The following is a 57671-nucleotide window of genomic DNA, read 5'->3' as shown; positions in this document are numbered from 1 at the left end:
CGATCTGCGGGGCCGCCCAAGCGTGGGTGAAGAGAGATGGGAAGCCAGAGATGTTTGACACCTATGAGGAGGCAGCATCCATGGCAGAATCCTATAATAGAGAGTGCTATTCCATGTATGTCCACTATTACCCAAAAGAGATGGACCTGACAAAAGAGATGGATATGCAGCTTGGATAGGAGGCAGTTATGAAATTTTCGTCGAATACAGAACTGGCCAGGCACCTGATACAGAAATTTATGTCGGATGGGGAGGTGCACAGTAAATCAGATATCATAGATTATGTCTTTTCGGAATCTAAGAAGTATGAACTTCGGGGAGATATGACACTATCCATTGTTTCCAATGCAATTCAAAAAATGCTTTATAACGATAAGACGCCTTATATCGCGGTGAGAAGGGGGGAATACAAGTTAAACAATTCCCTATTGAGAGAACCAACACCATACGAAAAAGCCTATAAAATCCTGGAAAATGCAAGAGAACGGTTAAGATCATGTTTTGTTATCACGCTTTCCGATAGTGGTCTGGATGTCGATGCATTGAAATCGGTAATTCAACGAGCCAATAAAATAGATAAACTTCTCGATGATGCTATACAGGAAGCAGAAAAAGGACAACAGGAGATGGGAGAGCAGGAGACGAAAGAGACGGAGCAACAGGAACTGGAAGGCGGTATGCAAATGAAGTTGTGAGAGGAGGTTTTGTCTTGTATTTGTATTTTCATACGAATACCGAGATGGCTCTGCACTACATTAAGGACTTATTGAGTGATGATGCAGAGCACCCGGTGTCAGAGATTTACGATTATGTGATGGAAAACTGCAAAGGCCAAGCCATTATGGGGCAGCCGATGACGGCAACCGTCATATCTTCGGCACTCTGGCGTCTGGCTCATACAGAGGGGAGCGGTTACTATCGGACACGCCGCGGGATCTACCAGAAAGGAGATCCGGAGAAGGAGATGAAGGTAAAACTTACCCCTTATGAAAGAGCGGTCCGTATCGTGACCCGCGCGGAACGGGAAGTTGCAGGAAGTTTCTACATGTACCTGGACGGGGATCTTGATACCGAATCGACCATCCGGATGCAGGAGGTTGGTCGAGGGGTGTTGGAAAAGCTGGCGCGGATTAAGGGGGAACTGTCTGTCTCACAACAGGAACTCATGAAAGAAAATCCCAAGGAATCGGTGGAAGAACCGGGGATGACCATGGGATATTAGGAGGTGTAACGTGTATATTTATCCGGAACATTTAAAGGCGAAGGCAACCATGTGGCTATGGCAGCTTCGGGACTTGACCATCATCGGTATCGGAGCTTTGTTTTCTGTTTTTGCGGCGGCCCAGACCGGGATTCTGATTCCGGCTTTGCTCACTGCGTCCTACGCCTTTTTGACCATCCATTTTGAGGATACCAGCATCCTGGATTTTATCAGCTATGCCTGTGCTTACTTTTTCAGACAGCAGCTTTTTATATGGAGGATCACGGAATGAGCAGAAAGGAAAGAAAAGAGGGAAGTGCCAAAGCAGCGAAGCGCGCGGCTTCCACACGACGGTTGATGAACACCCGGGAAATCACAGACTATAGCCTGGAGACGTATGACGGAGATGAGATGGTATATTTCATGATCCGGCCGACCAATCTGTCTGTGCTTTCGGATTCCAGCGTGGGAGCCAGGGTCTATTCCCTCATGAATGTTTTAAAGGGCGTGGCGGAAATTGAGATGCTCTGTTTAAACAGCAGGGAAAACTTTGAGGAGAATAAGAGCTTCCTCAGAAAGCGGATGGAGGAGGAACGGAATCCGGTTATCCGCAGGCTCTTAGAGAGGGATCAGAACTTCCTGGACCGGATTCAGATCCAGATGGCTACGGCCCGGGAATTTTTAATCCTGATCCGGCTGCGGAATGAGAAGGGGAAAGAGGTGTTCTCCTACTTAGACCGGATTGAAAAATCATTAAAAGAGCAGGGGTTCGAGGCAAAGCGGGCCGGTTCAGAAGACATCAAACGGATTTTAGCGGTGTACTATGAGCAGAATGTGACCAGTGAGAAGTTCGAGGATTTTGATGGACAACGGTGGATCATCCCTGACGATTAAACCGCGGAAACTTCTGTGCTGCCATTCGATAGAACCGTGGTATACTTTCAAGTAGATACGCAGAAGGGAGAAGGGAGCATGAACGATAAGCGGTTACTGAGGAAAAAGGAGAGATATCAGCAGGGGAAAGATAAGATTCCACAGCTTACATCGGCCAGCTATGAGCGGGCATTTGAGATAGAATACACCCATAACTCCACGGCAATCGAGGGAAATACGTTAACCCTGATAGAGACGAAATTGATTCTGGAGGATCAAATCTCTGTGGGCGGGAAAAACCTACGTGAGATTTATGAACAGGTGAACCATCAGAAGGCGTTCCGGTATGTGAAGGAATGTTCTGCCAATCATTTGATGCTGGATGAAAGGATTGTGAAAGAGATCCATGCCATGTTGATGCGGAATATTCTGGAAGGCGGTGTTTATCGGAATAGAGATATTTATTTATCCGGTGCACAGCATACGCCCCCATCCCCGAAAGAAATGTGCTGTCAGCTCAAGAATTTTTATGGAGATCTGTTGTGGAAAGGGGAGCAGTTAAACCCGATGGAGCTGGCGGCCTGGACTCACGCGGAGTTTGTGAGAATCCATCCGTACCCGGATGGGAATGGGAGGACATCAAGACTGCTCATGAACTACCAGCTGATGGCCCAGGGGTTCCCGCCGATTTCGATTGCAAAAGAAACCCGATTGAAGTATTTTGACACCCTGGAAGCCTATGCGCTGGAAGGAAATCTCGATCTCTTTGCAGAGATGATTGCTGTTTTGGAAGAACAGCAGCTGGATCGTTATATCGGAATGATAGAACAAGGAGAGGCCCTGGACCTGGGGCCGCAGCTCCTATAAACAGAAAAGAAATATGGCGTCAGATGAGACACACATCATCTGGCGTTTTTTAATGTCTGGAATACGATCATCCGGACAGGTAAGGAGGAAATTAGAAGTGAAAAAGCGAGAAAGGACCATGGACGAAGCTGCCAGTGATTCCCGGGTACAGGGCTTCCTGGATATGATTGCCCCATCGGTCATTCAGTTTAATACAGACCATTTCATCTGTGGAAATACCTACCGCTGTGTGTGGGCGCTCCGGGAATACCCCACCTCAACCGAGGAGCAGGCAATCTTAAAGCACCTGGGGGAAAAGGACGGCGTCACACTGCGGATCTATACCCGGCATGTCAGCGCGCTGGAGGAAAAAAAGATCATCAGCAATGCGGCCAGCAAGAACCGCATGAACCAGTCCAACACCAACGATTTACAGCAGACGGTCCTGGCGGAGAGCAATCTCCAGGATGTGGCAGCCATTGTGGCCCGCACCCATCGAAACCGGGAACCGTTACTGCATACGGCTGTTTATATTGAGCTGACAGCCAATGAGTATGACCGACTAAAACTGTTGCAGACGGAGGTCCTGACCGAACTGATCCGGTCCAAATTGAACGTGGACCGACTTCTGCTGCGGCAACAGCAGGGGTTTCAGTCGGTGATGCCGAGCGGCCGGAACGTATTTAAGGATCAGTTTGAGCGGGTATTGCCGGCCAGTAGTGTTGCCAACCTGTATCCCTTCAATTGTGCGACACGTTCCTAACTGAAAAGGTTAGGCACTAAACAAAGAACGTAAAAGTTCAGTTTAGGAGAACTGATAATTCGATAGGTGGAATGATGGGGTAACGCCCTGAAACGCCTCCCTGAGACCTGCGAGTGGCGTAGCTGCAATTAAGTGCAAAAATGTCATAGAGCTCGCTGAAGTCGGCTGAGAGTACACCCTAACAGACAATGCTGAGGAACAGTGAACCAGAGGTGGTCAAGTGTACGATAGGTCGGGGGTCTACAAAATATCTATGGTTAGAATGTCTGCTGATTACAGTCAGCAAATGACAAATCCTTGAATGTACGGGTCTAAAATGGGAATTAGTCGAAAGGCTATACTTGCCATTGTGCAAGGTTTGTGGGGATTAGTAAGATTGGTTGATATGAAACTCCCTATGTCGTTACAGGCGGCATAAAGTGGTAAAACACTCCAGCAAACAGGCTCATAGAGGAAACCTAAGGGTATATGTATAGATAGAATTATCGGAACGTGGTAAGTCAACAACGTGGAGAGCTTAATCTCAATGAAGCGTTAGCAAGAAAATCCGCAAGGTATAACTTGCTTTTATGTTGATGAAAGTGGTGGCATAGTACCAATGAAACCGTGATAACAAGCGGCGGAGGGATAGCCACCAGTCAATATTTACAGTAAATCATTAGTCTAAACAGTTAAACAGCATAAGGTTCTGATGTGTGACTAAAAGAGGCAATCTTCAAAATTGGAGGTAGCCGACTTATGGCAACTGGAAAACTCAAGAAAAAGCAAACAATCAGAAACAATGAATACTACGATACGCAGGCTGTTTTTGATGACCTTTACTCCAAAGCTAAGCAAAACCACAGTTTTACCAATCTACTGGAAATTATTGAAAGTGAACAGAATATTCTGCTCGCCTACCGAAATATCAAGAAAAATAAAGGTAGCAAAACAAGCGGAACGAACAAAAGCAACATTATCGATGTTGGAGAAAAAGAACCTTGGCGGCTTGTGTCCTATGTCAGAGCCAGACTAAATAACTTCACTCCTCATTCCGTTCGCAGGGTAGAAATCGAAAAATACAACGGCGCATTACGTCCACTCGGCATACCAACCATCGAGGACAGACTGATACAGCAATGTATCAAGCAAGTATTAGAGCCAATTTGTGAAGCACAATTCTATAAACACAGCTATGGATTCAGACCAAACCGCAGCACCCATCATGCGATAGCACGTACAATGTTTTTGACAAACCGGCACAACTTTCAGTATGTCGTTGACATTGATATCAAGGGATTCTTTGATAACGTGAATCATGCAAAATTACTAAAGCAGATGTGGGCGCTGGGCATTCGAGATAAAAACTTATTGTGTATCCTCTCGAAAATGCTAAAGGCTGAAATAAAAGGGATAGGAATACCAACAAAAGGTGTTCCGCAGGGCGGCATACTTAGCCCCCTGCTCTCAAATATTGTGCTGAATGAACTGGACTGGTGGATTGCTAACCAGTGGGATAACAAAAAGACGGTTAAGGATTACGCATATCAAAGTAACAAGCTGAAAGCCCTTAAAAGGTCAAAGCTGAAAGAAGTATATATCGTCCGATATGCCGATGATTTCAAACTGTTTTGTAAAAACCGTGATGCCGCCAACAAGCTGTTCACAGCCACCAAACAGTGGTTAAGCGAAAGATTGGGATTAGAAATAAGTCCTGAGAAGTCCAAAATAGTAAATCTCAAAAGACACTATTCGGAGTTTTTGGGCATAAGGCTAAAGCTTTGGAAAAGAGGAAATCAGTACGCCGTTAAATCGTATATGACTGAAAAATCGGTTAAAAAATGCAAAGAAAATCTTAAAGGCAAAGTCAAGAGTATGCAAAAAGAAACCACCATCGCCAGCGTAATGAATTTCAATGCGGCGGTCTTGGGTGTTCACAATTATTATAGCGTGGCAACCAACGTCAATCTTGATTTTTGCAAAATAGCCTATTCAGTCAACAAGAGCCTTAAATGCAGAACAAAAAGAATCAGCAGCAAAAAGGGTAAGAAAAGCAAGACATATCAAAAATACTATGGTGATTATGATAAGCCGCCTACATTTGTGCATGAAATCGCACTGTTTCCCATTGTCCATATTTCTAATAAAAAGGCAATGGGGATGAACCAAGATATTTGCAATTATACGCAGGCAGGACGAAAGCTGATACACGATAATCTTAGCAATATCAACTCTGAAATTGTGTATTACCTCATGAGAAATCCTGTTTTTGGGGAAAGTGCGGAATTTAACGACAACCGCATTTCACTTTATGTCGCACAGAATGGAAAGTGCTTTATCACAGGTGAAGCACTCGAAATATCCAACATGGAGGTTCATCATAAAACCCCGCAACAGCATAAAGGCAAAGATAGCTATAAAAATTTAGTCTTTGTGTCGGGGTACGCCCACAAGCTCATTCACGCAACGGAGCAAGCCACCATAGAAAAGTACATTCGAATTCTTACCAGACAAGCTATTGATTTTAAGCGACTAAATCAATTGAGAGTTTCAGTTGGTAATTTAGAAATCTAATGAAAATAGGTAAATATTGATGGGGCGCCGTGTGAGATGAAAATCTCATGCACGGTGCTAAGCGGGGGAAAAGTCGGAGATTATTTCAAAGACTTACCTATCGCAATATTCCGGGAAGACCGATGCCCATGGGTTTTATATAGGCCGTGATAAGTTCGGCAGCAACGTGTTGGTGGATTTCAACCAGAGAGCGGATGATAAGACCAACGGTTCCATCCTGATTTTAGGCAACAGCGGTCAGGGAAAATCCTACCTGCTGAAGCTGATCCTGTGTAATCTGAGGGAGTCCAGCATGAATGTCATCTGCCTGGACCCGGAAATGGAGTATCAGGATCTGACCAATAATCTGGGCGGGTGTTTTATTGACCTGATGGATGGCCGCTATATCATCAATATTTTAGAGCCGAAGGTATGGGATGAGGGGGAGGGACCGGAAGACCTGGACGCACCGGTCACTTTCCGGATCAGCAGCCGGTTAAGTCAGCATATCAGTTTTTTAAAGGACTTCTTTCGGACCTACAAGGACTTTACAGACCGGGAAATCGATGTGATTGAAATCATGCTTCAGCGAATGTATGCGTCCTTTCAGATCACCGACGCATCCGATTTCCAGGCACTCGGGCCGAAGGACTATCCGATTCTTTCCGAACTGTATGACTTCATTGAGGAGGAATACAAGACCTTTGATGAAAAGAAACGCAATCTCTATACCGCAGAGCAGTTGCAGAACATCCTTCTGGGGCTGCATTCCATCTGCAAAGGGGCGGATTCTAAATTTTTCAACGGCCATACCAACATTACAGACTCCAGCTTCATAACCTTTGGAGTCAAAGGGCTCCTGCAGGCCAGCCGGAACTTAAAGGACGCGCTGCTTTTTAATGTGCTTTCGTTCATGAGCAATGAGCTGCTGACGACGGGAAATACCGCGGCCAGCCTGGATGAATTCTATCTGTTCCTGTCCAATCTGACGGCTGTGGAATATGTCCGCAACTTCATGAAGCGTGTGCGAAAGAAGAATTCCTCGGTGATCCTGGCAAGCCAGAACCTGGAGGATTTTAATATTGAGGGAATACGGGAATACACCAAGCCGCTGTTTTCCATTCCCACCCACCAGTTCCTGTTCAATGCAGGAGCCGTAGATGAAAAGTTTTATACGGATACCCTGCAGCTGGAACAAAGTGAATTCCAGTTGATCCGGTATCCCCAGAGAGGCGTCTGTCTGTATAAGTGCGGAAATGAACGGTACAATCTGATGGTGACCGCCCCGGACTATAAAGCAAAACTGTTCGGAAAAGCAGGCGGACAGTAATGACAGGCAGTACCGCCGCGGAGGAAAGGAGGACTATGGAAGAGAAAGAATTAAGCGCTGCAGAAACATATAGCCAGATGTTTGATCCATATCTGGACAATCCGCCGTATGTGCCAGAGGACCATGCGGCGCTTTATTTTGCAAGGGTGAACGTTTTCGTAGATGGCAGCTGTGTCGGTTTCTCCCATCGTGCGCATCATGTACAGTTGGAAGAACTGAGGAATGACCGCTTTTTACTGGCAATCTGCCGTGATTATCCAGAGAGGAAACAGCTGGGGGTTGTTATAGAAAACTGCACGTATCCGGGAGAAAAGAGCGGGAGGAATGTGAAAAATGGAGAGTTTTCACTTGTGTGTATGGGAGCCTTGGGCCTCCCTGTTTCTGAAAAGCTGGAGACTGCCTTCCGCTATGAAGAGATCCTACAGATGGAACAGGAGACTGGCACAGCGTATGAAATCTCCATGTAAAGAGAGGCGGTGGATACATGGATCTGAAAGACCAGCGCTTTGGAATTGAGATTGAGCTGACAGGGGTGTCCCGAGAACAGGCTGCGAAGGTGGCGGCAGAATATTTCGGAACCAGAGCGATATATATAGGGACCTTTTATGATACCTATGCGGCAAAGGACCAGAAAAGACGCGAATGGAGATTCATGAGTGATGCGAGCATTGTGCCACAGAGAAAGGTTCAGGGCGAGATTGTAGAAGCCAGCCATTCCTATAAGACGGAGATGGTCAGTCCCATCTGCCGCTATGAGGATATTGAGGTGGTACAGGAACTTGTGCGGCGGCTGCGGGAGGCAGGAGCCATGGCAAATGAAAGCTGCGGAATTCATGTTCACATTAATGCCTCCCCGTTTGATGCCAGGACACTGCGCAATATCACAAACATTATGGCATCCAAGGAGGACTTAATCTACAAAGCCCTGCAGGTATCGGTCGAGCGAAAGCTCCGGTTCTGTAAACCGGTTGAGGAACGTTTCTTGAGGGAACTAAACAACAAGAAGCCAAAGTCACTGGAGGAAGTAAGCAGCATATGGTACAACGGGAAAAGCCGGAAAAACAAACATTATGATGATAGCCGGTATCATTGTCTGAATCTGCACAGTGTGTTTCAAAAAGGGACGGTAGAATTCCGGCTGTTTAACGGTACGACCCATGCCGGAAAGATTAAGGCTTATATTCAGTTATGTCTGGCGATTGGGGCGCAGGCATTGAATCAGAGCTGTGCCAGCCGGAGGAAAACTCAGACAACCAATGAGAAATACACCTTCCGGACATGGCTTTTGAGACTGGGTTTAATCGGAGATGAATTCAAAACAGCCCGCCTGCATCTCTTAGAAAATCTGGATGGCTGTATTGCGTGGAAAGATCCGGCGCAGGCGGAAGCGCAGAAGGAGCGGCTCCGCTTAAAACGTGAGAAGGAACTGTCAGGACGAGGAGAGGCTGAAATGCAGGCAGAGCATATGTCCCAGTCTGGACGGGAAGAAATCGTGGAATCAATGGAAGCCGAGGCAGAGTCCCCGGCTTTTACTATGACATCAGGCATGTAAAGGAGACAAGGATATGGCAAAGAAAGCAGAACAAAAAAAACTGTATATTGCGTATGGCAGCAATTTAAACCTGCCGCAGATGGCGGTGCGCTGTCCGACTGCGACCGTAAAAGGGCCGGGTGAGATTAAGGGTTACGAGCTTTTATTTCGTAGTGTGGCTACGGTAGAACCAAAAGAGGGAGGCAGCGTGCCTGTGCTGCTGTGGGATATCTCTCCCCGTGACGAGGCGGCACTGGACCGATATGAAGGCTGGCCGCACTTATACCGGAAGGAGATGATGGATGTGGAGATGGAGGGGAAGACTGTTTCCGCCATGGTCTATGTGATGAATGACGGCCGCTCCCTGTCCCTTCCTTCCGAGCGTTATTACGGTGTCATTGAAGAGGGATATAAAACAGCGGGATTTCCTACGGCTGTTTTAGAACAGGCGCTGGCCAGGACGTTGGAAAAAATGGACCAGGAGGAAGCCCAGTGGAGGCAGCTGAGCATGAAGGATGCCCCCAGTTTCCACCTGTAAAGACACAAAAGCTGTGTACATCCGCACAGCTTTCAGTCTTTTTCTGCAACCGTTATTGTTTTTAGATAAGCCCCTAGCAGCTCTTCCAGCTGTGGATAGTATTTCTTATCCAGACCGGAGAGCATGTTTGTAACAAAACTTAAATCACCAGCCTGCTCTTTTCCAAGCAGAATGTAGTCGGCGGACATACAAAGCACGTTTGATAATCTGACAAGATAGGCAACGGAAAAGCCTCTTTCCCCGCGTTCAATTTCTGCGAGAAAGGAATTGGAAATGTCAGCTAATTCCGCTAACTTTTCCCGGCTATAGCCCAATGCTTCCCGCTGTGTCCGGATGCGTGTGCCAATTTCGTTGGCATTGATTTCTGTCAATGTGTTCCCCCCATTCTGTGTACGATATCATCAGTTTAACCCAATTTATCCGACGCATACAGCGTGTTAATCGGTTGAATAATGACCGATATAGTGTATAATTAAAAACAGAGATTGCATATCCCTATGAAAAGAGCAGGCTGCATTTCCAATATCCAATTGAAAGAGAACTAGGCCATAAGGGTCTTGTGAAGAGAGGAGATGAGAGATGTGGCAGCCCCTGCAGTCATCCTTGCCGTAAAAGCAGCGGCACTTGCAGCAACCGATCACCGGGCCAGGACAGCCGTTGCCTCCGTGATTGCGGCAGTGCTATTGCCATTTATTTTAGTCATTGTGATGGTATTGAGTTTGCTGGATGGAACCAGCACCCACAACATATCTGCGATTGATTCCGCATTCCACGGAGGTGCAATATCCGCGCAGACACCGGATGAATACCGTGTCTATCTGGAGGAGATCCGCCAGAGTTTTTCGGCGTTGGAAAGCATTATGGGAGGAATCGACCATATCGAAGATGGGGAAATCGATGGAGAACGGATAAAATCCATTTTTTATTCCATGTTTTTTGGGGAGACACAACCTTCCAAACGAGCGCAGGAAGATTTTGTAGATTGTTTTGTGGAGTATGAGGAGCGAACGGACGGAGATGGAAATACCTATATGGCGGCCATTCCGATTACCGATATGGAGACCGTGTATGGAAAGATCCAGAGCCAGCTTGGCCAGACCATCAGCACGGAGCAACGGGCCAACGCCCAAAGAATCTATGGTGTTGCAGAGTATGGACTTGCCATGCCCGGTGGAATGACAGCCGGGGCCGCCATGGGAGACGGAAGCTATCAGGCGCTGCTTTCGGAGGCAACCAAGTACATTGGCTATCCGTACCGGTGGGGAGGCTCTTCGCCGGCAACCTCCTTTGACTGCAGCGGATACATCTGCTGGATTTTTACCCAGTCCGGTGTTTACCATATGCCAAGGGTATCCGCCCAGGGGATTTTTTCACAGTGTGCCGTAATCCCGAAGGATGAGGCAAAGCCAGGTGACCTGATTTTCTTTACGAAGACGTATGCGTCCTCTACGCCGGTGAGCCACGTGGGCCTGTATGTTGGCAACAACCAAATGTTGCATTGTGGAGATCCCATCGGCTATGCGAACATAGACTCGGCCTATTGGCGCAGTCATTTTTATTCGTTTGGAAGATTACCGCACTAGCCGTTTTTTGGTAGATTGTGGTATCGACTTGTACCAGACGGTGTAGTATGTTCTGTTGCAAAAGGAGGTGAAGTTCATGGATGAATTCACAGAACAGGCAAAGGAATTTTTAAACAAACGGGTGAAGCAGGTGCGCGACGAACATCAACTTCTGTCCAGAGCCGAGCAAAAAGAGCAGATGGAGACGCTGAATCGTATCATGTTTACCCTCGCGGAGGGAGATCGGGAATGGCTGGATGCACGGATGGCAGATGACCTGCTCCTGACGAATGATGTGTGTGAAGCCCTGTATCTGGCCGGTCTGAAAGACGGCCTGCGGCTGCTTAAGCTGCTCATAATTTAAAACAGAATTCGGAGGCAGTTCGCTGTGATAAGAGCAGCGGCTGTTTCTGTTCCCATAAAGTGAAGAAAGGAGTGGATGAAGATGCAGGCAATCTTTGAGCACAAACCGGACTTTCGGTTTCGGGATTTTGTGATAGAGAAAACAGTGGAGCTGCCAGAAGAAGAGTTCCGACAGATGCTCCACCATCCAATGGGCGAACAGGATTTCATTAAAAACAATAGAGAACTGATGAAGCAGGATGACAAGGGAATCTATCATTGTATGCTGGTCACCGGGGAAGGCAGACCGGACGGACTATTGGTGGAGAGCGAGGGCTATGGTTACGCAAGATATGCCTCTTATGTACCGGAAGCCACAGCTTTGCGCTATCCGTCGCTCGCAAAAATGAATCAGGAACTGGCTGCCGCCGTGGAATTTATTGTCAGAGATGGAATCAGTCAGACAAGGGAAGGAAACTGGAGTTTGAGTTTTATGGAGCTGGAGGAAAAGAACGGCCTGCATGTGAAAGACCGGCCATTCCTGCAGGAACTGCTGGATTGTATGCTCTCGGAACGTCCGGAGGTTGCGGAAGTTCAGATAGAGGATGACCGCTTTGATGTCTGCTATCATCTGGACTTTTGTGCGAACTGCCGGGAGGAGACGGAGGAAAATGAAGCGGAGGAAAAACGGCTGGCTAAGAATCATCAGACCCGCCTGTCGGATCTGCTTACAACTCATTGGGAAAATGTGCATCTGCTATATGAAGATATGGATGCGGTGCCTCATACGATTGCGGAGCTGGATTCCAACACCCTCACAGCGGAGGGAAAGGAAGCCTGGGCTGATGTATTGGGGGCGCAGGTGGTGCGCGTGTACGATGGATTTTATGGCCTGCAGGTGGAGCTGACCGGGGTGAGAGGCAGTAGAATCGAGGCATTCGCGGCAATGCTTGGCGGTTATTGCAGCGTGGATGAGTACGAGGCATGGGTCAATGAGGAAGACGACCAGAATGACCTTGCGATGACAGAGACATAAATGAAGGAGGGATTCCATGAGAGATACAACCTTAACAATGGTGTTTAATACGGAGCGTCTGGACGCACTGACCTATCACATGGGGAAGAAGGAAGCGGATCTGCAGGTGGAGATGAATGATTATCTCCAGAAGCTTTACGAGAAATATGTGCCGCAGAATACCCGTGAATACCTGGATGATAAGATTGCCAGGGAGGCGAGGGAGAAGGAAGCCCGTCCGAAGAGACCGAGGCCGGAAGCCAAAACGGTGAATCATTCGCTGGAGGTTTCCGGAGAGAATCGTTAGAGACTATAAGGGAGGAGACAGGAGAAATGAATTATTTGGAGATTACCGTATGGCTGGAGGAGCATCAATACCAGGCGTTGGCTGACCACCTGGTAGATGATTCTAACCTGGATAAGGTAGTGACAGAGATCCTGCAGAATCTGTATGAAAAATGTGTCCCGGCTGAGGAGAGGGAGCGTATCAAGGAAATCGTTGCCCAGGAAGAAGCCATGCGGAAGGCAGAAGAAGCCGCCAGCCGCCGCTTTGTTTTCATTGAGGCAAAGAAGAATGGGGTGACCAGCTGCAGGATTGGGGAAGGGTATGGGACTCCTCTTGAAGTAGCCCATGCCTGTGCGCTTCATTATTCGCAGGCGAAAAAAATGAGTGGCCAGGAATTTCTGGAAGCGGCATACAAAGAGACGGAGCCGATTACCAAAGAGGAATTTGAGGAGCGCTGCGCTGTCGATGGCGAACGGATCAAAGGCATTTATTCTCTGGATTTCGATCATAACACGATAACGGCAGAGTTTGACGGAAACACGTCCACCCTGCCGATGAATTGTATGGTGAAGGCAGCAAAAGCCGCTTATCGCCGGGTAAACCTTAAACTTGAGGAAAGGATGGAGTTTTTTGCAAAGAAATTGGAAGAACTGGTCCCTGCTCAGAATGAGGAATCCAGTGAAATAGACCCAGGGTATGATATGACCCAGGGGATGTAAAAAGAGAATCAGCCCGCGTGAAGCGTTCGTTGGCCCTTTGTGCCGCTTGAAGAAGAGAGGTGGCATCCATGTACCATAAACGGGCTTTCCGGCCTTGTCGGGCCTTTGTGAGCGAGGCTTAAAATAACGGGAAAACCATGGGAATTTGGAATGAAAGTTGGGCCGAAAGTTGGGTCGAAAGTGGTGCAGGTTAAAGGGGTTATGCTGCTTTCGCAGCACACCCCCGGAAAACACCGGCCGGCAAAGCCGTCCGGGGATTCTGGTTTGAATACTTTATTGGCAGCGAGAGAAGAAAGTGATGCTGGAAGAGCCAAACGATGCAGGGAAAACGCCGATTGCGGGCTTTTTTAATGAATACCGAAGGAGGGGAGGCGTTGGTGGGCAGGGAAAAGAAACAGCGGATAGGCGTTTATATGGAGAAAGAGCTGGTAGAGCGGGCAGATGAGATGGCGGGCTATGTAGGAGCTCGTTCCCGGAATGAGTTTGTGGCAGAAGCGGTTAAATTTTATATTGGATTTTTGAATTCCAGAAAGGCAGAAAACTATCTGCTCCAATCCTTATCCTCCGTGCTCACCAGTACCGTCCATGACAGTGAAAACCGTCTGGCCCGTATGGATTTTAAATTGGCAGTGGAGATTTCCAAACTGGCTCATGTGATTGCCTATTCCCATGAGGTAGATGAGGACGCCCTGAAAAAGCTGCATCTGAAATGCGTGGATGAGGTGAAGAGAATCAATGGGGCGGTTGAATTTGAAGACGCATACAAATATCAAAAACGTGAAGTATAGAATATAAAAATAGTCAAAACGATTTATGAATCTTGCGTATGGACAATCGCCCTTATTTTATTTATGGTGTGTCAAAAAAGGAGTATGACATGGGAAGAGAAGAAATCATGGAAGATGCCATTCGGGAGCTGACAGAACTGGCTCTGCAGGAGCGAAGAGAAACATCTGATGAGTCAGAACAGGAACTGTTCAATACGGTGGTCGAACTCAGCGCCAAAGTAAAACATGTGCTGGATCAGCTTCCGGAGGAGGAGCGAATTCTTCTGACGGATTATCTGGAGAAAAAAGAATTGATTGCGGATCATGACTGCCGCCATCTGTACATGCAGGGAGCCAAGGACTGCGTCAAGCTGCTGAAAACACTTGGGGTCATGTAAGAGAACGGAATGCCGAAAGTGAACTCATGCTTTCGGCATTCGAAATCATGGAGGGAGAGAGATGAAGAGCCGGAGAATCATGGAAGCTGTCGCAATCCTTGTCCTGCTCCTATGCGTGGCGGGCTGCGGGAAACAGGAAGAGCAGGAAACTATCAGAAAGAAAAAGAATGGGATAAATCCAGTTAAGATTGTGTATGTGTCTGATACACCGGAATCAGAGTGTCAGCTCTGTGGAGCTGGGAAGGGTACCCTGCTGCCTGCCTATTGGGGAGAAGACAATGTTGGGATTATTGACGTAAATACGTTTGAAGTGGCCCACCTCATGCTCAATGAATATGATGACTATGGTAATAGAATAAAACCGAGACGCGGTTCCAGTACCAGTTATTTGAGTACAGGTGAAGATGGAATGACTGTATGGGGAAGTGAGGACAGCAGTAGAGGATACTACTCCGGGGAAGCCCATATGAGAAATGAAAAGGGATTGGAACTGGAAAAAGTCTCGAAGTTTCTCTGCACAGAGTGTCTGAATGAAATGTTAAATCAGTGCTACGATGATAGGTACCTCCAGCTCGGAGTTGTGAACTTTAAAACCAGGAAGATCCGGCTGCTGGAAAAGAATGTGAAAGCATTTACCTTTGATGATTTTTATGTGGATAGTGATTATTATGAAAAAGAATATGAAACCAATACAGAGCGTGGATTTCAGTTATTGATTTTTTATTGTCCGCCCAGAGACGAAATATAATGGAGGAAAGGCTCCATGCCTAACATTATTTTTACCAGCCACTATCTGCGGGATGCCCCGCCGGAGCAGCTTGCAAACTATGTCAAGTACATTGGAACCAGAGAGGGTGTTGAAAAGATTGATGAGAGCAAGGGTCACCTGCCCGCAACTGCGGCGCAGAAGAAACTGATTGCACAGCTGCTTCGTGATCTGCCGAAGGCAAAGGAAATGCTGGAATATGAAGATTATCGGCTTCATCCGACCAGACGAAACGCCTCAGAATTGATTTCCACGGCCCTGGAATGGAATCTGGATCTGTTGTCGAAGCGGGAAAACTATGTGGACTATCTGGCCAACCGTCCCCATGTGGAGCGGATCGGGGAGCATGGACTGTTTACGGATGCAGGCAAGCCGGTGGTGATTGCCAGAGTGCAGGAGGAGGTGAAAGAACATAAGGGGCCGGTGTGGACGCATGTGGTCAGTTTAAAAAGAGAGGACGCGGCGCGGCTGGGTTATGATTCCGGAAAGCAATGGATGGAGCTGCTGCGGTCGAAGCGGGCGATGTTCTGTAAGCAGATGAAAATAGACAGCGAGAACCTGAGATGGTACGCCGCATTCCACAATGAGAGCTACCACCCGCACGTCCATGTGATGGTGTATTCCGCAAAAGACCATGACGGATTCCTGACCGAGCCTGCGATTGAAGCGATGCGCTCCGAGCTGGCTCACGATATATTCCGTCAGGACTTTGCCAATCTCTATGAAGAGCAGAATGCAGCCCGCGAAGGACTCAAGGCAGAAGCAGAACAGACCATGAAACGACTGATTCAGGAAATCCAGTCAGGAACCTGCCAGAATCAGAAAATAGAAAAACAGATACAGCTATTGGCCAAGCGGTTACAGAGAACAAATGGAAAAAAGGTGTACGGGTATCTGAAAGCAGACTTGAAACAGATGGTGGACCGAATCGTGGATGAGTTGGAACAGGAGCCACGTATCAAGGAACTGTATCAGTCATGGGGAACTGCCCGGGAGAAAATCTGGCAGACCTATTCCAATCAGCCAATCCCGCTGGCTCCACTCTCCCAGCAAAAAGAACTGAAACGGATTAAAAATATGGTGATTACCGAGGCAATGCAGATCGGGAGTCACCATTTTTTGTTGGAAGAATCATCCGAGGAAGACAGCAGTACATGGGTAAATCATATAGAGACAGAAGAATCAGAAAAAAGAGATTCGGCAGATGAACCGGAAGACAATGAACCTCCAGATGATGCCGCTTTCCATGCAGAGTGGAGTGATACCTATAAAGCAGCCCGTCAATGTCTCTATGGCAGCGATGAGAAGGAGCCGGATTTTGAGGAAGCCTTCCGTCTGTTTTCGGAGGAGGCAGAAGCAGGAAATGCACTTGCCATGTTTGATCTGGGACGCCTGTATGCAGACGGTCTGGGAAGGGAAGCAGATCCTGCGAAAGCACAGGAATGGTATAGGAAAGCGCTGACCGCATTTGTTGCGGCGGAGCAATGTGCCGAGGAAAGGCAGCGTCCCTATCTGCAGTACCGGATTGGAAAAATGTATGCGGCTGGATTGGGAAATGAGCTGCCTGTAGTGCCGGATGAAGAAGGTGGGGAAGGGAAAACAGGGAGAGATTATGAAAGTGCAGCAACGTGGTTTTCCCGTGCAGTGTCGTCCAATCACAAATACGCCCAGTATTCGCTTGGCGGTCTTTATTACCGAGGGCAGGGAGTTACACAGAACTACAGTCAGGCATTTAACTTGTACCAGAGGTCCGCAGAGCAGGGAAATCCCTATGCCAGTTATGAAATGGCAAAGATGTACCGGGACGGAATTGGAGTTACTGCCAACGCGGAACATTCGGAACGTTGCTTTGAACAGGCATTTTCCGGTTTCTGCAGACTGGAAGCGCAGAGCCATGATGACAAGCTGCAGTACCGCCTGGGGCAGATGCTGCATACAGGAACCGGTACGGGAAAGGATGACAGAGCAGCGGAAGCATACTGGGAACGGGCCGCGCAGCTCGGAAATGCGAATGCCCAGTATGCATTGGGAAAGCTCTGGCTGGAACATGGAACCGGAGATCAGAAACAGGCGGTTGCCTGGCTTGAGAAAGCGGCAGAAGCAGAACATGCGTCAGCCCAATATGCTCTCGCAACCATTTATCTGGCAGGCGAGGCCGTTGCCAAAGATGTTACCAAAGCTATGGAGCTGTTTACGAGAGCAGCTAAACAAGGCCATGACTATGCAGCTTACCAGTTGGGCAAACAGTTCCTTCAGGGAGAAGAGACAGAAAAAGATGTGGAAGCTGCAATAAGATGGCTGAAGCAATCCGCTGCTGCAAATAACCAGTACGCACAGTATTCTCTGGGGAAATTATATCTGGACGGAGAAGACGTGGAAAAGGATGTCAGGACAGCGATTACCTACCTGAACAAATCCGCGGCCCAGAACAATGCGTTTGCCGAATACCGTCTGGGACGGCTCTACCTGCTGGGAGAGGATGTGGAAGCGGATGTAAAAGAGGCCGTCCAGTGGCTGGAGCGGTCTGCCTCACAGGGAAATCCGTATGCCCAATATGCCCTTGGAAAGCTGTACCTGTGCGGACATGAAGTACCGCGGGATAAGGAGAAAGCCATCCCGTACTTAGAAGCATCAGCAGCCCAGGGAAATATCTATGCGCAGTTTCTGTTAGATCATTTGGACTCGTTCCATGAGCCGTCTGTTTTCCTTGCGGCAACGAGACTCATGCACCGACTGGCACAGATGTTTGAGGAAGAAAACCGGAAAGCAGGAGGCAGTTCCATGCAGGTGGAAGGAAAACTCCGCAGAAGAATCCGGGAGAAAAAAATGGCAATGGGGCATAAAGCGGATGATGAGACTCCACGTCAGAATCTATCATGAGGAGGGATCAGATATGCCATATGTTTATTTTACAGAAGAGCAAAAGGAGCGGGCGAATTCCATCGACCTGGTGGATTTTTTACAGCGCCAGGGAGAAAAAATGCTTCCATCCGGAAGAGACAAACGTTTAAGCAGCGACCACAGCATTACGGTCAGAGGGAACAGCTGGTATGACCATGCGATAGAAAAAGGAGGGCTGGCCATTGATTTTGTAAAATACTTTTATGGAAAAACGTATCCGGATGCAGTGTCGATGCTGCTTGACGGGGAACAGGGGATTCCATACAGCCAGAGTCAAAAACAGGAGAAAGAACCATCTGCACCATTTTCGCTTCCACCGAAGAACAGTGATATGCGCCGGACCTTTGCCTATCTGTTAAAGGTGCGGTATCTGGACCGGCAGATCGTAACCGATTTTGCAAAGGCAGAACTGCTGTATGAAAGCCTGGAGGATTCGCAGGACAAAACGCGGCAGTATCACAATGTTGTCTTTGTCGGGAGAGATAAGGAAGGGGTGGCCAGGCACGCGCACAAAAAAGGAATCTACACCTATGGTCCGAGCTTCCGGGGAAACTTGACAGGCAGCGATCCAAAGTATAGCTTCCACTGGGTGGGAACCAGCGACACGCTCTATGTGTTTGAAGCACCTATCGATTTACTTTCCTATGTTTCCCTGCACAAAGTAGACTGGAAGCAGCATAGCTATGTTGCGCTGTGCTGTGTCGGTTCCAAGCCGGTCTTTCAACTATTGCAGGATTTTCCGCACATGAAAAAGATACGGCTGTGTCTGGATCATGATATTCCCGGAATGAAAGCGGCAGAACGGATCAGGAAACAGCTTTTAGAAATGGGATATGAAGACGTGGAAACGGATCTGTCCCAGTATAAGGACTGGAATGAAGATTTAAAAGCCCTGCATGGGCAGCCTGCGATTCCGGCTGAAGAGCTTCCGGGGAATCAGCAGGAAACGAAACAGGAATTATTGAAAATGGAATGAGTCAGTTCCCGACTTTTATCTATCGTACCCGGTTCCAGAAAGGAGGTCACATGGAAACAAATCAGATGGTGCTGCTCATTTGTGCCGGCGCAGGGATGTTCATTCTGATGGGCGTGATCCCGCTGCTTGCAAACCACTATTCGCTCAATGGGATTAAGTCAAAGACGGTAGGGGATGGACAATATGGCACGGCCAGGTTTGCCAGCGAGGCAGAAATCAAACGGACCTTTGCGCAAGTTCCCTATGAGCCGGCACTGTGGCGGCAGGGAAAACATCTGCCCGAGGTGCAGGGGATCGTAGTTGGAGGACTGTTTTCCAGAACCGGAGTGACGGCACTGGTTGACTCCGGAGACATCCATCTCCTGATGATCGGCGCGGCCGGCGTCGGTAAGACTGCCAACTTTTTATATCCCTGCATTGAGTATGCCTGCGCCAGCGGGATGAGCTGGCTGTGTACGGATACCAAGGGAGATCTGTTCCGCAATTACGCAGGGATAGCCCAGAAGTATTATGGATATCAGACTTCCATCCTGGATCTGCGCAATCCGACCTGTTCCGATGGCGATAACATCCTCAGTATGGTGAATAAATACATGGATCTATACTTAGAGAATCCGGAGAATCTGGCTGTAAAAGCCAAGGCAGAGAAATATGCAAAGATCACAGCCAAGACCATCATCAGTTCCGGAGGCGGAGATGCCTCCAGTTATGGACAGAACGCATTTTTCTATGACGCAGCGGAAGGGCTTCTGACAAGTGTGATTTTACTGATCTCCGAATACTGTCCCAAAGAGCAGCGTCATATCGTGAGCGTGTTCAAGTTAATCCAGGATCTGCTGGCTCCGTCACCGGTAAAAGGGAAGAACCAGTTCCAGCTGCTTATGCAGAAGCTGCCGGCCGACCGCAAGGCAAAATGGTTTGCCGGCGCGGCGCTTAACACGGCGGAACAGGCCATGGCTTCGGTCCTCTCCACCGCTATGTCCAGGCTGAATGCATTTCTGGATTCCGAGATGGAGCAGATCCTGTGTTTCGACAGCACGATGGATACAGAGACGTTCTGCAATTCCAAGTCTGCTATTTTTATTGTGCTTCCAGAGGAGGACACCACAAAGTATTTCATGGTAAGCCTGTTTTTACAGCAGATCTATCGGGAAATGCTGTCCATTGCAGATGAGCATGGAGGGAAACTTCCGAACCGTGTGGTGATTTTTGGAGATGAGATCGGTACTATCCCTAAGATTGAGTCCCTGGAAATGCTTTTTTCAGCCGGACGCTCCAGGCGGATCAGTATGGTACCCATCATACAAAGCTTTGCCCAGCTGCAGAAAAACTATGGGAAAGAGGGCAGTGAAATCATCGTGGATAACTGTCAGGGCGTTTTATTTGGTGGGTTCGCACCCAACTCGGAAAGTGCGGAGATTCTGTCAAAGGCACTGGGAAACAAAACGGTGTTGTCCGGCTCCATCAGCCGGGGGAAAAATGATCCCAGCCAGAGCCTGCAGATGATTGGGCGTCCGCTCATGACTCCGGATGAACTGAAATCGCTGCCAAAGGGACACTTTATCCTGGCGAAGACCGGCTGTCATCCGATGCGGGTAGAACTGCGCTTATTTTTTAAATGGGGAATTGAATTTGAGGAAGAATATGAAGTGGAACAGCATGTGGCGCGGCCGGTGTCTTATGCGGACCGGCTGGAACTGGAGCAGGAGATCATCCGGAGACAATTTGATGAGGACGGGGAGGCAGACTTTGATGAACCGTCAGGAAGAGAGGGAACTTCAGGCGGAGGTCTGGCGCATGTACCGATGCCAAACCGGACGGTTGCCCCAGGAACCAGACAACCACTTCGGACGGACTAAGGGGGGAGGTATGTGGGGTATTATGATGCTGTTTACTCAGAGGAACTACCACACCGCGCGATTTCGTTGTATATGTATCTAAAAGAGCGGGCAGATAAAAAGGGCCAATGTTTTCCGGCCATGAGTACCATCGCGGAGGAGTTAAATCTTTCGCGGAGAACGATCCAGCGGGCGGTTGCAGATTTAGAAAAGGCCGGTTTTATTAAAACAGAACAGCGCTTTCGGAGAAAGGGAGGAAAGAGCAGCTTACTATACACCATTTTGAAGTGATGGATTTACGCCAAGGGGAAACTCTGCTTTCACGGTGTCCTATGGTATGCGTCACCATGGCGCATGAAGGGAACATCCCAATACGAGAGAAAGATTTAAGACAGAGAAAAAAATAAGGCCATCCAAAAGCAGATGGCCTGTAATCATAGTTCATCGAGCAGGGCTCCCACAGTCGCTGTCAGAACACGCAGCTGTTTTTCATTACACCGATAAATCGCATGAAGCAGGGGAGTGAGGAGGGCATCGTTCGTTTTCCTCTCCGGATAGAAAATACTGTCTGCCTGGATGTTAAGGGTACGAATGAGTTTGTACAGGACTTCAAAACTTGGCAATTTTCCTTCATTTTCAATTGCCATGATAAAACGCGGTGTAATATCCACTGCCCTTGCCAGTTCTTCCTGGGTGATATGCTGATCCAGGCGTGACTTTTTGATAATGCTTCCTAAAGAGTGTTGTATATTCTCCATTGGCAGTTCACCTCCAATGTCATTGTACAGTTCGTGTCGTAAAAACGGAACGTACTAATAATTCATGTTTTTCATGAATAATTAATAAGACCTGATTATTCGGTACTATATATCGAAAAAGGAGATAGAAAAGCTCTCTGCAGGTGTCAAAAAATGAATTGTACTCCCTTCAGAAAGATTAAGATTTGTTTCAGAATCTGATTAAATAATTCCGGTTATAGTCTGTAACACAGACTAAATTTCAGGAGGAAGAACATAAATCTTATTACGATAAGTCAAGGAATAGGAAATGGATGCAGAAGCCCCGATCAGTTTTTGACACAATACAATTCAATGAAATGGAAAACAATTAAAATGAAAACACTTTTACGCTTTATAAAACCGTACAAGTGGCTCTGCTTTTTAACGCTGCTTGTTATGGTTTTGGATGTAATCGGCACACTTTTTGTGCCGACACTCGTTGCCGATATGATTAATGTTGGTGCTTTGAAGGGTGACATACAGTATATTTATCAAAAGGGTGTATTGATGCTCGGTGCAGCTCTGCTCTCCGGTATTGGTACGCTTCTCGGAAGTTTTCTTGTTGCAAGGCTCTCTGCCCGTGTCACAAGGGATATGCGAAATGCTCTCTATGACAAATCTCTTACCTTTAGCGACCACGATTTTGAAACCTTTGGCACAAGTTCCATGATCACTCGCTCACTCAATGATGTCAATAAGGCAGGTATGGGACTGATTATGACCATACAAATGATACTGCCGGTTCCTGTGATGTGTGTGATGGCTGTAATCTTAGCATTTATGAAGGATGTCTTTATGGGAGCATTTCTTCTCAGTGTTACCGTGATCGTTTTGGTCACAGCCGTCATTATCGCAAAAAAAGCAGCGGGATTGTTTGATAAATTACAGAAAGCTATTGACCGCATCAATGTGGTCATTCGTGAGAATATTTCAGGTGTGCGTGTCATCCGTGCCTTCAACAAGGAGCGCTTTGAGGAAGATAGAACACGCAAGACTTTTGAAAGCTATGCAAATTATGCAGTAAGAGCAAACTATCTTTTTATGGGTCTTGAATCCGTCACCATGTTTGTAATCAATATCTGCATTGTTGGTATTGTTTGGGTCGGCGGTAACTGTGTAGGGGCAGGTTCTCTTGAAATCGGTGATATCACGGCGCTCACAGAATATGCCATTCTGATTCTTTTTTATGTGATGATGGCGATTATGGTCATGATGTTTTTGCCTCATGCTATCGTGTGTGCAAATCGAATCGGTGCTGTGCTTGACCGAGAATCGAACATCAAGGACGGCAACAGCACAGCGGATGATGATGCCGATATCGTTTGTGTGTTTGATGATGTGGATTTTTATTTTACCGATGCCGACGAAGCAACGCTTCACGGATTAAATTTCAAAATCAAGCGTGGCACAACCACAGCTATCATCGGTTCTACTGGCAGCGGCAAATCCACCATAGCAAAGCTCATTATGCGTTTCCATGATGTAACAGGCGGCACGCTCCGTATATGCGGAACGGATGTCCGTACTCTTTCGAGAGATGAGCTTCACTCCCGTATTTCCTATGTGCCGCAAAAGGCTTGGCTCTTTTCAGGAACGATTGCTGATAATCTCCGCTATGGTAATGAAAATGCCACCGAAGAAGATATGTGGCAGGCTCTTGATACAGCTCAGTCAGGATTTGTCCGCGAACTGCCAAATCACCTTGATTCCCGTGTGGCACAAGGCGGCACCAATTTCTCCGGCGGGCAAAAGCAGCGCCTTGCCATTGCCCGAGCGCTGATGAAAAAATCTGACCTCTATATATTTGACGACAGCTTTTCGGCACTTGACTTCAAGACCGATGCCGCATTGCGTAAAGCTTTGAAAACAGCGGTTGCCGACAGAGCGGTACTGATCATTGCACAGCGTGTCAGTACCATTACCTCTGCTGACCAAATAATCGTGCTTGAGGAGGGGGCGGCAGTTGGTATCGGCAAGCACGAAGAATTGCTTGCAAGCTGTCCGACTTATGCAGATATTGTCAAATCACAAACGAGAGGAGGGGAAATTAATGTCTGATGAAAAAGAACTATTTGACCGTGATCCCGATATGTCATTCAGTGACTTTGATATCGGTAAAGCCAAAGATCCTGCAAAGGTACTGAAACGCCTTTTTAAGAGTGCAACACATGAAAAAGGGCGACTAATCGCTGTTTTCTGCTCGGTTATTATCTATACGGTGTTATCCATAGCCGCACCTTGGTATAGTGCAGAACTGGTCAATATGCTTTGGGAATCAATTAAGGCTTGCCGTGAAACAGGTGAGGTTTTCTGCATTACATGGCAAAACAGTGGGATGCAGATATTAATTCTCGCCACTCTCTATTTCGGTTCGTGGGTATTCAGTACGCTGCAAGCATTCCTAATGGCGAGCTTTTCAGAACGGATTTGTCTTGGATTAAGAATGCAGATGAGTGGGAAGATGAACAGACTAATGCTTGCTTATTATGATCAGCATAAGATTGGCGAGGTATTGACACACTTTACAAATGATCTTGACCGTCTTTCAGAGGTCATGCAAAACGGACTGCTTAAATTCCTTACTTCAATCGGAATGATTGCAGGCTCGCTTGTTATAATGCTCCGTTTTAACTGGATCATGACATTGATCTTTATGGGCTTTATGGGGCTTTCCATGCTTATAACATCCATTTTCTCAAAAAGTATGTTTACCAAAGCTGAAAAGCGACAGGAGAAGATGAGTGCTGTTACATGTATGGTAGAAGAATATTATACAGGCCGCATTATCATTAAGTCATTTGGTAGAGAAAAAATCAGTTCCGAGGAAATGCATCGTGTAAACGACGAATTGGCAAAAGCAACAGAGCAAGCTGATTTTGTGATGAACGCTGTTAATCCCGCCATCCGTCTTGTCAACCGCTTCGGGCAGGTAATCATTGCCGTGGTAGCAGGTTATTTCCTCATCGGAGGAAAACTGACTGTCGGTGCGTTCCAAGCATTTTTCCAATACCTTAATCAATCTGCCGAACCGCTGACACAGGCATCTTATATTCTAAATTCCATGCAGTCTGCCATCGCCTCGGCAGAGCGTGTATTCAATATGCTGGACGAAGTGGAAATCAGCTCTGAAACAGAACATACAGAAGCACTCAATCATGTTCGTGGTGAGGTATCTTTCAGCCATGTTCGATTTGGATATACCTCCGAAAAGGAACTCATGAAGGATATAAGCTTTACCGTGAAGCCCGGTCAAAAAGTCGCTATCGTGGGTTCGACAGGAGCAGGAAAAACAACGCTTATCAATCTCCTGATGCGTTTTTATGAAATCAACAGCGGCAGGATTACACTTGATGGTGTGGACATTTCATCCATGACACGAAAAGAACTTCGCTCTCATTTCGGCATGGTTTTGCAGGATACTTGGCTGTTCGGCGGCACCATTGCCGAGAATATTGCATACGGCAAACCCGATGCAACGATAGATGAGATCAAAGAAGCGGCAAAGGCGGCAAGAGTGCATCACTTTATCTGTACAATGTCGGACGGGTATAATACTGTGCTTGATAACGATGCTGAGAGTATATCTGTTGGTCAAAGGCAGCTACTCACGATTGCCCGTGTGGTGCTTTGCAATCCCGCCGTTCTCATTCTTGACGAAGCAACTTCAAGCGTTGATACCCGCACTGAGCATGAGATTAACCGTGCAGTGAAAGTGTTGATGAAGAATAGAACATCGTTTGTGATAGCCCATCGCCTTTCAACTATTGTGGATGCAGACCTTATTCTCGTTATGGAGCAAGGCAACATTATTGAGCAGGGCAATCATGACTCGCTGATGGCAAAAGGAGGTGTCTACGCAGAGCTTTATAATAGTCAGTTTGTAAACTAAGAAAACAGATAGAAAACGGTTATTATAGATCACAGAATGCGAATAAAGTTAATACACCCTAAATCTGAAATTTAATACTGTGGCTTTAGCCCCCCGATTTGAATGCTAACTCAAATTGGGGGTCTTCCTTTCGATTCAGTTGTGGCACAAGCTGTGCTGCACTGACATCCCTTGGTGCCCTCATCCGTGCCGTTTCTTACAAGTTAAATGCCACTCCTTCTTTAAGATAGCATATTGATATGTATTTTCATATTTTGGCATCCCATCTGAAGTTTTGACAAAAGAAATGAATTCCTTAAATAGTCCTTCCTGACGCATGCCGAGCTTTTCACACAGCCTTTGGCAGTGAATATTATAATCTTCCGTATAGACATAGATCCGTCGTGCGCCCTTGTCATGGAACAAATAATCAAAAAAAGTGTATGCCGCTTCATAGGCATATCCGTGTCCCTGATAGTTTAGATTCAGCATCCAGCACGGGCTGAAAGTGTCATTTGCAGGGTACGGGTCATCTGGAACGCTTGGCTCAGGATAACCGTCGATCTCTCCGATGACCTTTCCACTTTCCTTTAATGCAATCGCAAAGTAATACTCGGTTTCACCGACACGCTTTTTCATTTCTGCTCTCGCGTCATCCAGCGTATCCAACTTAAGGCAGGCAAAGCAATTCACCGCAGGCTCGTGCAGATATTCAAATACATCTTCTGCGTCGCTTTCAAGGAATGGACGAAGAATCAGTCTTTCGGTTTCAAGTATCATTTCTTTTTACCTCTAAAATGAGTTTTTTCTTTTCAAATACATAATCCGCCGTGTTTGATACAGGGTCAAATCCCACGACCTTTACAATGTGATAGCCGCACTTATTGACATAGAATACCGTGTTGCGTATTACCTGCGAAGGTGTGATTAAGTGAAATACTTCTGCTTCGGGAAAATATGCCTCCACCATATCTAGCGCGGCTTTCCCTACCCCTTTGCTTTGGTATTCGACAATGAGAAAGAAAATTACAATTTCCCTAACACCTTTTCCCATATCCTCAACAATCGCTCCTCCAATGAATTTCTCTCCGTCCTTGATAGATAGAATCGTGAATTTCGGTTCTTCGATGATCTTACTCAGTTCATATTCATCACGGTCGCCTTCGGCTGCACCGGGAATGAGGCCATCGGGAAAATACCGTGCATGAACATTGAACGCCCGTTCGTCCTCTCTGTTAAACAGGTCAATTTCCTCTTTTTTTAATGGTTGTAGGTTGATATTCATATTGCCTCCTTAAAAAAAGCCCGATTTTTCCATAGATTTACTATGAAAAAACCGAGCGCACTCGACACCTTATCTGACAGGCGGCCTGCAAATCCTTTCAGATTTATGATCCCCTGTGCTACGGCACACTGTCCTCCGGTGACTGATTATTGTAGATATAATAACATAAGGAATTCAAAAAAACAATATATGGGATGTCAAATTCCCTGACGAAAAATTGGCATCTGTTTCATGGAGGGGTGCATTTTTACATATAAGAACTTTTAAGATTCCCTTCAGAAACAGTTAAGAAGTGCTTTTTAAAATGGAAACAGGAAAGGAGGGGAGAGGAGTGGAACAGACGTATTCGTATAAATGGCTGGCCAGGGGAGGCACGATAGTGACTATAATCTTATGTCTGTTTATGGTAAAAGCTGGTCTGGAAGGAAAATTCCATTCGGTCGAAACTTTGCAGGAATACATTAAGGGGTTTGGAATATTTGCACCGATGATTCTGATACTGATTCAGGCGTTTCAGGTTGTGGTACCAGTGCTGCCAGGGTTTTTGGGCTGTATTGTAGGTGCGGTTTTGTTTGGCGCTATGGGTGGATTTTGGTGTAATTATATTGGAATCTGTGCGGGTTCCATCATAGCATTTGCCTTGGCAAGATATTATGGGGCACCACTAGTAAAGAATTTATTTCCTGCAAAACAGTATGAAACATGGATAAACCGCCTGCAAAATAAACGCAGCTATACCTGCTTTTTTTTCTTATGTATTTTGCTCCCATTGGCTCCAGATGATTTCTTGTGCTACCTTTCAGGTGTTATCAAGATGCCTGTTAAAAAATATGTGCTTATCATTTTATCTGCCAAGCCATGGTGTCTTTTGTTTTACAGTTTTGGAGTAGGAGTATTCATTAACTAATATAAGTAGTAGAAGGGATTGAAGAGATGCTTGGATATTATAATTATACGGTTGTGTTGACCTATATGGGAATGCTTACGGCATTTACTGGAATTTTGATAGCATGTGATGGAAATATCAATGGAGCATTAGTCTGCCTTATGTTGTCGGGAGTCTGTGATCTGTTTGACGGACCAATTGCCAGGACTAGAAAACGGGCAGCAGAAGAAAAACGCTTTGGAATACAGATTGATTCCCTGAGTGATTTAATCGGATTTGGCGTTCTGCCTGGAATCATTTTATACCGAATAGCTGAAAAAAGCCTGGTTGGCATTTTGATATCTGCGATTTATGTCCTTTGTGCATTGATACGATTGGCATATTTCAACGTGATGGAAGAAAAACGCCAGGATGCGACAGAAGATGCAAGGACCTGTTATCAGGGACTTCCGGTAACAGTATCGGCAATTCTTATCCCTGCAGTGTGTTATATTCAAAATATAATCGGAATCCAAAATGGGGAGGGGACCATGATTACAATGTCAATGATGGCTGCAGCGTTTTTGATTCCAATAAAAGTTGAAAAACCGAATTTTCTAGGTAAAATCATAATATCCGTTCTGGGTGTATGTGGTTTGATTTTGTTGGCAGGAGGCAGTACCTGATGGGAAATGAAAATAAATTTATCTGTTTCTTATATAAAAATATAGCAGGGCGGTTTTGCTTAAAACTATTGACAACGCCGTGGATTTCAAGGCAGGCGGGGAAGGTTCTGGACAGCAGGATTTCCCGGCCTTACATTTCCCTTTTTGTTAAAAAGCATAATATTGATTTATCAGAAATTGAAAATAAAAAATATGAAACCTTTAATGATTTTTTTAAACGTTCATTGCTGCCTGGTAGCCGGAACATAGATTTGACATCTGAAAGTCTGATTAGTCCCTGTGATGGACTGCTAAGTGTATATGAAATTGATGAGCAGAATTGGATTCCGGCAAAATATTCAAGATATCGGATTGAGGATCTGCTGGAAAACCGGGAACTGGCGTGTAGATACTGTGGCGGCTGGTGCATGGTCTTTCGGCTGAGGCCGTCCGATTATCACCATTATTGCTATATAGATAATGGAACTGTGAAATACAGAAAAAAGATACCAGGAATCTTGCACTGTGTACGCCCCATTGCCCTGGAAAAGTATCCGGTTTATGTAAGAAACACCAGGGAGTATACCATTATTGACACGGAAAACTTCGGACAGGTGATTCAAATGGAGATAGGCGCGCTGCTTGTTGGAAAAATACAGAACAACAGACATCAAGGCTATGTGCGGCGTGGTTTGGAAAAAGGGTATTTTGAATTTGGAGGCTCTACGATAGTTATTTTAATTCAAAAGGAACAGGCAAGTCCAGAACTTGCTGTATGGATGCTTTCTAAATTGGGGCAGGAAGTAGAGGTGAAAATGGGGCAGAAAATAGGATGCAAGAGGAATTGATGAATTTAGGATTGTTAAGAAGTATTTTAGAAATGATTAAGGAAGAACTGGTAAATTATACATCATCAAAGCAAATGCTTTGAAAATAAAATTCTGAAAGGAAATAAAATTATGAAACAAATTTTAAAAAAGTGTTCAGTATTCCTCATGATGGGAGTCATGGCATTTTCACTGGCGGCATGCGGAGGGACAAAGGACAATGGAAAGAAGCAGGAGACCAAGGTAGAGAGCACTGCTTCAGCAAAGAAAAAAGTTGAGAATACTAAGAAGGACAAAGTTTCTGCCAAAGACAAATCCCAAAGCGCACAGGGACCGGGAGCCGCAGCACAGGGGCCAGGAGCCGTAGCACCAGAGCCAAAGGCACCTGCAACGAATGCACCAACGGCAAAGGCACCAACGACAAACGCACCGGCGGCCAATGTGCCGGAGTCTCAACCGGAAGCTAATGGCCAGAGCCAGAATAAAGCGGTAGAGAAAAATGAGAAGAAGCAGAAATCAGATAAGAAAAGCGTGAAGGAGAAAGAGAAGAAGAAAACAAAATCTAAGAAGGATGGAGAGAAGAAAGCGGCTGATAAAAAAGATGCCGGTAATAAAGCTTCTGGAAATAAACAGTAGTGCAATCTTAAAAATGACAGTGACGGTAAACAGCAGCAAAGATTAAATCTTCGCTGCTGTTTACGTTTAGTCTATGATGGGAAAGAGTATCCGTATTTTATAGGATTCCTGCTCCATTTCAATTTGGCAGATTCCATTCATCTGGCTTATCATGCGTTTGACATTTTTTATGCCAACCTTCGTACTTTCCACCACCCCGTTCTGTATTGTAATTTGATTACTTACTTCAATTCCGGCCATATGATTTTCGTAGATTGTTTTCAAGGTGATAGGAACAGAAGAAGTGGCATACTTAACCAGATTGCTGCTCATATTGTCTACTATCCGTGCGATATAATCCATCCGTACTCCAATTGACACGGTGCGCCATTCTAATTCCGCATTGATCTCAAAGCCCTGATTTTCCAGATACATTGTCATTTCAGACAGATAATCCATAAAGGTGTCCTGAAGCGTCCGCATTTCGTTAAGCGGTTTTTCATCTGCCTCATCATGAATCTGACTGCATTCAAACAGCCGGTCAGACAATTCCTTCATCATGGCAGCCTTTCCCATGATTTTTTCCAGATAGTATTGCTTGGAAGATTCATCGGTACAGACATCGGACTGAAGAATCTGGATATACATGGTAAGCGCAGTCAACGGAGTTCGTAAATCATGGGCGATTCCTGTGATCAGATTCTGATTTGCCTGTTTTAAGTCATTTTCTATCTGGATATTCTGTTTAAGGGAAAGCCTGAGCTGTTCCAGTCCCTCTGCAAGCTTCGCCAGTTCATCCTCTCCCTTCACAGCAATCGGGTGTTCCAGGCATCCGCCCTCCATGACACTGATTGCTGTCTGCAGTTCTTGAATATATTGAATTCCCTTTTTTATACCTAAGATAAAAAGGATAAAGAATACAAGAAAAGAAAGCAAAATCTCTACAATCAATGCAGAGCTGTAAAACTGGTAGTCGAAGATTCCAAGCAAGACGATATCAGCTTCACCATCTGCAAATTTAAGCGTGTAGCTGCGGTTTTTGTAATAGGGGCTTACCAGATCTTCAAGGGCCATATCCATGGGACTTCCGGAGGCATACAGGAGACGGTTGTCACGGTATATTTCCAGATACACAACATCTTTCTTTTTCACCCATTTTGATAAGAGTTCCTTGTCATAGGGAGTCAGCGCTCCTTCCTGGATATATTCCTGTAAATGCTCAACAGTCCGTTGTTCGGCATGTTCCAGATAGTCAGTTTTATAAAAGAAGCTGTCCAGTCCCCAGCTGATTCCCATATGCAGTGCAGAGAAAAAAAAGATGCCTGCCGCGGCCGCGCCTAAAAATAGGAGAAGAAGTTTCTTTATCAAATTGTTCGCATGCTTCCCCATGAACCGCGCTGCAGTTGATATTTTGAATTTATCCAATCCGATACCCCTTTCCCCATACAGTACAAATGCGTTTTGGCTGTTGGGGATCTTCCTCAATCTTAAGCCGAAGTTTGCGGATATGTACCATGATAGTATTGTTTGAGGAGTAGTAGAATGGTTCATTCCATACACTCTCATATATATTTTGGGTAGTAAAAATCTTATTCGGATACTGAATTAATAAGAGCAGTATCTGATATTCAATTTCCGACAACTCAATATCTCTGCCATCCACCTGCACGGCATTCGAGGTTGTGAGTATCCGGATGCCTTTGTGTTCCAGCCATTCCCCGTCTGACTGATTGGATGGCGAATATTTTCCTTGGTATATATGATAGCGGCGGAGCAGTGCTTTTACCCGCCCTAAAAGCTCTGCATAGGAAAACGGTTTAGGGAGATAATCATCCCCGCCAACTATAAGCCCTAATAATTTATCGGACTCCTGAGCCTTTGCGGTCAAAAAAAGTACAGGTACATTCGATACTTTGCGTATTTCTTCACAGGTGATAATCCCGGATATTCCAGGCATCATGATATCAAGAATCACCAGATCAATTGTTTCATTAAGTAATTTAAGCCCTTTCTTACCACAGTCAGCTTCCATTACAGAGTATCCTTCGCTCGTCAATAGAACACGAACACCTTCCCGGATGTCGGCGTCATCTTCAATGAGCAAAATGGTTCCCATGTCCATGTAAGCTACCTCCTTTCATTTTTTAATTATACTTGCTTTTGATAAAAATGTCTCAAAATTAAATTCTTAAATTTTCTGAAGGGAGGCAACCAAAAATGTTATGTAACAAGGTTTCACAATTGTTAAGGAGATTTTAAGAAACCATTCAGTTTTGCGACGGATAATCAAACTATAAAAAATCCGAGGGGAGAATGTCGATGAATAATGGCACTATTTTAATCATTGAGGATGATGCGGATATCCGGGAAGCTGTCCGTATTCTTTTAGGTAATGAAAAATACACAATTATAGAGGCGGAGAACGGAATCAGAGGATTAGAGCTTATGAAAGAAAGTATTGATTTAGTGATTCTTGATATTATGATGCCTGGAATGTCCGGACTGAGAACTTGTGAGGAAATCCGAAAAAAATCCAATGTACCGGTTCTGTTCCTGACTGCTAAGGCGAAAGAATCAGATAAACTGATTGGCTTCATGGCAGGGGGAGACGATTATCTGACGAAGCCATTTTCTTATGCAGAGTTACTGGGAAGAGTAAAGGCACTGCTTCGGCGTTATCACCAATATCAGGGGAAAAACGCGGTGGAAGGGAAGAAAGTGGAGGAGCACCTGGAGATGGAAGAAATTCGGATTAATCAACAATATAATGAGGTGTGGGTAAGAGGAGAAAAAGTTGAATTATCAAATATTGAGTATCACATCCTGCTCCTGCTTATGCAAAATCCGAAAAAAATATTTTCTGCCCAAAATTTGTATGAGAGCGTTTGGGCTGAACCGTATTTTTACAATTGTAATAGTACCGTTATGGTACATATCCGCAAATTGCGGGTAAAGATTGAGAGGTCGCCGCAGGAGCCGCGGTATATTAACACTGTATGGGGAAAGGGGTATCGCTTTGGAACATAGAGAGAAGATGAACCGCAATTCCATGTATTTCCGCTTCGGGGTAAGCATCATCGTGGCACTTTTGTCGTCGGTTGTATTATTCGTTTTATTGCAGAGTGCCGGGAAGGCCCTTCTGGATACCTATTATATACAAAGCGGTTATCTGCAAAAAGAAAATAATCGCAGACTGGAAGCATTTCAAACGTTTATTAACAAAGAAAAAATTTCAATCCTGGATACAGACAAAATTGCAGAATGGGTGAAAAAGCAGTCAGTGGTTTCGCTGCAGGTATACAAGGGAGATACCCTTTTGTATGATTCTGATTACCCGGAAGGTGAAAACATGCCTGTATTTTCATTCAGTGGAGATTACGAAGATTATGAGGCGTACCATTTAGTTCAGTTTACCGATCAGGAGGGATATGTATTTCTGACAGGATATTACAACCAGCGGTTGTATACTGGTATCACAGCTGCGTCGGTTTTATTGTCTGCGCTGCTTTTAATTGGTATGGTGATGATGGAAGTGCATAAAGTCATAAAATACATTTGTATATTGAACCGGGAAATACAGATATTAGAAAGCGGGGATTTGGAGTACGCCATTACGATTCTGGGAAAAGATGAGCTTGCATCCATGGCAGAAGGGTTAAACAGCATGCGGCAGACACTCAGAGAACAAATGGCCGGGAAAGAGGAGGCGGTGAGGCTGAACGGAAAAATCATTACAGAAATGTCTCATGAACTGAGAACTCCTCTGACAGCACTTATGATATACATTGAAATTCTTCGTTCAAATAATCAGTGGGATACAGAATTCATTATAACATATATTGACAAAATTGAACAAAAAGCACAGGAAATAAAGCAGTTGGCAGATCATATTATTGATCACTCTCTGGAAGATCAATCCGCTGTAACATTGGAACAGGATTTTGAACATTGTCATACCGGACTTTGAGAGTTTAGGATTGTTTAGATTGAGTTAAGAATGATTTAAAATATGCGGATTAAGATATAGGTATCTCAAGAATATTGAGAACTATAAAATACAAAGGAGTGATGAAACATGAGGAAAATGTTTCTTGTGCCGTGCTTGTCTATGGTGATAGCGCTGGGAAGTACCATGGTCTCTATGGCGGCAACAGGCTGGGCGCAGGAGAATGGCACGTGGGTATACTATAACAGCGACAAGGACAAGGCAACTGACACGCTTAAGAAATCCGGGAATTATTGGTATTATCTGGATGATAAGGGTGAAATGGCAACAGACAGGCTGGTGGAAGTCAATGATGACTATTACTATGTAAATTCAACAGGGGCTGTCATAACAAATGAGTGGAAGGCTGTCCCGAATGATTCCCCATCCGAAGGTGAACCGGACGAGTGGTGGTATTATTTCCAAAGTAACGGAAAGGCTGTAAAAAAGCCGTCCGGTGCCAATACTGCAAAACTGGTTTCCCTGCCAGTCAAGTCTGGAACAGCAAAATTCATTTTTGATGAAAACGGTCATATGATGACCGGCTGGATTAACGAAAATGGAGAAATGGTAACAGATGATGATGCTTGGAAAAGCGGAGTGTACTATGCAGGTGAATCTGATGATGGCAAGATTGTAACTGGCTGGAGATATATTACAGCGGAAAATGATGAGGATGTGAACCGGGATGGCGATGGATACTGGTTTTACTTTAAATCCAATGGAAAGAAAATTGTTGATACAGACAGCAAGACAATTAACGGAAAAAAATACCGGTTCAATGAGTATGGCGCGGCACAATTCGATTGGTACAATAAACCGCCTAAGGCAACCGGTTCTGAAGCAACTCCCTCCAATGCGGTCAACCGATATTACAATGAAGAAAGCCAAACATGGCTGGCAACAGGCTGGTTTAAAACGGTTCCAAGTGAAGATGTAGATGCAGAAGCGCATAACAATGATGAAGCTCATTGGTTCTATGCAGATAAGAAAGGAGATTTGACAAAAGCGCAGATTAAAACAATTAACGGCCAAAAATATGGATTTGATGTGAATGGGAAAATGCTTCAGGGTTTGTATAAGATTACCTTTGCAGATGATAAAAAGACCATAGAATCGGCAGTGGAGATTGAAAACGAGGCGGATATTCCAACCGCTTCAGAGGAAGGCGTATTTGTATATTACTTTGGAAACTCCCCCAAGGAGGGAGCGATGGCAACGGGAAATGTATCAATTACGATTGATGGAGAAACATACCAGTACCGTTTTAAGAAATCTGGAAATAAAGGAGCCGGTGCAGATGGAATTGAAGATAACGCAATCTATGTTATGGGAAAACGTTTAAAGGCAGAAAAAGATTCCAAATATGAGGCGGTAACCTATAACGACGACCAGTATCTGATCAACACCTCCGGCAAAATCATGAAAAATGCGAAGAACCAGAAAGACGCAGACGATGTGTATTACTGCACAGATAAGAAAGGCGTGATTACATATAAGGGGACAGAAAAATATAAAAAATAGAAAGCCGTGATAGGCGGCGATTCATTTAGACTTTTTGGAGAACTGGAACCACTCTCGCCAGTTCTCTTTTGTTATATTTCCATTTGCAGGTTAAGTATCGTTAATCATGAGCATCTGTTTTTGAAGAGAATGGGAACAGGTCGTCAGGTGCATCAAGTCGGCAGAAAAGGCTAAGGGACAGATTCCAGAAACCATGCCTACTAACCAGCGGACGCAAATTGTCGTTGGGAAAACTAGAAAAAAATCAAGAGGAAAACCGTATGAATAAATATAAAGACTTTCTTAACAGTATCAGTACATTTTTGATTTCACTTATAATACAAAAGCTGTTATCCCGTATCGGAGTGATTAAAACAGAGAATATTGCCATCGACTTAATCTCCTGGCTTATCATTTTCTCTTGTGTTTATATACTGATGACAATTATCCTAAAAAAGTAACTAAGCTTCTTTTAGACGACTCAGTTCTTACATTGATGTCACTATCTTATGCGTTATCCGGCTCGGTTAAATGATTGTAACCATACGTTAAAGCTCGCCCAAGAAAAATCTGTTCCACAAATGATACAACTACTAGAAAACAGCCAAAATGAATATATCTTTTTGCTTACATCTGAAAAATGTAAATATTGTGTAGAATTTGTCCCAACCATAAAAATGGAGAACTGGAACCACTCTCGCCAGTTCTCCATTTGCTGTATCTATGTACTATTGCATGATAATCTCTTTCATCAGCTGCGTCTGATTCTGGTAAAAAAATTCGCATATAACTGATCCAAATGACTATAATGGACGAACCAGTCATTGAACTCTGCCAGCAAAATACTGGCTACATCAGAAATTAAGCAATAGTGATAACGAAACAGCTGATTTGCATTGCGGATTTTGTAATCAATCCAATATTCGTAACCCATTTGTGCCTTCAATCCAATTATCCATGACAAACTAAATGGAATGGAGGCGGTCTGCCCCTATAGATGAAAAATAGAAAGTGGTAGTAAATATAAAAGCGCGTGCCATCGGACACGCACTTTTAGGGCTGTTTTAAATCAAATATCTTTTTAAAAAGCAGGTCAATTCTATAACATCAATCGGCTTTGCTATATGAGCATTCATACCGCATTTCAGACAATGCTGTATGTCATCAGAAAAAGCATCTGCGCTCATAGCTATAATTGGAACAGATAGGGCATTAGGATGATTAAGTCCACGGATAGCTTTTGTGGCCTCATACCCTGTCATATGCGGCATCCGTATATCCATAAGAATTGCATCGTAATATCCCTCTGGTGATCTTTGGAACTTGTCCAGACAGATCTGGCCATCCTCTGCCCAATCCAGTTCCACGCCTAAATCGGACAGCAATTCTTTAGCAACTTCCCAGTTTAATTCATTATCCTCAGCAAGCAGAATACGACGTCCGGATAGATCAATATTGGGGGTCAATGTCTGATCATTTTCTGTTTCAGCGCCCATATACTGACGCAAAGCATGATACAGAGTGGATTTAAAAAGGGGTTTGGAAATAAAACCACTAATACCTGCTTCACGAGCCTCCGCTTCAAATTCACTCCAATCATATGCAGAAATCAGCAAAATCGGAACTTCATCTCCTAAATTACGTCGGATTTCCTTTGCAACCTGAATCCCATTCATGCCTGGCAGTTTCCAGTCTAATAGAATAATTTGATAATCCTCTCTTTTTTTATGGTGTTGAATTACCAAATCTATCGCTTTTTCTCCACTTAATGTCCATTCTGCTTTTATTCCGATAGATTTTAGTGCGTCCGTTGCTGTCTCACATAATAATTCGTCATCATCAACCACCAGCATATTCCACGAAGGAAGAACCATATCCATCTCCTCGGCAACCGCTTTTTCAAAATCAAACCTGAGAAAGAACTCGGTACCTTTATCAAGTTCACTTTTTATGTCAATGGTTCCCTCCATCGCGTCCACAATGTACTTGGTAATCGCCATTCCCAAACCGGCACCCTCAGTTTTATGTATTCTGGCTCCATCCGCACGGCTATAAGATTCATATATTTTTTTCAGGAAATCTGGCGACATACCAATTCCGTTATCCTTGACCTTAATATGAATTCGGACATAGTTTTCTCCTTTCGGAGATTTTTCTTCAGAGAGGGATAATTGTATCGAACCTCCCTCCGGTGTATACTTTGTTGCGTTCGATAAAAGGTTTAACAAAACCTGATTCAAGCGTACTCCATCGCACCACACACTTTCGGTTAAGATATTTTCAACATGTATATCAAAGGTTTGCTTTTTTGTCTTAACCTGTGGCTGCATAATGTTAACGATTCCTTCAACAACTTCCTTTAATGAAATTTGTTCTGTTGTTAAAGTTAATTTCCCGCTTTCAATTTTAGACATATCCAAAACATCATTGATCAGCCCTAATAGATGTTTACTTGATAATGTAATTTTTCTAAGGCAGTTCTGCACCTGCTTTCGGTCATCTATGTGAGCTGTGGCAATCGCGGTCATGCCTACGATTGCATTCATGGGCGTACGGATATCGTGGCTCATATTTGCTAAAAATTCGCTTTTGGCTTTGTTCGCTTCAAGAGCAGCCTGCCGGGCCTTCTCCAATTCATGCACCTGAGAACGGGTTATGTAGAAATACCGAAGAAAAATTAAAGTTAGAATAATCAAAAAAGAAGCACAAGACAATAATGTCATAAACATACGCTGGCTGCTCAGATTGTTTATGGAATCGTCCAATATACCATAAGGCATTACCGATATTAAATACCACTCAGAACAGGGTAATGATATACCGTATATTTGCCGTTCCTCACCATTCACTTCAAATGTTGTGGTAGATTCTTTATGGGTTTTTAGTGCAGCACCAAATTCTTTAATTGAATTTTCTACAGATATCTCATTGGCCGTAGAATCAAGCTGCTTTTGTAGTTGTTCAAAGAAATACCACAACTCCGTGTTAGAGTTCTGTATTACAAAACTACCGTCTGGCCTGATGATATGATAATACATCAACTGCCCGTCATCCGCTGAGAAAAGAAAGTCGGTAACATAGTCCAGAGGGACAGCTGCAATCAGGCCAGTGCTCTTATCGCCATTGTTCATCGGATAAGCAGCGTCAACGCCAAATAATACCACTTCATTTCCAGAAGAATCAACACCTACAGCGACTCGTTGTTCCCCCTGTAATAATGCTTCTACAAAAGGTTCTGGATTTAGTGGCTGTATGGATTCTCCATAAAGTGTCTGAAACTCTCCCTCGCCAGAGCAAAGCGCTAAATAGTTAAATCCCCTAACCTGTGCCCTGAAGATGAGTTCCTCATATAGAGTCTCCTTATCCTGATTATTTGCTGAAACAACAGAAACAACTCCGCTGACCTGATCAAAACGCAGTTCAATCACAGTTTCAAAGTGTCTGGACATCTGTTTATTCATTCCAGACATATAAATATTTCCAATTTCATAAACAGTATTTTTACTTTTTCGGTTCATATAGATTCCGAGGAGACTGAAAATAATAATACTAAAGATTAAAAGTCCAATAAAACTGTATATCAGAAAACGTGTTGTAGAATCCTTGGTTTTACTATTTTTCATTGATGTTATTCCTCCCTGGAATTCTTAAAATCTTTAATAACATTGATGGTTTCATAGTAATCCTTTGATAATTTCGGCATCATATCGACAGCCTTATTCCAATCGTTTTCTTTGAATGCGTTAGTTACCAAACTACTGCTTTCAAACAATCTGGTAAATGAAAGATTTTGACAAATTCCTTTGAGTGTATGAACGGCCCTTAGAGCCTCTTCATAGTCCTTATTCTCCACAGACACTTCAAACAAATGAAAGCTTTTATCGTCCAGGAATTTATACATAAATTTCTGAACGATTTGCTCACGACGCAGTCTACCCAGCACTTCATCAAAATCGCCGCCTAATTTTATATAACAATCTTTTAGATTCATAATCACGATTCCTCCTTTTTAAATGCTGTCTGCGCTGCCCACCATCTCGTTTAGAAGACAAATGGTCACCTGATTTTTTTGTTTTTTTGATTGATACATCATATTGTCTGCAACTTTAAAAAGTTTTTTTGCGGTTCCGCTTCCATATGCTCCACCTATGCTTACAGACATATGTAGTTCGGGATATCCATCAATTATCAGACCATCAACAGAATGCCTAATCCTCTCCAGTTTTTTCTCAAATATCTCTTGAGGTATACCAAAAAAGATGATTACAAATTCATCGCCGCCATAACGGATAACCGCATCTGTTTTTCGCACACAGGATAAAACAGTTTGTGCAATGCTCTGCAATACGATATCGCCAACATCATGGCCATAATTATCATTGATGTACTTAAAATTATCTACATCTATTACGACCATTGCCTGAATACCATCCGCGCCTTGAAAATGCTCGTCATAATAGCGGCGATTGTAAATACTGGTTAAGGAATCAATATATAATAATTGCAGTTGCTGTTGTTTGCGAGGCAAGACGGTGTATTTTTCATAGGAAAACAGCCTATCGTAATCTATTCTATTTCTTATATCCTGAATATTTTTAGCCTCTTGTTCCTGAGAGGCATCCATTAGTTCGTTTTCAAGTGTATCGGCAATTTCTTGCAGACACAGTAAAAGAGAAGGATTAAATGCACCGCATTGTCCTTCTAAAATCATTTTTAAAGCCTCTTCATGTGAATAAGCTTTCTTATAGCAGCGCTCACTGGTCAAGGCATCGTATACATCGGCCAGCGCAACCACTTGAGCAGCTATGGGAATTTCGTCCCCCTTTAATCCATCCGGGTAACCATTGCCATCATACCTTTCGTGGTGCCATCGGCAGATCTCAGAAGCCACTTTGACAAGCGGAGCTTCCTGCTGCTCTATGGGCAGGTCTAACAGCATGTTAGCACCGATTACTGAGTGCGTTTTTATCACTTCAAATTCCTCTGCCGTAAGTTGGCTGGGTTTATTTAGTATTGCATCTGAAATTGAGATTTTCCCAATATCATGCAGCGCAGAAGCAGTGCTGATTAAAGAAATATCTGCTTTAGACAAAGGATATTGATCTGTCAACTGAACCAACTGCTTCAGCAAATATTTTGTAATCGTATTAACATGCAGTATATGTAGGCCGCTCTCTCCATTACGGAATTCCACAATGTGAGACAGAATTGAGATCATCAGCTTATTATTCTTTTCCTGCTCGTGAAATTGTTCTGCAATAATTTTTTCAAGGCGCTGCTGCCTTGCGTATAAAAATATCGTATTAGAAATTCGACGCTGGACAATGGTAGAATCAAAAGGCCGGCTGATATAGTCAAAAGCCCCCAAGTCATAGGCCCTCTTTATATTAGCAGGAGTGTCATCAGCAGAAATCATAATAACAGCGAAGGTGTCATTCCAATGGTATTTGTTTATGTAAGCTAATACTTCAAATCCGTCCATTTTAGGCATCATAATGTCCAGAAGCAAAAGGGAGAAATCTGCTCTTTGCTTTGAAAGGAGAGAAATTGCTTCCACACCATTCTCAGCCTCAACCACATCATATCGCTCTTCCAAAATATCTACTAAAAGAGCTCGATTCATCTCTGAATCGTCCGCAATTAAAATTTTTTGTTTATCCATGATACTTAAACTCTTTCCTATTAATTTGCATTTTCATTATAAATGTCATCCTTATACACTGGCAACATCCATATTGGTAAGGTGTGCAAATAGGTAAACGTTTTTTATACTGACAAACCAAACTCACCATGATATAATCAGACAGATAGGAGGCGAGTTATGAAACCACAAGAGACAAAATTTGAATTTGTATATAATGAAATTAAGCAGTGTATTTTAGATGGACAGATACCTCATGGAAATGCCTTGCCATCTTCAAGGATGTATTGCGAACAATTCCATGTTAGCAGATATACGATTAACCGTGTTTTCGAAGCATTGAGGGCGGAAGGACTGGTTGATATTCAGCCTCGCCTTGCACCGATTGTTATTTCAACAAAAGATACCTGTAATTCATCAAGCACTGTTTTTGAGATTCTAAAACAAAAGGAATGTATTTTACAGGTATATCAAACTTTTGCCCTAATACTGCCTTCACTTTTGGTTTTTTCCTTACAGGGATGTGATGTGGAGGTACTGCCTTACTATAAACAGGCTGTGAAAGCATTGCGTTTAGGATATACTGCTGGTGGATGGCGTCCTCCCTCTAAATTAGGATATGAGATATTAAGAATAGGCGGTAATTCCCTATTCAGCGAACTCTACTCTACGTTTGGCCTTTATAATAAACTTACATTTTTTACAGAGGAGTGTACTTACTTCTCTAAGCATTTTTCACAGGAAGCGGTATCTGTAGCCAATGTCATTCCAGATGTCTTAAAAGGCGATGATCCACACATAAAGTACAACCTGCTCTCAAATATGTATCAGAAACTTACGGAATTCATCGAAAACACCTTAAATTATCTGTCAGAGGCCACCCCCAAATGTTATTCACAAACTGGTTTGAGGTTTTCATGGAATCCCATGCGTGGTCAGGATTATTGTTACTCAAAAATTGTTGATGACTTGAATCTAAAAATCGGTCTTGGAGAGTATTCTGTTGGAATGTTTCTTCCATATGAAAAACAACTGGCCAACCAGTATGAGGTCTCTATATCGACGGTCAGAAAGGCATTATCAGAACTCGAGCAAAGAGGTTTCGTAAAGACATTAAATGGTAAAGGTACTATAGTGATAGAACCGGATGATACGAAACTTCATCAGCTGGCTCTTAATTCCGGATATGTAGAAAAAGCACTACGTTACCTTCACGCTTTGCAGTTAATGGTACTGATTATTCGTCCTGCCGCTTTAGCTGCTGCTCCACAGTTTACTAAAGAAAAACTGGACGAGTTGGCAGATAGATTTACTTCTTCTGACTCTATTTATTTGTCGGATATTTTGAAAGCCATAATGAGAAATACCACGTTAGAACCTTTATATGTTATATTGTCTGAAACCAATCATCTTCTTGAATGGGGACACCATTTTGCTTATTATCCATCCAAGAAACATACACTTTCACATCTCAACAAGCAAGTCATTCTTGCGCTTCAACAGTTAAGGGAAGGTAATGCAGATTCCTTTGCGGATGGCATAGCAGATTGTTATCGTTACAATTTGAGTCGTATGAAGAAGCATATGATAGAAAAATATAAATTTTATCATGTAGCTAGTATTCGGGTGCCAGAAAAATACTAGTGCTGTTGTACTAAATTCGGAACAATACTCGCGCTGGCAATGCAATCTTTCGTAAAATTGCGTATTTAGCAGGATTTCCGTTCCCGGAAGTCCTGCTAAATGCTTGTTGGTGACATGTCTCCAACCCCCTGATATCATTGCCGTTGGCAATGGCTACGCATTCCGTTAGAACGCTGAAATCTTCATACATGAAGACAGAAAAAGGAAAAACTTATTATTTATCATAAAATACAAAGGCTTCCAAAACCTTTGCAATCAATTACAAAGAAAAAGCACCGCAGAAAATATGTGGCGCTTTTTCAAAAGTTTTAACTGGGGAAGAGAAAATTAGATAATCTATAAGCAATGATTCATGTGTAAAAATCATAGCATATTCCAATTATCCCTTTTTCTTATTAGCCCGACAAGAAAATCTCCAGAATTTTTGCCTTTTCTGCCGCTCTGCATTATAAGTGTCTATCCCAAATCGTTTGGTCTTTTCCATATCAGATTTTCGGTTTCTGTGTGTTTTAAAGGAATCAAAATCATCAATATAAGCGTATTTTTCACAATGGTACTCTTTTTGCATTGAGAGCAGTATTGAGCACCATAATGCTGCATGCTTTAAAATTCTGTCAGGGCTTCAAAAGCACTGTATAGATTTAAAGTTCCATAACCCCAGGAACGGTTGGGATATAGCTCATTATTGCTTCTGTTGGCCCCTCGGATAAGAAGTTGCTTAATCTCTAAACTGCTCATGGTAGGCCAATTCCCCCTTATAATACCCCACTCCAAGATTAGTGCTGCTGACCCAGCTGTCACTGAAGCAGCTATACTGGTTCCGGTCATGGACACAGAACGGTTTCCTGGACCTATCGTTTTCACGTCTACCCCTGCAGCTATCAGATCTGGTTTGATTCTTCCTCTCCTAGTAAAGCCTCGGCTAGAACTAATATAAAGGCTTTTATTCAGTACATGATAAGCCCCCACTGTAATAGGAATCTCTGCATTAGAAGGTCCAGTCAAGGTAATATCTGGATTTGAACTTAAAAATTTCGTACCTTCCGCTATAAATCCGGTTACGGGCAGCCAAATATTAAAAATTCTACGGAGCACGTTAGTTCCATATACCCTCAGATGCCAAATCCCTGGCAAAGGAAAGAACATGCGGATTACAATAAGTTGATCTCCACTCTGCGCTTCCACTGGCTGGAAATCAATGTATATGATTGTCCTTTCAAATATAAAATCAAACCGCTGATTTCCGCTTCTAGCAGAAGGACGGGGTATCATTTCTCCTGTCGGGGAGATTAAGGAAACAGACAGCACATCCGGTGAACTTCCCCAAAGTTCCATTGTAATCCCATATTCCCCTTCTGCCACTCGAAATTCTACATCTTCATATTCCTGCCCATCTTTCAATATTCCATAAAAATGATGCCCTTGATTTGCCTCATTGCCTCCTGCCACTACAATACAACGCCCCACACGGGAGCCAATGGCACTGATATAAGAAGCAAGGGGAGAAGTCCCTTCATGCCCTCCCATATTAGTTCCCAAACCGATACAGACCACAAGAGGTTTTCTTTCCCGCAAAGCCAGTTCATGAAGATACCGGAGCCCCAGCATAATATCATTTTCCTGATAAGCAACCACATCTTCTTTTATACCGAAATATTGTTTCAGATATCCTTTCGCAGGCTTTAACTTCACAACTGCGATATCTGCTAGAGGGGCTGCACCAATCCAGCCAGTTTCTTTATCCAGACTTCCAGCGGCTATAGCAGCAAGCTGTGTTCCATGTCCTATTTCATCTCTGCTGGGAACGATAGAAAAAGGAATATCGCTTTCCAACGCTTGATTGATGATCTCCCGTCCATAAATACTGCCATAGTCAATTCCATCCGGTGTGCTTCCCGTCTGAATAGATTGATCCCAGATTTCTAGAATCCGGCTCTTTCCTACCGAGTTTCGAAAGCAGGAGTTGGTATAGTCAATCCCGGTATCCAAAAAACCCAAAATCACACCTGCTCCTTTTAGTTGCAATACTGGATGGTTTTGTATTTGCAGTATACGTGAAGCTTCCAGACTTTCATTTTCCAACAATCCATATAATTTGGGAAATACTTCATATTCATAATCAGTTCTGGACCTTGTTTCTAGATATTCTCTGGATACATAATATATATCATAAAAATCATTTATCATCTGAAAGCAAACTTCCGGTAAAAAACTTTCCAAGCCATTGGGACTCCAACTAGACTTCCATATAAAATCCACATATTTCTCTGAGACAATCTTTTCTCTGCAGTTTTCAGTCATTCCCATACTCCGTCAATTTTTATTACAATATATGTAACTTTAATGGCTTTATGCCCATATGCCAACTAACTTTCGTGTTATTAATTATAGATTCAGAGCGTCCTTAGCATAGTCATTGAACGGGGAAGCCACACGTATTTGTAACGGTTTAAGACCTGCCATATAATAAAGATCATATAGATGGTTATAATCATAATTAAATAAATAATTGGTATGCCACACATCATTGATTGTCCAATCATATAAAGGTGAGGCACACCAGACATATTTAAATTGTTTGCTGATCCAGCAGGTATCTTTGTACCTAGTATCAGTACATTTTTGATATCACTTATAATACAAAAGCTGTTATCCCGTTTCGGTGTGATTAAAACAGAGAATATTGCCATCGACTTAATCTCCTGGCTTATCATTTTCTCTTGTGTTTATTTCTGATGACAACTATACTAAAAAAAGTAACTACGCTTCTTTTAGGCGGCTCAGTTCTTACATTGATGTCACTATCTTATGCGTTATCCGGATCGGAGTTAAATGATAACTTCTTTAAGAGGTGGGGGCTTTACTGCCTGTAATCTATCTTATAAAAATCCACTATTCCGTGTGCGGCCTGTCATAGTTTTCCGGCGCCTGCAAAATTCCATAGTATCTTTCATCTAAACTGACTGTTATAGAGGTCGGCGTAAAAAGAACAACGAAAAACTGCGAAAGATACCGACAAAGGCCCAAAGGAATATACAGCTTGAACGGCAGAGTTTAGAAGTGTTTAGGGGCCAACTGTTAAGATATCGGTATCAGAGAGTAATAGTGGAAACATTTCTGAATCGGGAAGCGGTAGATGATGGAAAAAACTGTTATGATTAGAATCAACTTTATTTACTGACTCAGCATGTCGCTTCGGTCGTGGCAGAGAAGCCAATACCTGTATTCATGGAAAAAAGTGCTGATACGGTTGTTGCTTTTCTCGAAATTAGAAAGCTGTGATAGGTGGCGATTCATTTAGACATTTTGGAGAGCTGGAACCACTCTCGCCAGTTCTCCTTTTGCTGTATCTATGCATTATAGCATGATAATCTCTTTCATCAGCTGCGTCTGATTCCGGTAAAAAAATTCGCATATAACTGATCCAAATGACTATAATGGACGAACCAGTAACTGAACTCAGCCAGCAGAATACCGGCAGCCACATCAGGAATCACATGCTGTTTGGTGGTAAGGGTAGAGAGGCATATAGCTAATGCCATAAAAAGAACGAACAATCGGTAGGCCAGAGGAAGCTGCTGTTGTCTGCGGATTCCCACATAGCACAGCCAACTGATCAGACAGTGGATTGATGGGAAGAGGTTATCCGGTGCATCAAGTCGGTAGAGAAGGTTAAGGGACAAATTCCAAAAACCATGCTCACTAATCAGTGGGCGGACGTTAGTCGTTGGGAAAACCAGAAAAAAGACAAGACATATGGTTTTTGCGAAAAAATCTGCACTCAAAAAGCGATATGCGTGCTCTTTTTTTATTCGGCAGCAAAGAATGTACTGACACGGCCAGTAAATGAAACTGAAAACATAGATGGCCAGTGTCCAGGGGATTACCGGAATAAACGAATCCATCGTTGTTGTTAAGTCATAGTGGAAATAGTTCTTCATCAACATTCTGGAACCGCAGTAGACAATTTGATTCCAGAGGAAAGCCACAAGAAGCGGCAAATAAATATGTACAGGAATCAGGGAAAGATGGGTAAATTTCTTCTTTATCATGTATGACCTCCGTAAGATAGAATCTTGTGAAGAAAATCATACATGATATCAGCACAATTTTTCACGGAATTAAGATTATTTAAGCATTTTTAAGGAATGTACAACTTAAATGACAGAGTTCAGAAATGTTAAGAACTGATTCAGAAATGATTAAGGGTCAACTGCTAAGATATCGGAATCAGGGAGAAGCATCTCTGAAGTACATGATATGAGGAGAAAATGAAATTTGGATTATATACTGGAATACTTCAACAAAACCGTGGAAACTTTCCCGAACCGGGAAGCGGTAGATGATGGTGTGAACTGTTATGGATGGCGTGAACTTCATTTACTGACACAGCATATTGCCTCGGCCGTGGCAGAGAAAAGCATTGCAGGAAGGCCGATACCGGTTTTCATGGAAAAAAGTGCCGATGCGGTTGCAGCTTTTCTTGGAATTATATCGGCAGGATGCTTTTACGTCTATTTAAATCCAGATCTGCCAGATGAACGAATCCGAAGAATGCTTCAGGTACTTGATTCCGATACGGCAATTGTGGATGAACGGCTGAAGAAGCGTCTGATATTGGCGGGATTTCAGGGAAATCTACTGGGAATAGAAAAAGCCAAAGCAGAACCAATCCATATGGCTGTGCTAAATGAGAGGATCACAGGGATTCAGAACAAAGATTATTTGTATGGGATTTTCACTTCCGGCTCCACAGGAACGCCGAAAAATGTAGTTGTAAGCCATCAGGCGGTTCTTGATTTTATGGAAGATTTTTGTCAGGAGTTTCCGGTAAACCACCATGATATATTGGGAAATCAGGCACCGCTTGATTTTGATGTATCGGTAAAAGATATTTATTTGTCTGTTATTACCGGAGCCAAACTGGTTCTGGTACCAAGAAGAATGTTTACGGAACCGGCGTTGTTGCTGGACTATCTCTGTGAACAGAGAGTTACAATTTTAATTTGGGCAGCATCTGCTCTTTGCATAGTCAGTGGAATGAGGGGATTTGAATACAAGATTCCGGGGCTAATCCGCCGTGTCATGTTCAGCGGGGAAGTGATGCCGCAAAAACAGTTGAAGATATGGCGGAACGCACTTCCAAAGGCAGAATTTATTAATCTTTATGGCCCAACAGAAGTTACCTGCAATTGTACTTTCTACCGCGTAACTGGACGGGAGCCGGAACATGTGCCGCTTCCCATAGGGATTCCCTTTGCAAAGCGGAATGTTTTTCTTTTAAATGAATATGATATGCCAGTTATGGCAGACGGTATACTTGGTGAAATCTGTGTCGGGGGTGCAACACTCGCAGATGGCTATTATCACAATGCGGCAGAGACCAGCAGGCGATTTGTCAGAAGTCCTGTCAAAAGCCATGCAGGAATGACAATCTACCGGACAGGGGATTTAGGCTTTTATGATAATCGGGGGAATTTATGTTTTACCGGAAGAAAAGATTTTCAGATTAAACGGATGGGGCATCGGATTGAACTGGAGGAGATTGAACATGAATGCAGTTTAATGGCTGGGATATGGCAGGCCTGCTGTATTTACGATGGAAAAGATATAACGGTATTTTATGTAGGAGAAGCAGAAAATGGGCAGGTGCGCAGACTCTTGAAGGAGAGACTCCCGCGATATATGCTGCCAAGTCATTTTGTAAACTTACAGAGTATGCCGTTAAATAAAAATGGAAAGATCGACAGGGAATATTTAAAAACCTGGAAAGGAGACGTGTAAATGACGGATGCGATTTTACAGGAGGCGGCAAAACAATATAAAACGCCATTTTATCTGTTTGATATTGATGAATTAATCCAGAATGTGGAGCGGATTAGGAAACTGTCAGGGGAAGATATCAATATTTGCTATGCAATGAAAGCAAATCCCTTTCTGGTTGCCGCACTGGCAGACCGGGTAAATCGGATTGAGGCATGTTCGGCGGGGGAATATGATATCTGCAGAAATCAGGGAATTAAGCCGGAGAAAATTATTTTGTCCGGAGTGTTAAAAAAGAAAGAGGAACTGGAACAGATATTCAGAAAAGAGATGACGCTGCCAGTTGTTACAGCAGAATCGAAAGAGCAGTTTTTGCTGATTTCCGAATTAGCTCAAAAATATGAAAAGAATATTCGTGTCCTGCTTCGGCTGACCAGCGGGAATCAATTTGGCATGGAGCTCAGTCTGGTGGAGGAATTACTGATAGAGAGTCTTGATCACCCATATTTAAAGATAGCAGGGCTGCATTATTTTTCAGGAACACAGAAAACGGATGTGAGCCTAATGACACATGAACTGCTTTATCTGAATGGAATTTACAAGGAATTCAAGAACCGGTATGGGATAGAGCTGGATGAAATGGAGTACGGTCCAGGAATGTTTGTGGAATATTTCCAGAAACAGAAAGAATGGGAAGTGGAAGCGGCCTTCCAGAAACTGAGAATGTGTGCAAAAAATATGAGTTTTAAGGGAACAATCACCCTGGAACTTGGGAGAAGCTTAACGGCTACATGCGGTTATTATGTGACAACCATCCAGGAACTGAAACAGAATGGAAATGCCTCTTATGCCATTGTGGATGGCGGTATCCATCAAATGCATTATGACGGCCAGATTATGGGAATGAAGCTTCCGTTCTATCGGCAGCTTCCCAGAAAAAGCTGTGAAGGAGCCTATTGGAATGTATGCGGAGCACTTTGCACGGTAAATGATGTGCTTGCAAAAAATATGTGGCTGAATGAAGTCCAAAGAGGTGATGTGTTAGTTTTTGAAAAGATGGGAGCTTATTCGATCACAGAAGGGATGGCGCTGTTTCTCAGCAGGGAGCTGCCCGGAATTCTTGTGTTTAGGAAGACGGCCGGTTTGATTCAATTCAGGCCGTCATTACTGACCAGCTTGTTTTATAAACCGTTTTTGGAAGGAGAAATGACAGATGGACGAATTAATGAAAATATTGCAGGAGTTGGAACCGGATGTAAATTACAGGGAGGAGCAAGCTCTTATTGATGCCCATATCCTTGACTCGTTTTTGATCCTGGAATTAGTTGCAGAGTTGGAGGATACCTATCATATCCGCATATCTCCTGCGGATATCGTAGCAGAAAATTTCAATTCAGCCGGAGCCATGTGGCAAATGATTGAACGGCTTAAGGAAGAACGGTAATATGGCGTATCATACAACATTATATCTGGTTCTTTTTTTTCCGGCCTCTATGATCGCATATCAGCTTATGCCGGTGAAATACCGCTTTTATGTGCTGCTGCTGTTTGGATATTATTTTTATTATTGTATCAGCGGCACACTGATCATCTATATTATAGCGGCAACCATAACTACATATTTATCAGGTCTTTTGATTGAAAAAAGGAAAGGGTTTCTGATTTTTTGTATCCTGTTGCTGATAGAAAACTTGGCATATATGAAATACTATAACTTTTTTGCCGCCAATGGAAACCGTATCTTCAGTTTTATAACATCAGATCAGCCATTCTCATTGAAGACCATGATTCTGCCCATTGGGATTTCATTTTATACCTTATCGGCAGCAGGATACCTTATAGATATCTACTACAAAAAAATACCGGCAGAGAGGCATATCGGAAAGCTGGCTTTGTTTCTTTCCTTTTTTCCGACTATTATGGAAGGGCCAATCTGCCGCTATGGGGAACTGGGAAGAGAGCTGTTTGCAGGGCGCAGTATTACCATGGAGAGGCTGGCAGCAGGGGCTCAGAGAATCTTTTGGGGACTTTTCAAAAAGATGCTGGTGGCAGACAGACTGAATGTCCTGGTAAAAACTGTATATGACGGATATCAAAATTATGACGGGACAGTAATCGGCGTGGCAGCCGTTGCCTATACAATACAGCTATATATGGAATTTTCCGGTTGTATGGATATTGTGATTGGCACCGGTGAAATATTTGGAATCACATTGCCGGAAAACTTCAGACGCCCTTTTTTCTCAAAGAATGTATCAGAATTCTGGAGAAGATGGCATATTTCACTGGGAAGCTGGTTTAAAGAATATGTATTTTATCCGGTATCCATGTGTGGACCGGTAAGAAGGCTGTCAAGGACTGCCAGAAAACATAACCGGCACTGGGGGGAGGTAACAGCCGCTGCATTGGGGTTGTTTCCAGTATGGCTTTGCAATGGTATATGGCACGGACCAAGATGGAGCTATATATTTTATGGGCTCTATTATTTTGTGCTGATTACTCTGTCCATAGCCATGCGTCCATATTCAGAAAAACTATGCCGGTTTTTAAAGCTGGATCAGTCGCCTGCCCTCTATCATCTGTTTCAGGTTGGCAGGACATTTCTGTTGGTGGTGATTGGAGAGCTGTTTTTCAGGGCCGAAGGTCTGCGAATTGGCTTGCAGATGTTTGCACGTATTTTTACACAGTTTCACCTGTCGTCTTTTTGGAACGGGACTTTGCTGACCCTGGGTCTGGACAGAGGGGATTATCTGTTGATAGGAGCCGCTCTAGCCATTGTCTTTTTTGTCAGTTTGGCTGAAGAAAAAGGGCGGGATGTGCGCCGGGACATAAAACAACTCCCCTTGCCGCTGCGCTGGAGTGTTTATTACAGTGTAATGATGGCCGTTTGCCTCTTCGGGGCTTATGGCGTTGGCTATATGCCAGTAGAACTAATATACGCGAATTTTTAATCAGGAGGAAGAAATCCTTTGAAATATATTAGAAGCCTGTTGTTTTTTTTCACGTTCTTCTGTCTGCTGTCGTGGAGCGTCAGGCTTGTGAAACCTAAAACATATACAACGGAAAGCGGTGTGGAAAGTCGTGATATTCATGCAGTCAATGTGCTGTCCGAGCCGGCGCAGACCCTGCAGGTTCTTTTTCTGGGGGACAGTGAAATACAGACAGGGGTATTGCCCATGGAATTGTGGAAAACTCATGGAATTACTTCCTATATCTGCGGACAGTCGGGGCAGAGAACCATGGAGTCATATTTTTGGCTGAAAGAAGTATTGAAAACACAGACCCCCAAATTGGTAGTTCTGGAAACCGACCAGTTTTACCATTGCAGAGATATACAGACGGAACTAAAACATGTGATAAAGAATGCTGCACATTATTACTTTCCTGTTTTTAAATATCATAACCGATGGAAGGCATGGTTCAATCAAAGTGATGTAGCATCCAAAACGGAGAGAAATCCCTTAAAGGGATATAATTATCATGATGAAACGAAACCATATACCGGTGGACCATATATGGAGGAAACTGATAAAAAGGAGAGGAGTAAACCAATGGTAAGATTCTGGATGGATCGGATTTTGGATCTTTGCCGGAAAAATAATATAGAGGTCCTTCTGATTGGTGTTCCAGCTCCTCTGAACTGGAGCTATGAACGGCATAATGAGGTGAATGAATACGCGTTGGGAAAAGGTGTTCCATATCTGGATTTCAATCTTATGGAAAAGGAGCTGAAAATAAATTGGAAAACTGACACGATGGACGGAGGAGATCACTTGAATATGAATGGGGCAAAAAAGGTGACGGAATATCTCGGTGCATATCTGAAAAAAAATTATGCGTTATCAGATTACCGGGAGAATCAGATGTTTCAGTATTGGCATCGGGATTGGAAAAAGTATAAGGAAATAACGGGTAAGCTACCGGTAAGGATAGGAGACTTTTAAATAGTAAAATTAAATATATTGTTGTGTGCGCAATGAAAAGGATCTTTGTTATTGATAATGTTATAGATATTTGTGAATATAATGAGCCTATAACGGTGGAGAGAAGATGATATTTTGAAAAAAAGGGTTTTAATAATTGACGATGATTTAAATGTTTGCCGACAAATAAAATATGCATTGCAGAGTTCCACAACAGATGTATATTATGCTTTTTCTGTTGCAGAAGGAATAAAGAAATTTCTTGAACAAGAATATTGCCTTGTAATTATGGACATATCTCTATCTGAAGTTGACGGTCAAAGGCTACTCAAAATCATGAGAGAAGCTAAAACGATTCCAATTCTTGTTTTGTCTTCAAAATCAGGGCAGGAAACAAAACTATCTACATACCAGGCAGGTGCAAATGCCTATTTGGAGAAACCATATGAACTGGAAGAATGCCTTGCGCAGGCGGAATCGCTTATGGAATTATATGTTGGTTTAAAGTCCCCCAAGGATCGTTGTTATACACTGGCATTTGGCATGGATATGATGATTGATCCAGAGAGAAGAAGAGTAACTCTAAAAGGACAGGAGCTAAACCTTACACGCAAGGAATTCGATCTCTTATTTTGCTTGGCAAGTCATGCAGGCCAGGTCTTGAGTAGAGAGCAGTTGTACAATCAGGTGTGGAATAATGAAAAAAGTTATAATGTTGATGAGGCTGTAAAAAGCCATATAAAATCGCTACGAAAAAAGTTGACGGTCTCGGATATAGATTATATTAAAAATGTCTGGGGAATCGGTTATCGCTTTTCTGATGATGACAAATAGAAACATATTCTTCATATTAATCGATTAAAAATAATGTGCCTATCTAAAGTCTGAATGCTGGGAAGGTTCTCTTCCTAGCATCTTTGTCGAAAAATTCCGATATTCTCCCCTAATTCTCCCCAAAGATTCCCCTAAATCCCCCCTCCTTCATTTTATAATCGTTTCAAATATAGCACAACTGTATATTCAATTGACATAGTAATCCGTCAAAAAAAAGCAGTGTTTGGCGGAATTTATTTGCGTGCAAAGTATTAGAGAATCCACCAGACATGTTTTTAACTGGGGGGATTTTTTTGCGTTGGTTAAGTTCCGCGCCGCTGCACATTCAAAGCAGCGATATTAGACTTTATTCATAAACTGGAGGAATATGGTGATTTAAGAAAACATCAGTTTTTTCCAGCAATCTCGTGTGGGATTAAAGATGAACTGCTAAATCATAAAAAACATGAACTAAACATATGGAAGGACGCATTAGCGGGCTTAAAAGCCAGTCAATGCGTCTTTTTTGCATCTATTTTCAGGCCGCGGTGCCGATCACCGCCATGCTTGTTCTTCATTTTCGCATTTTGAAAAAATTGGAGGACAAGCCATATGGCAGAAGAAAGGATTTATACGATTATTGTAAAACAGATGCGGGTGGAAGTAAGCAAAGATGTTTATCAGGCATATCATCAGGCGCGCGAGGCGGAACGATATCAGAAGAAAGTGGTTCAGCAGAGAGAAATGTCGCTGGAGCGGTTTCAGGAGGAAGGGGTAAATGCTGAATTTCAAGCGGTTCGGTATGCTCCCGGCATTGAAGAGGAACTTATACGGGCGGAAGACATCAGGCGGTTATACGCTGCACTGGATCAACTGAGCGTAGAAGAGCGGCTATTAATTGATGAATTATTCTTTGAGGGTACTTCCGAGGGGAAACTGGCAGTACGGCTCCATATTTCCCAGCAAGCCGTGAGCAAGCGCAAGAAAAAGCTGTTAAAACAACTTCGCGAAATAATTAAATAAATTTGGTTGTAGGCCCCTTCACTTTTTCCTTAATAGATGTGAAGGGGCTTTTTTAGTCCCTGTTGCTCCTTGAAAATTGCATATCCAGCGATTACGATACGTTAGCTGTTCAGCGCGAAAGCGAAAAGCGGCGCAGAAAGATACGCGAAGACCACCTGCAGGATCTCTAGTATTCTGTCAATAAGATAACATCAAAGGTGCAGAGCGAATAGGATCTGTTCTGAAAATGGCCTGTGGCAGGGCTATCCCGCAATGACCTGAACCGCCTATCATGATACTTCCGTCCAGTCACAGCCCCCTTTGACCAGGGGATCACGCAATGAGGGCGGCGGCCGGAGAACCTGGCCGGGGTTAGAATCCCATGACGGTCTGCCGTGACCGGTTGTAATCGACTGCCAGGCTCCGGGAAGGTGTGCCGAACAGGAGCAGACAAAGTAAAAATAGAAATGAAGAACAAGTACGATAGTTAAAGTCAGATTTGTGGCGGCAGCTGATTGTTTAAGCTGCCGTCATGAATGCATTTAAATAGGAAGCAATAGTTTCGGCAAATTGGCTAAGATGGCAGCACATCTTTATTGCATTTGGTGATAGCTGTTTTCCAAACGTCACGATATGATGTGGTACGAATCAAACAAGATGAGTGGAAGGGAGTAACCAAATGGAGAAAAAACAGAAGAAAGCTATGGAATACATGAGAGCCGGAAATGCAGCGCAGTTAGCAAAAGGAGGCTGTAAACCGGAGAGGTCAAAGGTGAGACAGCGCTGGGAGGCGTTTTTGAAGGAACAGAGTAAAAGCCTTTGGAACAGCGGAAACCAGATGAACTAAGATAAAACTACATAGGACAGACAGGCCCCTTGCTTGACATGAGTGAGGGGATTTTTATTTCTGAACATGAGGATAAGTGAGGGAGAAAAGACGTGAGAATTTTGAGAGGAGATTTATACTATGCGGACCTTACGCCGGTGATTGGCTGTGAGCAGGGAGGCGTCAGGCCCGTGTTAATTATCCAGAACAACGTGGGGAATCTACACAGTCCAACGGTGATTGTAGCAGCGTTGACCAGTCGAAGCAGCAAGCATAACCTGCCGACCCATGTACCACTGAATCCGAATTACAGCGGCTTAAAAGCAGAATCCATCCTGCTTCTGGAACAGATCCGGACGATTGACCGGTCCCGTTTGAAGGAATACATTGGGCATTTGGAGTCGGAGATCATGCACTCGGTTGATGGAGCGATTGCTGTCAGCCTGGGGCTTGTTTGAGTGTGAGGAATAGGAGGTATCTATGAGTGAATCGATAAAAGCGTGGGCATATTCCCGGATTGATGCGCCGGAGGACAGCCATGGCAGTTTAAAGCATCAGGATCAGCAGCTCTGTGAATATGCAGAAAAGATGGGATTTGAGGTGGTGGGCCATTCCCAGGATCTGGCTGCTGCCTATAGCCTGGACCGTCCGGGGCTGAAGGCCCTGACGGATGCGGTGATGGAAGGAAAAATCAATTCGCTTTTGGTGATGGATTCTTTTAGAATCAGCCTCGATTTAAAAAAGACGGCAGCTTATGGAGCATTCCTTCAATCCTTTGGTGTTCGGACGTATTCACCGGACCAGGGGATGCTTGCAGAACTTTCCACTCTGGAGGAAACCATGAAGACTGGGAATAACATTCAACAGACATCTGAATGATACAGGAGGGCTTATGAACGAGAAGAGGGAAGCCAGGGAAGTCCATTACAGCATAGCGAGAAGGCTGTTAAATCGGATGCTGGAAACGGGCTTTATCACGGAAGAAGAGTACCGTAAAATAGACCGTCTGAACCGGGAAACATTTTCTCCGGAATTAGCAAAAGTATATGCCAGTTAATACTAGCTATCTTCGGATAAGTGTGGTATTGTCTTGTGCTAACAGGAGAACCGTTCAGGAGAAAGGAGAACAAGATGGGAAAGAAAGTAGTAAAAATAGTCACCAGAATTGAGCCTGTTAGCCAGAAACTGAAACCCCATGAAGTGCCAAGCGTTCGGGTATGCGCCTACTGCCGCGTGAGTACCGATGGTGCGGACCAGAAAAATTCCTTTGAATCTCAGGTCGATTATTACACCCGCCTGATTGCAGAGAAGGAAGGCTGGGTATGCGTCGGTATCTACGCAGATGAAGCGCGAAGCGGTACCAAGACCATAAAGCGCGATGATTTTAATCAGATGCTGCAGGACTGCCGCCTGGGCAAGATCGACATGATCATTACCAAATCCGTCACCCGATTCGCCAGGAATACGGTAGACAGCATTCAGGCCATCCGCGAACTGAAATCAATGGGAATTGCGGTATACTTCGAGAAAGAGAGAGTTAACACATTATCAGAGGACAGCGAGCAGCTGATTACCATTTTAAGCTCCATTGCACAGGGCGAGTCGGAGAGCATCTCATCCAATAATAAGTGGTCAACGGTCCGGAGATTTAAAAATGGAACATTTATCTTAAGCTGCCCGCCCTATGGATATCAGAAGGATGAGAATGGAAATCTGATCCTCCACCCAGAAGAAGCTGCCGTTGTGAGGCGGATATTCAACGAATACCTGGGAGGAAAAGGATCATATACCATTGCAAAAGAACTGGAGCGGGATGGGGTTCCAACCGTTCGGAATGGGAAGGCGTGGATGGACAGCGCCGTAAAGGGAATTTTACAAAACTGTGCCTATGAAGGGGATTTACTTCTGCAAAAGACGTTTTCTGCGGAAGTAATCCCCTTTAATCGAAAGCGCAACCATGGAGAACTGCCCCAATACCTGATCACCGATGATCACGAGCCGATCATTACCAGAGAAGAAGCGGAGGCCGTGCGGCAGATTTATGAATACCGCAGGCAGAGACAATGCTCGGAGGACGTGTCCGTCTATCAAAGCCGGTATGCATTCAGCGGCCGGATTGTCTGCGGGGAATGCGGGACCAACTTCCGCAGACAGAAGATTTACATCGGAAAACCGTATGAGAAGGTCCAGTGGTGCTGCTATCAGCATATACAAGACCGCAGAAAATGCAGCCAGAAAGCGGTCCGGCAGGATGCCATTGAGGAATGCTTTATCCGGCTGTGGAATCGGCTGGCAACGAATTATGAGGAAATCCTGTATCCTATGCTGGCCGCTTTAAAGACAATACGGAGCAATCCGCAAATGGAACAAGAAATGAAGGAACTGGAAAATCGAATACAGGAACTGAAAAAGCAGAGTCATATGCTACGCAAGGTATTAACCGAAGGCGGCATGGGCTCTGCTGTTTTTATAGAAAGACGCAA

The 57671-nt window shown here is 44.0% G+C and carries 55 protein-coding genes and 3 pseudogenes (2 of these 58 only partly in view); 46 read left to right on the top strand and 12 right to left on the bottom strand.

Annotated features, from left to right (window positions below; translation table 11 throughout):
• The 12 genes and pseudogenes from C0033_RS05995 to C0033_RS05940 all read left to right on the top strand — a co-directional run.
• Positions 1 to 179 carry the 3' portion of a hypothetical protein gene (locus tag C0033_RS05995; RefSeq protein WP_103226961.1) on the top strand. It extends 61 nt beyond the left edge of the window, so only the last 179 of its 240 coding nucleotides appear in the window; its start codon lies off the left edge, out of view; it ends in the stop codon at positions 177 to 179.
• 9 nt (positions 180 to 188) lie between these two features.
• Complete coding sequence (locus tag C0033_RS05990; protein ID WP_103226960.1) at positions 189 to 695, top strand: hypothetical protein; 507 nt, start codon at positions 189 to 191, stop codon at positions 693 to 695.
• A gap of 14 nt (positions 696 to 709) precedes the next feature.
• Positions 710 to 1222, top strand: a complete 513-nt coding sequence (locus C0033_RS05985; RefSeq protein WP_103226959.1) for a hypothetical protein — start codon at positions 710 to 712, stop codon at positions 1220 to 1222.
• Between the two features lie 10 nt (positions 1223 to 1232).
• The gene (locus tag C0033_RS05980; RefSeq protein WP_103226958.1) at positions 1233 to 1493 is read left to right on the top strand and encodes a hypothetical protein; all 261 of its coding nucleotides are present in this window, start codon (positions 1233 to 1235) and stop codon (positions 1491 to 1493) included.
• A complete protein-coding gene (locus C0033_RS05975) occupies positions 1490 to 2095 on the top strand; it encodes a hypothetical protein (RefSeq protein ID WP_103226957.1) in 606 nt (201 codons plus the stop codon). Before C0033_RS05980 ends, C0033_RS05975 begins: the two co-directional genes overlap by 4 nt.
• 78 nt (positions 2096 to 2173) lie before the next feature.
• Positions 2174 to 2941: a Fic family protein gene (locus C0033_RS05970; protein ID WP_103226956.1), complete on the top strand. Its 768-nt coding sequence runs from the start codon at positions 2174 to 2176 to the stop codon at positions 2939 to 2941.
• A 118-nt stretch (positions 2942 to 3059) separates the two neighbouring features.
• A pseudogene (locus C0033_RS05965) lies at positions 3060 to 3665 on the top strand (type VI secretion protein); the annotation flags it as partial.
• Positions 3666 to 4421: 756 nt separating this feature from the next.
• Positions 4422 to 6236: a group II intron reverse transcriptase/maturase gene (ltrA, locus tag C0033_RS05960; protein WP_103226955.1), complete on the top strand. Its 1815-nt coding sequence runs from the start codon at positions 4422 to 4424 to the stop codon at positions 6234 to 6236.
• A gap of 106 nt (positions 6237 to 6342) precedes the next feature.
• Positions 6343 to 7545, top strand: a pseudogene (locus C0033_RS05955) (DUF87 domain-containing protein); the annotation flags it as partial.
• A 35-nt stretch (positions 7546 to 7580) separates the two neighbouring features.
• Positions 7581 to 8012: a hypothetical protein gene (locus C0033_RS05950; RefSeq protein WP_146043739.1), complete on the top strand. Its 432-nt coding sequence runs from the start codon at positions 7581 to 7583 to the stop codon at positions 8010 to 8012.
• Between the two features lie 17 nt (positions 8013 to 8029).
• Positions 8030 to 9097 (top strand): amidoligase family protein, encoded by a 1068-nt coding sequence (locus C0033_RS05945; protein ID WP_103226953.1) that lies wholly within the window; start codon positions 8030 to 8032, stop codon positions 9095 to 9097.
• A 13-nt stretch (positions 9098 to 9110) separates the two neighbouring features.
• On the top strand, positions 9111 to 9614 hold the full coding sequence (locus tag C0033_RS05940) for a gamma-glutamylcyclotransferase family protein (protein ID WP_103226952.1): 504 nt from the start codon (positions 9111 to 9113) through the stop codon (positions 9612 to 9614).
• Between the two features lie 32 nt (positions 9615 to 9646).
• Here C0033_RS05940 and C0033_RS05935 read toward each other — a convergent pair whose 3' ends face one another.
• Positions 9647 to 9985, bottom strand: coding sequence for a helix-turn-helix transcriptional regulator (locus C0033_RS05935; protein ID WP_227179876.1), 339 nt, complete (start codon positions 9983 to 9985; stop codon positions 9647 to 9649).
• Between the two features lie 201 nt (positions 9986 to 10186).
• On the opposite strand from C0033_RS05935, the gene C0033_RS05930 reads away from it, so the two are divergent.
• The 12 genes from C0033_RS05930 to C0033_RS05870 all read left to right on the top strand — a co-directional run bounded on the left by C0033_RS05930 (position 10187) and on the right by C0033_RS05870 (position 21475).
• Positions 10187 to 11197, top strand: coding sequence for an NlpC/P60 family protein (locus tag C0033_RS05930; RefSeq protein ID WP_207656855.1), 1011 nt, complete (start codon positions 10187 to 10189; stop codon positions 11195 to 11197).
• Between the two features lie 76 nt (positions 11198 to 11273).
• Positions 11274 to 11540, top strand: coding sequence for a hypothetical protein (locus tag C0033_RS05925; protein ID WP_103226951.1), 267 nt, complete (start codon positions 11274 to 11276; stop codon positions 11538 to 11540).
• An 81-nt stretch (positions 11541 to 11621) separates the two neighbouring features.
• Positions 11622 to 12554 (top strand): DUF6329 domain-containing protein, encoded by a 933-nt coding sequence (locus C0033_RS05920; RefSeq protein ID WP_103226950.1) that lies wholly within the window; start codon positions 11622 to 11624, stop codon positions 12552 to 12554.
• A gap of 16 nt (positions 12555 to 12570) precedes the next feature.
• Complete coding sequence (locus C0033_RS05915; RefSeq protein ID WP_103226949.1) at positions 12571 to 12840, top strand: DUF6103 family protein; 270 nt, start codon at positions 12571 to 12573, stop codon at positions 12838 to 12840.
• A gap of 26 nt (positions 12841 to 12866) precedes the next feature.
• On the top strand, positions 12867 to 13538 hold the full coding sequence (locus C0033_RS05910; RefSeq protein ID WP_103226948.1) for a hypothetical protein: 672 nt from the start codon (positions 12867 to 12869) through the stop codon (positions 13536 to 13538).
• Positions 13539 to 13888: 350 nt separating this feature from the next.
• The gene (locus C0033_RS05900) at positions 13889 to 14326 is read left to right on the top strand and encodes a ribbon-helix-helix protein, CopG family (protein ID WP_103226946.1); all 438 of its coding nucleotides are present in this window, start codon (positions 13889 to 13891) and stop codon (positions 14324 to 14326) included.
• A gap of 89 nt (positions 14327 to 14415) precedes the next feature.
• Positions 14416 to 14703, top strand: a complete 288-nt coding sequence (locus C0033_RS05895; RefSeq protein ID WP_103226945.1) for a hypothetical protein — start codon at positions 14416 to 14418, stop codon at positions 14701 to 14703.
• Between the two features lie 61 nt (positions 14704 to 14764).
• Entirely contained in the window at positions 14765 to 15451 is a 687-nt protein-coding gene (locus C0033_RS05890; protein ID WP_103226944.1) for a hypothetical protein, read from the top strand.
• A 15-nt stretch (positions 15452 to 15466) separates the two neighbouring features.
• Complete coding sequence (gene mobP3, locus C0033_RS05885) at positions 15467 to 18349, top strand: MobP3 family relaxase (RefSeq protein ID WP_103226943.1); 2883 nt, start codon at positions 15467 to 15469, stop codon at positions 18347 to 18349.
• Positions 18350 to 18362: 13 nt separating this feature from the next.
• Positions 18363 to 19346: a DUF3991 and toprim domain-containing protein gene (locus C0033_RS05880; protein WP_103226942.1), complete on the top strand. Its 984-nt coding sequence runs from the start codon at positions 18363 to 18365 to the stop codon at positions 19344 to 19346.
• A 50-nt stretch (positions 19347 to 19396) separates the two neighbouring features.
• The gene (locus C0033_RS05875; RefSeq protein WP_103226941.1) at positions 19397 to 21205 is read left to right on the top strand and encodes a type IV secretory system conjugative DNA transfer family protein; all 1809 of its coding nucleotides are present in this window, start codon (positions 19397 to 19399) and stop codon (positions 21203 to 21205) included.
• 12 nt (positions 21206 to 21217) lie between these two features.
• Positions 21218 to 21475: a helix-turn-helix domain-containing protein gene (locus C0033_RS05870; RefSeq protein WP_103226940.1), complete on the top strand. Its 258-nt coding sequence runs from the start codon at positions 21218 to 21220 to the stop codon at positions 21473 to 21475.
• Positions 21476 to 21618: 143 nt separating this feature from the next.
• On the opposite strand, the gene C0033_RS05865 is transcribed toward C0033_RS05870, so the two are convergent.
• The gene (locus C0033_RS05865) at positions 21619 to 21942 is read right to left on the bottom strand and encodes a helix-turn-helix transcriptional regulator (RefSeq protein ID WP_103226939.1); all 324 of its coding nucleotides are present in this window, start codon (positions 21940 to 21942) and stop codon (positions 21619 to 21621) included.
• Positions 21943 to 22257: 315 nt separating this feature from the next.
• Here C0033_RS05865 and C0033_RS05860 point away from each other — a divergent pair, with 315 nt between their 5' ends.
• Positions 22258 to 24021, top strand: coding sequence for an ABC transporter ATP-binding protein (locus C0033_RS05860; RefSeq protein WP_347501041.1), 1764 nt, complete (start codon positions 22258 to 22260; stop codon positions 24019 to 24021).
• The gene (locus C0033_RS05855) at positions 24014 to 25852 is read left to right on the top strand and encodes an ABC transporter ATP-binding protein (RefSeq protein ID WP_227179878.1); all 1839 of its coding nucleotides are present in this window, start codon (positions 24014 to 24016) and stop codon (positions 25850 to 25852) included. The genes C0033_RS05860 and C0033_RS05855 overlap by 8 nt, the downstream gene beginning before the upstream one ends.
• Before the next feature lie 180 nt (positions 25853 to 26032).
• Here C0033_RS05855 and C0033_RS05850 read toward each other — a convergent pair whose 3' ends face one another.
• Both C0033_RS05850 and C0033_RS05845 read right to left on the bottom strand, forming a co-directional pair.
• Complete coding sequence (locus C0033_RS05850; RefSeq protein ID WP_103226937.1) at positions 26033 to 26611, bottom strand: GNAT family protein; 579 nt, start codon at positions 26609 to 26611, stop codon at positions 26033 to 26035.
• Positions 26601 to 27116 carry a GNAT family N-acetyltransferase gene (locus C0033_RS05845; RefSeq protein WP_103226936.1) on the bottom strand — a complete coding sequence of 172 codons (516 nt, stop codon included), beginning with the start codon at positions 27114 to 27116 and terminating at the stop codon, positions 26601 to 26603. Before C0033_RS05845 ends, C0033_RS05850 begins: the two co-directional genes overlap by 11 nt.
• A gap of 331 nt (positions 27117 to 27447) precedes the next feature.
• Between C0033_RS05845 and C0033_RS05840 the strand changes: the two genes are divergently transcribed.
• The 4 genes from C0033_RS05840 (at position 27448) to C0033_RS05825 (ending at position 30109) form a co-directional block, all read left to right on the top strand.
• Positions 27448 to 28023, top strand: coding sequence for a VTT domain-containing protein (locus tag C0033_RS05840; protein WP_227179880.1), 576 nt, complete (start codon positions 27448 to 27450; stop codon positions 28021 to 28023).
• A 26-nt stretch (positions 28024 to 28049) separates the two neighbouring features.
• Positions 28050 to 28667, top strand: a complete 618-nt coding sequence (locus C0033_RS05835; protein WP_103226934.1) for a CDP-alcohol phosphatidyltransferase family protein — start codon at positions 28050 to 28052, stop codon at positions 28665 to 28667.
• On the top strand, positions 28667 to 29494 hold the full coding sequence (locus C0033_RS05830) for a phosphatidylserine decarboxylase (RefSeq protein ID WP_227179881.1): 828 nt from the start codon (positions 28667 to 28669) through the stop codon (positions 29492 to 29494). The genes C0033_RS05835 and C0033_RS05830 overlap by 1 nt, the downstream gene beginning before the upstream one ends.
• A gap of 111 nt (positions 29495 to 29605) precedes the next feature.
• Positions 29606 to 30109: a hypothetical protein gene (locus C0033_RS05825; RefSeq protein WP_103226932.1), complete on the top strand. Its 504-nt coding sequence runs from the start codon at positions 29606 to 29608 to the stop codon at positions 30107 to 30109.
• Between the two features lie 66 nt (positions 30110 to 30175).
• Here C0033_RS05825 and C0033_RS05820 read toward each other — a convergent pair whose 3' ends face one another.
• Both C0033_RS05820 and C0033_RS05815 read right to left on the bottom strand, forming a co-directional pair.
• Positions 30176 to 31456 (bottom strand): HAMP domain-containing sensor histidine kinase, encoded by a 1281-nt coding sequence (locus C0033_RS05820; protein WP_180994583.1) that lies wholly within the window; start codon positions 31454 to 31456, stop codon positions 30176 to 30178.
• Between the two features lie 49 nt (positions 31457 to 31505).
• A complete protein-coding gene (locus C0033_RS05815; RefSeq protein ID WP_103226930.1) occupies positions 31506 to 32210 on the bottom strand; it encodes a response regulator transcription factor in 705 nt (234 codons plus the stop codon).
• A gap of 197 nt (positions 32211 to 32407) precedes the next feature.
• Between C0033_RS05815 and C0033_RS05810 the strand changes: the two genes are divergently transcribed.
• The 3 genes from C0033_RS05810 to C0033_RS05800 all read left to right on the top strand — a co-directional run bounded on the left by C0033_RS05810 (position 32408) and on the right by C0033_RS05800 (position 35597).
• Positions 32408 to 33115 carry a response regulator transcription factor gene (locus C0033_RS05810; RefSeq protein WP_103226929.1) on the top strand — a complete coding sequence of 236 codons (708 nt, stop codon included), beginning with the start codon at positions 32408 to 32410 and terminating at the stop codon, positions 33113 to 33115.
• On the top strand, positions 33105 to 34055 hold the full coding sequence (locus C0033_RS05805) for a histidine kinase dimerization/phospho-acceptor domain-containing protein (RefSeq protein ID WP_146043738.1): 951 nt from the start codon (positions 33105 to 33107) through the stop codon (positions 34053 to 34055). The genes C0033_RS05810 and C0033_RS05805 overlap by 11 nt, the downstream gene beginning before the upstream one ends.
• A gap of 108 nt (positions 34056 to 34163) precedes the next feature.
• A complete protein-coding gene (locus C0033_RS05800) occupies positions 34164 to 35597 on the top strand; it encodes a cell wall-binding protein (RefSeq protein WP_103226927.1) in 1434 nt (477 codons plus the stop codon).
• Positions 35598 to 36640: 1043 nt separating this feature from the next.
• On the opposite strand, the gene C0033_RS05785 is transcribed toward C0033_RS05800, so the two are convergent.
• Genes C0033_RS05785 through C0033_RS05775 form a run of 3 tightly spaced genes read right to left on the bottom strand, consistent with a single transcriptional unit; the run spans position 36641 to position 41238 of the window.
• Complete coding sequence (locus C0033_RS05785; protein WP_103226924.1) at positions 36641 to 39199, bottom strand: response regulator; 2559 nt, start codon at positions 39197 to 39199, stop codon at positions 36641 to 36643.
• A gap of 5 nt (positions 39200 to 39204) precedes the next feature.
• Positions 39205 to 39567, bottom strand: coding sequence for an Hpt domain-containing protein (locus C0033_RS05780; protein ID WP_103226923.1), 363 nt, complete (start codon positions 39565 to 39567; stop codon positions 39205 to 39207).
• Positions 39568 to 39585: 18 nt separating this feature from the next.
• On the bottom strand, positions 39586 to 41238 hold the full coding sequence (locus tag C0033_RS05775) for a diguanylate cyclase (RefSeq protein ID WP_103226922.1): 1653 nt from the start codon (positions 41236 to 41238) through the stop codon (positions 39586 to 39588).
• Positions 41239 to 41397: 159 nt separating this feature from the next.
• On the opposite strand from C0033_RS05775, the gene C0033_RS05770 reads away from it, so the two are divergent.
• Positions 41398 to 42861, top strand: a complete 1464-nt coding sequence (locus tag C0033_RS05770) for a GntR family transcriptional regulator (protein ID WP_103226921.1) — start codon at positions 41398 to 41400, stop codon at positions 42859 to 42861.
• Between the two features lie 603 nt (positions 42862 to 43464).
• Here the strand turns inward: C0033_RS05770 and C0033_RS05760 are convergent.
• The 3 genes and pseudogenes from C0033_RS05760 to C0033_RS05750 all read right to left on the bottom strand — a co-directional run bounded on the left by C0033_RS05760 (position 43465) and on the right by C0033_RS05750 (position 46913).
• Positions 43465 to 45168, bottom strand: coding sequence for a S8 family peptidase (locus C0033_RS05760; protein ID WP_103226920.1), 1704 nt, complete (start codon positions 45166 to 45168; stop codon positions 43465 to 43467).
• Positions 45169 to 45249: 81 nt separating this feature from the next.
• A pseudogene (locus tag C0033_RS27405) lies at positions 45250 to 45465 on the bottom strand (phosphoadenosine phosphosulfate sulfurtransferase); the annotation flags it as partial.
• Positions 45466 to 46241: 776 nt separating this feature from the next.
• On the bottom strand, positions 46242 to 46913 hold the full coding sequence (locus C0033_RS05750) for a phosphatase PAP2 family protein (RefSeq protein WP_103226919.1): 672 nt from the start codon (positions 46911 to 46913) through the stop codon (positions 46242 to 46244).
• A gap of 226 nt (positions 46914 to 47139) precedes the next feature.
• Here C0033_RS05750 and C0033_RS05745 point away from each other — a divergent pair, with 226 nt between their 5' ends.
• The 12 genes from C0033_RS05745 to C0033_RS05700 form a co-directional block, all read left to right on the top strand.
• Positions 47140 to 48645, top strand: coding sequence for an amino acid adenylation domain-containing protein (locus C0033_RS05745; RefSeq protein WP_103226918.1), 1506 nt, complete (start codon positions 47140 to 47142; stop codon positions 48643 to 48645).
• A complete protein-coding gene (locus C0033_RS05740) occupies positions 48646 to 49911 on the top strand; it encodes an alanine racemase (RefSeq protein ID WP_103226917.1) in 1266 nt (421 codons plus the stop codon). It begins immediately after the preceding gene.
• Positions 49838 to 50068: a phosphopantetheine-binding protein gene (locus tag C0033_RS05735; RefSeq protein WP_103226916.1), complete on the top strand. Its 231-nt coding sequence runs from the start codon at positions 49838 to 49840 to the stop codon at positions 50066 to 50068. Before C0033_RS05740 ends, C0033_RS05735 begins: the two co-directional genes overlap by 74 nt.
• Before the next feature lies 1 nt (position 50069).
• On the top strand, positions 50070 to 51575 hold the full coding sequence (locus tag C0033_RS05730; protein ID WP_103226915.1) for an MBOAT family O-acyltransferase: 1506 nt from the start codon (positions 50070 to 50072) through the stop codon (positions 51573 to 51575).
• Between the two features lie 18 nt (positions 51576 to 51593).
• On the top strand, positions 51594 to 52568 hold the full coding sequence (locus C0033_RS05725) for an SGNH/GDSL hydrolase family protein (RefSeq protein ID WP_103226914.1): 975 nt from the start codon (positions 51594 to 51596) through the stop codon (positions 52566 to 52568).
• A gap of 114 nt (positions 52569 to 52682) precedes the next feature.
• Positions 52683 to 53381 carry a response regulator transcription factor gene (locus C0033_RS05720; RefSeq protein WP_103226913.1) on the top strand — a complete coding sequence of 233 codons (699 nt, stop codon included), beginning with the start codon at positions 52683 to 52685 and terminating at the stop codon, positions 53379 to 53381.
• 591 nt (positions 53382 to 53972) lie between these two features.
• Complete coding sequence (locus tag C0033_RS05715) at positions 53973 to 54383, top strand: sigma-70 family RNA polymerase sigma factor (protein ID WP_103226912.1); 411 nt, start codon at positions 53973 to 53975, stop codon at positions 54381 to 54383.
• A gap of 658 nt (positions 54384 to 55041) precedes the next feature.
• The gene (locus C0033_RS26875) at positions 55042 to 55209 is read left to right on the top strand and encodes a hypothetical protein (protein ID WP_180994582.1); all 168 of its coding nucleotides are present in this window, start codon (positions 55042 to 55044) and stop codon (positions 55207 to 55209) included.
• 92 nt (positions 55210 to 55301) lie between these two features.
• Positions 55302 to 55646, top strand: a complete 345-nt coding sequence (locus C0033_RS05710; RefSeq protein ID WP_103226911.1) for a type II toxin-antitoxin system PemK/MazF family toxin — start codon at positions 55302 to 55304, stop codon at positions 55644 to 55646.
• A 22-nt stretch (positions 55647 to 55668) separates the two neighbouring features.
• Positions 55669 to 56067 carry a recombinase family protein gene (locus C0033_RS05705; protein ID WP_103226910.1) on the top strand — a complete coding sequence of 133 codons (399 nt, stop codon included), beginning with the start codon at positions 55669 to 55671 and terminating at the stop codon, positions 56065 to 56067.
• Between the two features lie 13 nt (positions 56068 to 56080).
• Positions 56081 to 56245 (top strand): SHOCT domain-containing protein, encoded by a 165-nt coding sequence (locus C0033_RS26870; RefSeq protein WP_180994581.1) that lies wholly within the window; start codon positions 56081 to 56083, stop codon positions 56243 to 56245.
• A gap of 74 nt (positions 56246 to 56319) precedes the next feature.
• Positions 56320 to 57671, top strand: partial view of a recombinase family protein gene (locus tag C0033_RS05700; protein ID WP_103226909.1) — the 5' portion only. The gene runs 259 nt beyond the window's last position; only the first 1352 of its 1611 coding nucleotides appear in the window; its start codon is at positions 56320 to 56322; the stop codon falls past the right edge of the window.

Origin of the sequence: Clostridium sp. chh4-2, from assembly GCF_002899675.1 — a bacterium.
Lineage (GTDB): Bacteria > Bacillota > Clostridia > Lachnospirales > Lachnospiraceae > CHH4-2.
The sequence above is the reverse complement of the archived record's forward strand: the minus strand, read 5'-3'. Positions and strand labels throughout refer to the sequence as shown.

What these genes read in the sequence shown, in the direction of transcription:
- C0033_RS05990 (WP_103226960.1), top strand. Translation starts at nt 189, where the DNA reads ATGAAATTTTCGTCGAATACAGAACTGGCCAGGCACCTGATACAGAAA.
- C0033_RS05975 (WP_103226957.1), top strand. Translation starts at nt 1,490, where the DNA reads ATGAGCAGAAAGGAAAGAAAAGAGGGAAGTGCCAAAGCAGCGAAGCGC.
- C0033_RS05970 (WP_103226956.1), top strand. Translation starts at nt 2,174, where the DNA reads ATGAACGATAAGCGGTTACTGAGGAAAAAGGAGAGATATCAGCAGGGG.
- ltrA (WP_103226955.1), top strand. Translation starts at nt 4,422, where the DNA reads ATGGCAACTGGAAAACTCAAGAAAAAGCAAACAATCAGAAACAATGAA.
- C0033_RS05950 (WP_146043739.1), top strand. Translation starts at nt 7,581, where the DNA reads ATGGAAGAGAAAGAATTAAGCGCTGCAGAAACATATAGCCAGATGTTT.
- C0033_RS05945 (WP_103226953.1), top strand. Translation starts at nt 8,030, where the DNA reads ATGGATCTGAAAGACCAGCGCTTTGGAATTGAGATTGAGCTGACAGGG.
- C0033_RS05940 (WP_103226952.1), top strand. Translation starts at nt 9,111, where the DNA reads ATGGCAAAGAAAGCAGAACAAAAAAAACTGTATATTGCGTATGGCAGC.
- C0033_RS05930 (WP_207656855.1), top strand. Translation starts at nt 10,187, where the DNA reads ATGAGAGATGTGGCAGCCCCTGCAGTCATCCTTGCCGTAAAAGCAGCG.
- C0033_RS05925 (WP_103226951.1), top strand. Translation starts at nt 11,274, where the DNA reads ATGGATGAATTCACAGAACAGGCAAAGGAATTTTTAAACAAACGGGTG.
- C0033_RS05920 (WP_103226950.1), top strand. Translation starts at nt 11,622, where the DNA reads ATGCAGGCAATCTTTGAGCACAAACCGGACTTTCGGTTTCGGGATTTT.
- C0033_RS05915 (WP_103226949.1), top strand. Translation starts at nt 12,571, where the DNA reads ATGAGAGATACAACCTTAACAATGGTGTTTAATACGGAGCGTCTGGAC.
- C0033_RS05910 (WP_103226948.1), top strand. Translation starts at nt 12,867, where the DNA reads ATGAATTATTTGGAGATTACCGTATGGCTGGAGGAGCATCAATACCAG.
- C0033_RS05900 (WP_103226946.1), top strand. Translation starts at nt 13,889, where the DNA reads ATGAATACCGAAGGAGGGGAGGCGTTGGTGGGCAGGGAAAAGAAACAG.
- C0033_RS05895 (WP_103226945.1), top strand. Translation starts at nt 14,416, where the DNA reads ATGGGAAGAGAAGAAATCATGGAAGATGCCATTCGGGAGCTGACAGAA.
- C0033_RS05890 (WP_103226944.1), top strand. Translation starts at nt 14,765, where the DNA reads ATGAAGAGCCGGAGAATCATGGAAGCTGTCGCAATCCTTGTCCTGCTC.
- mobP3 (WP_103226943.1), top strand. Translation starts at nt 15,467, where the DNA reads ATGCCTAACATTATTTTTACCAGCCACTATCTGCGGGATGCCCCGCCG.
- C0033_RS05880 (WP_103226942.1), top strand. Translation starts at nt 18,363, where the DNA reads ATGCCATATGTTTATTTTACAGAAGAGCAAAAGGAGCGGGCGAATTCC.
- C0033_RS05875 (WP_103226941.1), top strand. Translation starts at nt 19,397, where the DNA reads ATGGAAACAAATCAGATGGTGCTGCTCATTTGTGCCGGCGCAGGGATG.
- C0033_RS05865 (WP_103226939.1), bottom strand. Translation starts at nt 21,942, where the DNA reads ATGGAGAATATACAACACTCTTTAGGAAGCATTATCAAAAAGTCACGC.
- C0033_RS05855 (WP_227179878.1), top strand. Translation starts at nt 24,014, where the DNA reads ATGTCTGATGAAAAAGAACTATTTGACCGTGATCCCGATATGTCATTC.
- C0033_RS05850 (WP_103226937.1), bottom strand. Translation starts at nt 26,611, where the DNA reads ATGATACTTGAAACCGAAAGACTGATTCTTCGTCCATTCCTTGAAAGC.
- C0033_RS05845 (WP_103226936.1), bottom strand. Translation starts at nt 27,116, where the DNA reads ATGAATATCAACCTACAACCATTAAAAAAAGAGGAAATTGACCTGTTT.
- C0033_RS05835 (WP_103226934.1), top strand. Translation starts at nt 28,050, where the DNA reads ATGCTTGGATATTATAATTATACGGTTGTGTTGACCTATATGGGAATG.
- C0033_RS05830 (WP_227179881.1), top strand. Translation starts at nt 28,667, where the DNA reads ATGGGAAATGAAAATAAATTTATCTGTTTCTTATATAAAAATATAGCA.
- C0033_RS05825 (WP_103226932.1), top strand. Translation starts at nt 29,606, where the DNA reads ATGAAACAAATTTTAAAAAAGTGTTCAGTATTCCTCATGATGGGAGTC.
- C0033_RS05815 (WP_103226930.1), bottom strand. Translation starts at nt 32,210, where the DNA reads ATGGACATGGGAACCATTTTGCTCATTGAAGATGACGCCGACATCCGG.
- C0033_RS05810 (WP_103226929.1), top strand. Translation starts at nt 32,408, where the DNA reads ATGAATAATGGCACTATTTTAATCATTGAGGATGATGCGGATATCCGG.
- C0033_RS05800 (WP_103226927.1), top strand. Translation starts at nt 34,164, where the DNA reads ATGAGGAAAATGTTTCTTGTGCCGTGCTTGTCTATGGTGATAGCGCTG.
- C0033_RS05785 (WP_103226924.1), bottom strand. Translation starts at nt 39,199, where the DNA reads ATGAAAAATAGTAAAACCAAGGATTCTACAACACGTTTTCTGATATAC.
- C0033_RS05780 (WP_103226923.1), bottom strand. Translation starts at nt 39,567, where the DNA reads ATGAATCTAAAAGATTGTTATATAAAATTAGGCGGCGATTTTGATGAA.
- C0033_RS05775 (WP_103226922.1), bottom strand. Translation starts at nt 41,238, where the DNA reads ATGGATAAACAAAAAATTTTAATTGCGGACGATTCAGAGATGAATCGA.
- C0033_RS05770 (WP_103226921.1), top strand. Translation starts at nt 41,398, where the DNA reads ATGAAACCACAAGAGACAAAATTTGAATTTGTATATAATGAAATTAAG.
- C0033_RS05760 (WP_103226920.1), bottom strand. Translation starts at nt 45,168, where the DNA reads ATGGGAATGACTGAAAACTGCAGAGAAAAGATTGTCTCAGAGAAATAT.
- C0033_RS05750 (WP_103226919.1), bottom strand. Translation starts at nt 46,913, where the DNA reads ATGATAAAGAAGAAATTTACCCATCTTTCCCTGATTCCTGTACATATT.
- C0033_RS05740 (WP_103226917.1), top strand. Translation starts at nt 48,646, where the DNA reads ATGACGGATGCGATTTTACAGGAGGCGGCAAAACAATATAAAACGCCA.
- C0033_RS05735 (WP_103226916.1), top strand. Translation starts at nt 49,838, where the DNA reads ATGGACGAATTAATGAAAATATTGCAGGAGTTGGAACCGGATGTAAAT.
- C0033_RS05730 (WP_103226915.1), top strand. Translation starts at nt 50,070, where the DNA reads ATGGCGTATCATACAACATTATATCTGGTTCTTTTTTTTCCGGCCTCT.
- C0033_RS05715 (WP_103226912.1), top strand. Translation starts at nt 53,973, where the DNA reads ATGGCAGAAGAAAGGATTTATACGATTATTGTAAAACAGATGCGGGTG.
- C0033_RS26875 (WP_180994582.1), top strand. Translation starts at nt 55,042, where the DNA reads ATGGAGAAAAAACAGAAGAAAGCTATGGAATACATGAGAGCCGGAAAT.
- C0033_RS05705 (WP_103226910.1), top strand. Translation starts at nt 55,669, where the DNA reads ATGAGTGAATCGATAAAAGCGTGGGCATATTCCCGGATTGATGCGCCG.
- C0033_RS26870 (WP_180994581.1), top strand. Translation starts at nt 56,081, where the DNA reads ATGAACGAGAAGAGGGAAGCCAGGGAAGTCCATTACAGCATAGCGAGA.